Raw genomic sequence first — 57,671 nt, 5'->3', positions numbered from 1 at the left:
AAATCGCGTCACCTTGATGATCTAATTTTTTGCTGACAGCTCTATTCTTAGGGGGCTATTTTTTAGGTCCATATTCAGCCATATCTAACTCAACAGCTTGAGCAAGCTGTGACATCACCCCAGGAAAAGCACTTAAAACGCGGTTCCAACTAGGTATAAAAGGCGTTTCCATTGGGTTGTCTAAATAGTGGTTACCCGCTTTCATAATGTTACTAGCGAACAGTTCGACGGCTTGTTCTTCTGAATGCACGTCTAATTTTAAACCATTAATTTCAGCGTCGTTTTTGTAGGTTTCAATGAAATCCAACGCGACACGATAGTAAGTTGCTTTAATGGTTCGGAATGTTTCTTGATTAAAGATAGTACCGTTTGTCGCCAACTTCCGAAAAATTGCTTTGGTGATATCGATCGACATTTTAGATAGACCGCCATCGTCGTTATCTGCAGATAAATCCTGATGTTTGTGATCATAAATATCGGCAATGTCTACCTGACACAAACGGTTGGTCGAGTAGTTGCGGTACATCTCACTTAGTACGCCAATTTCTAAGCCCCAATCACTTGGAATACGCAAATCTGTCATCACATCACGGCGGAACGAAAACTCACCAGCCAGCGGGTAGCGATAGCTGTCTAAATAATCCAAATAATCTAAATGGCCAAAAACTTTTTTCAATGAGCAAAGTAAGGGCGTGACCAACAAACGACTGACGCGTCCATTCATCTTGCCATTGGCGGCGCGGGCATAAAAGCCCTTACAGAATTCATAGTTAAAATTCGGGTTCGCCACAGGGTAAATAAGGCGCGCCAATAATTCACGGTCATAAGTGACGATATCACAGTCGTGCATGGCAATCGATTCGGCTTTGCCTGCCGCCAAGTTATAGCCCATACAGAACCAAACATTACGGCCTTTGCCAGGATCAGATGGTGAAAGGTGTTCGCCTTTTAATACACTGTCAATTTCTCTTAGGCGGGGGCCATCATTCCACAGTACTTTTACATTTTGCGGTAACACGCTGAAAAATTCTAAGGCGTGACGATATTGCTCTTCTGTGGCTCTGTCCAAGCCAATGATAATTTCAGACAAGTAGGGAACTTGCTGCAAGTGTTTCAAAATATTCGGCATAGCGTCTGTTTCTAATTCAGAATACAGACAAGGCAGGATAAGTGACATTGGGCGCGTTTTCGCAAACTCACACAGCTCTTTTTCCATTTCTTCTAACGGGCGGTGTGCCAGATTGTGAAGCGTGGTGATGATACCGTTCTGATGAAAATCGCCCATAGTAATTCTCCTTAAGTCGTAATAATGGTGTGTTTATTGTTCTTTTCGTGGCTTACAAAATACCTTGTTTAGTGAGTTGTAAATTAATCGCCTGAGCCCAGCCTTCTGGTCCATAAGCATCGGTTAACCAAGCGTCACTGCGGTTTGGAATTTCAGGTGGCGCATGCACTGGTGAGCGAATGACGACAGGAATATCAGCTTGGCTCAGCATGCCGATGTCATTTTCACCGTCGCCCAACGCCATAGTGATCACCTCAACGTCGCTTTGTTCGTCATATAATTCTTTCAGCCATAACATGGCGTTGGCTTTGTCACAGTGTTTGCCCATTAAATGCGCGAAGCGTCCGCCTTTTTGGATCTGCACGTCATGCGGAGCAAGATCATCACGAAGCGCGCTAAGAGCAAGATTCGAGTCTGTCCAAACCATGGGTTCAGTGAACTCTCGCTGCATCGCCAATTGCGCATTCGTGCTATTTAGACCCGTAATAGACATGAGCTCTTGATAGGTCATATCGCTAAAGCGCTTAAAGGTGTATTTGTCTTGTTTATCGTTAGTCAGTTTGATGAGTTCGTCGCGTTTGGGGCCGAATGACTTGCGCCAGAAGTCGCCGCAATCTTCTAGTTGTTCATCAATTAAAATAGATGTGTTTTTTGGGATATATACCGCAGAGCCGTTTTCTACGATAAAAGCGTCTTGGTGATTGAGCTCTTTTCTAAGGGAGGCAAGCTCTGCAAATGTCTTGCTGGTATTGATAATACAAGGGATGGAAAAAGTCTTTAATGACTGAAGAGCAGCCAATGCTGGCTTAAAACTGTAAGTATGATGATCGAGCAAGGTGCCATCTAAATCGGTAAAAATCAAAAGTGTTGTCATCTCTATTCCTTGTTGGGTCCATCAAAATGCTGCTGATGAACGTTAGTATGAAGCTTGCAAATCTGGTGCCAGTGCGTAAAAGTGGTGCTTTTCCTATTAAGGTGCATGTCTAGCCTAACTAGACTGTTGAACAGATTAATGACAAGTTTGCTACGTTTATGTGTCTTTGTGATTTTGGCTTTGCTGGCATTCGCAGCAAACTCTGTATTGTGTCGTTTGGCGCTGAACGATGGTCTAATTGATCCTGCGCAATTCACCACGTGGCGCTTGCTTAGTGGCGCAGCGACTTTGGTGTTCCTCTGTTTGTTCCAGTCTTTAAAGCAGCAACAGATTGATTTAAAAGCCACTTGGTTAGAGGGTAGTTGGTTATCGGCTTTTGCGCTCTTTGTGTATGCCTTAGGCTTTTCTTATGCATACGTCACATTAGAAACAGGCATAGGCGCTTTAATACTCTTTGGTGCCGTGCAACTCACCTTGATCTTATTTGCCGTGTGGGCAGGGCAGAAGCTGGTTTGGTTGGAATGGTTAGGGCTGGCGATAGCCTTTGCAGGCTTTGTCTATTTAGTGCTTCCGACTTTATCTTCACCTTCTTTATTGGGCTTTGTCTTAATGACGCTAGCAGGCGTGGCATGGGGCTTGTACACATGGCGAGGTAAAATTTCAGCTAAGCCTTTATTCGCAACAACGTCTAACTTTGTTAGAACTATTCCCATGTTATTGGTCGCGCTGATTGTCATTTCTTTTAATGGCGAACAAGCACCGAGCGCACAACTTGAAGGCATTATTCTCGCCGTCACCTCTGGCGCCATTATGTCTGGTTTAGGCTATGCCATCTGGTATGCCGTTCTGCCTTATCTTAGTGCTTCCATCGCTGCTGTGTTGCAGCTACTCGTTCCTATTATTGCCACCATCGGCGGCGTAGTTTTCGCCAATGAGTCCATAACAATGCACCTCGTTATCGCAACGCTAAGCGTCCTAGGTGGCGTATTGCTTGTCATAATCGCGAGAAAACGAACATCTAAAAATGCCTAGTTTTGGTGCGTTTTTATCTTACTGCGCCATAATTGACAGCTTTATTGATTGAAAATCGATCGCTGTTTTGTCCAATATATAGGGTAGGTCGCGGCTTTAGCCCGACACTGTATTTATTTCCTCTCCTTATGTCTTTCAAAGTGAGGGCGAATAATTGGGGTCAGATGAAAAATCGCCTTAATTTTCATCTGACCCTAAATTAAAATTGACGACACCAATAATGTGCACCGCCACAGGCTTCAATACCAATGACGCAAGGTAGAAGATTAGCAATGCAGGGCAACAATTTACTACGGCTGAGCTTTTTTCTGATAACCGTTTGCCTATGGCTGTCTACGCCGTGTAGTTGAAAGCTGGTTTTGCTCAAATCGACTCCGAGAGTACATACCTGACCTTTTGGGTTCTTCACCTTTAACAGCCATCAAACTTAAGATAAAACAGCGTTGGAAATATCGTCTAGAAGAGAGGCACCTTTAGGTGTCCAACCTAATGCCTTTTTACTTTCTTCGCCGGACGCATTAAGCGATAGCTCTGCAAAATAAGCATAAGGTCCGAAATAGTCTTGAGCTTGTTCTTTGGTTATGGCGTGAGTTGGAAGGTTAAGTCGATTACCAATGGTTTGCATAATTGTCTTAAATGGAATGTTTTTCTCGCCCACCGCTATGTATTTATGTCCACTTTCTCCGTTTTCTAACACTAGACGATATAAGTTGGCGGCATCTGATAAGTGAACAGCAGCCCATTGATTATTTGTGTTTTCAATATAGGCAGAGACTTGTTTACTTTGCGCAATCTCTAGTATGGGACTAATTAAGCCAAATTTATAAGTATTATGAACTTGTGGTAGGCCAACAATCATGCATCTTGCACCGTTTTCATGACAGACTAAAGCGGCTTCATCTGACGCTGCGCGTGGAAACTGCTCAGAATGAGACTCTTCTATAGCCCAAGGCCCTGATGTGACAATGAGTGGGCATGATTTATTATTAAGCGCTTTTCCCAGAGCTAAGATAATATGTCGATCATCTTCGCAGCTTTGTTTGTAGGCAGCGAAATCATGATTGAAGGCGGTATGGATCACCGCATCGACACCTTCTATGCCTGCTAAAACTGAATCGATATCTTCCAGTGATCCAATGTGTGCGGTTGCGCCAAGATTCTCTAATATTGCAGCACTGCTTTTATTGCGTGCTAGTCCCACAATATCGTAATTATTGTCTAGAAGATTTTTTACGATAGCTTGCCCTAGAAATCCTGTTGCGCCAGTAACAAATATACGTTTCATAGTTTGCTCTACTTTATGTTGGTCAAAAAAGTCATTGTATGAAGTGCTGAGCTTTATTAAAGTAGTGACCTTATCGTGGTATAGCAACTAATAGGATAATTGTGAAAAATACGACAGAGCAGCACCTTGCTATATTTCTAAAGAAAAAACGTCAAAGCATTGATCCTATTTCATTGGGCTTCGATAGTGTGCGACGGCGTACTCCAGGTTTACGACGTGAAGAAGTGGCTCAGCGTGCCCACATTAGCGTGACTTGGTATACTTGGTTAGAGCAGGGGCGTGGTGGAGCTCCGTCAGAAGAAGTTCTATCACGTATCGCAAAAGCGTTATTGCTGACTAATGCGGAAAAAGAATATCTTTATCTCACGACGTTAGGGCATTTGCCTAAGACGGATTATCAATTATCTGATGTTATAACGCCACGATTACAATCTATCCTTGATGCTTTGAGTCCAAATCCTGCGATTATTCGTAACTTATCGTGGGATGTACTTGCTTGGAACGACGCTGCGGCTGTAGTTCTCACAGATTACGCATTATTGGCCCCAGAAAATCGTAATATTATGCGCTTATTCTTTTTAAAGAATGAAGTGAGAGCACACAATCCTGATTGGATTGATACCGCTAATTTAATCGTTAGTGCTTTTCGTGCGGACATTGCTAGGTTAGGTGAAACAGAGCATACAGAGCAATTAGTGACCGAATTGTCTGAACACAGCGAGGTGTTTAAAAAGCTTTGGATAGCACAAGAAATTAGTCGTTCTAATGAAGGTGTGAAGTGTCTAAATAAACCAGATGTTGGCGACATCTCTCTCGCGTACTCTTCGTTTAATGTTTCCAGTAGACCTGAGTTAAGTTTAATCGTTTATACACCAGAAACTGAAGACAGTTCCAATAAAGTAAAAAAACTGATTCGTGACTGTAAAAAATATAATGCCTAGATTATTCGAGCGAAAATTAGCTTCTTTTTCAGAAGCTATTTCGGCAGGACATTTTACTGATTTTAATTACTTGAAAGTGCGATAATTACGTAAAAGGGGTTTCTAAATAGCGAATAATATCCGCGAATTCGAATTTAGCGAATTTAGGGTCAGATGAAAAATAGCATTTAAATGCATTGCCTTGAAAGTGGAACAGATCATAAGGTCTGAGGGAACTTAGTGTCACGGCAAATACGCCCTGTAGCTGCACTTAAAAACAACCCGGCATCTACCACCCGCGTACTAAAAGAAGGTGGGTGCGTAGCCAAAGCATAACAAGCGCATTAAAAATCGCCCTACGGGCTGGACGTTGCTGATACTTCGCCTGTTATGCGAGTGTTAAGCAAATATCTATTTCTTTCCACGGAGGCGAAATGTACAAAGGCAGTTGTTTGTGTGGCTCTATCCAGTTCGAGCTACATGGTGGAATTACAGATCCTATTTATTGTCACTGCTCACTGTGTCGAAAAGCGAGTGGCAGTGCGTTTGCAACAAATGGTTATGTGAACAAGTCAGATCTCAAGCTTAACGACGCAAAAGGCACTCTTACGTATTACGAAAGTAGTGAGGGTAAGCGGAAATACTTTTGTTCATTATGCGGTGTGCCAATCTATAGTTCAAACTCAGCAAAGCCGGACAAGTTAAGAATCCGTTTAGGCGTAATTGACAGTGATATCGTTGAACGTCCAATCTCTCATAACTTCATCACCTCAAAAGGCAACTGGGAAGAATTAGACATAGATTTACCCAGATATGAAAGGCACGAGCCATCGAGAAAATAGTTGGTGTTATTTATCATTTCTGTCGTTTGTATCCAATAAAGAGCATAAAAAACGGACTCCATTCAATGGCGTCCGTTTTTTTTATTGCGAAATCTTACTACTTACGCTTCAGGAATGTATTCTGAAAGCGCGGCATAAGCCACTGTGAAGGCGCCTTCTTGGAATGCACGTAAGCCTGTTGCTTTGAATGGAATCGGCATTGGGTTGTGCTGAATGATGTCTTTTACTTTTGCGCCGCTGAACAAATTTACTTCAACCGTATCGATCAATTGGATCGCCGCTTCAATTTTAAAGCCTACCGCACCGCCAGCGAATTTGCCTTTGGTTGGGCGTTCACGAATAACGGCTCTTTTCACTTTGTAATCTTCAAACAGTTTTTTCAGCATGAACTGAAATTTACGTACGCTTTCGCTGTCGTTTGGGTTGCTCAATGTGTGACGCACTTGGCGACAATCGGCGATTTGGAATAGTCCGTCTTGCTTAGACAGAAGGCAAAGAATGACTTCGCTGCCTTTAATTTCGATACCACAAGTAATCATAACTGGGTCCTGAATAGGGGATTTCGCGCATTATCGCACAGTTGATGGGGATTTCGCAGAGTAAAAAATACTGCTTGTTGAAATGGAAACCAGTCAGATCTAAGGCGAAAATCAAAGCAGCTAGTTTATTACACTCTTTTCAGTTTGCTGTCTCTTATTATTGGTAGGGATATTGTACTATTGCCAAATATTATTTTGTTAAAATGCAAAACGCGATATTTTCTACTGTAAAAGCGTAAATAATGGTTTTTTACTGTAGGAATATTTTTTCAACTCTTACTTAATTAGGTTGCATAAAATGACTGCTTCATCGCCAATGGGTATTCCTCGCCCCCAGGTGAAATCTTTAGACGAAATTCTTCCACATGAACCTTTGTTGATGATGGGTGCTGGTCCTGTTCCAATTCCTGAGCGCGTGGCGAAAGCCAACTCTGTGGTGATTAATCACCTTGGCGGCGTCATGGCGCAGGTGATCGGACAAGTGAAAACCATGGCGCGTTATGTTTTTCAAACAGAGTCTAAATGGGTGCTTGGTGTAGCAGGGCCAGCCTCGGCAGCGATGGAAATGGCGGTGGCTAATCTATTGGAACCAGGCGAGCGTATTTTATGTATCAATAATGGTTTCTTTAGCCATCGTATGGCGGAAATGGCGATTCGTATTGGTGCCGATGTTCATGAATTACACGTTGGTGTGCATGAAGCGGCTGACCCAGAGCGAGTTCGTAAAGCTATTGAAGAAACGCGTCCGAAGGTACTGACATTAGTGCAAGGCGAAACATCGAATACGGTGTTTAACCATTCATTAGAAGAAATCACTAAGATCGCTAAATCTTATGGTTGTTTGGTAGTTGTGGATGCTGTTTGTACGCTTAGTACGATGCCGCTGAAAATGGATGAATGGCAGGTAGATGTTGTTATCACGGGTGGGCAAAAAGGTTTGTCATCTATCCCTGGTGTTTCTTTGTTGGTGTTTTCTAATGAAGCGTGGGCAGCAGTGAAAAACCGTACTAAGCCAACTGCTCAATGGTGCTTTGATGCACAACTTGCTGAGAATTTTTGGCACAATGATGGCTATCATTATACGGCGCCTGTTTCTGGCATCATGGCGTTGCATGAAGCATTGAAACTGGTATGTGATGAAACTCTTGAACATCGCTTTGCTCGCCATTTACGTTGTTCTAAAGCGTTGCAAGCAGGTATTGAAGGAATGGGGCTGTCATTGTTTATTCCTTCTGAATCTCGTTTGAACTCTGTGGTGGGGATTAATATTCCTGACGGTTTAACCGCAGGGCAAATTTGCCGCCATATTTCAGAAATGTATCGAGTAGAGATTGCTGGGTCGTTTGGTCAGCCTATTGTGCGTATTGGTCAAATGGGCGAGCAATGCCGCGAGCATAACTTGTTCCGCACCTTGCATGCCTTTGGCAGCACCATGCGCGACTTGGGAGTGAAAGTCGACCAACCAAACGGCATGGCGGAAATGGAAGCCTACTTGCAGAAGATTCCGCGTACGCTTTACCAAGTGGCTTAATGCTTTAATTTTTTGTGATCTATCAAATACCCTTGGTTTCAACCGCCAAGGGTATTTTTTTGTTTGGCATTAAACTAGCGAAAAGGGCCCCAGCAGTAATTAATAGGCAGGCGATGATTTGCCCAGTGGTAAGTTGCGCTTCGGTAAAAAGCCCAAGCCAAGCTGTCGATAGGGCGGGGGCGGTATAAGACAGTACACCGAGTAATGACAGGTTGCCTTTTTTAACGCCAAAGTCCCAACAAAAGAAAGCAATGCCAACGGGTCCAAAGCCTAATCCTAAAATGGCAATCCAAGTTGTTGCAGGGAAGTCTATTGAAGGAATCCAGCTTTGCGCTTCGATCATGAGGTGTGATGCGCCTGCTAGGAGCGTTGTGATTAGGCAATACCAAAGTACTGCGCTAGACGGAACGCTTTGAAAGCGTCGATTGGCTACCGAGTAGCTCGACCAAATGAATGCGCAGGCAAAAGCCGCTGCGTAGCCTGTCCAATGGTAGACGGTATTGCCTTCTACATCAGTTACTTGCCCTTTCGATTGCAGCATGATGCCGGTACCGATAAACGCAATCACTGCACCCACCAAATGTGTCCATGACAAAGAATTACCTTTTGTCATACCTGCCATTAATACAATGAGCAATGGCCAAAGATAGGCGATGAGTCCTGCTTCGACGGGTGGGGCATGCTGAAACGCATAAAAGTAACAGAAGTGGTAAAAGTAAAAACCTAACCCACCCATGAAAATAGCGCTTTTGGGTGTGTTTTCCCAAGATGACTTTAGTTCGCCTTTGACTAAATACACGATAAAAAACAATAGGCTTGCCACACCAAAAGTGAGTGTGAGCAAGAGTAATGGCGCTACTAAATTGGCTTGTGTGGTAAACAGTGCAAGGGTACTCCAAAGTAAAATGGCGATGCTACCAATAAGCGTGGCGTGGGGTGAGTGGGCTGTCATCTTGTGGTTTCCTATATCCTAATCTAGTCTGATTGGGTGATAGATTACCTTGCTTGTCTATTAAAGGCATTGTCAAAAATGCGTGTTTTGATTTGTAAAAAAACGCTGTTTTTCTCACAAATAAGCAAGAAATATTGATCGGTGACAGGGTAGTGACAGGTTTGACAGGTAAGGTTTAGCAAATCGAGCTTATTTAAATCTTAATATTTAGGGCTTGATAGGCTAACAACAAAAAAAATAACAAGCAGGAGATAACCATGCTTAATAACATTTCTTTGAAGTCTGTTCTAATTTCTGGTGCGGTAGCACTGACTATTGCTGGACAGGCTTACGCCTACGAACCAGCTCGTAGCGGAGAGTGTATCGCTCCAGCTAACCCAGGCGGTGGGTGGGACTTTACTTGCCGTAGCGTTGGTAAAGTATTAGTAGACCAAGGTTACTTCAAAGGTAACGTACAGACAGTTAACATGACGGGTGCTGGTGGCGGTGTAGCTTTCGCTCATACGATCAGTAAACGTGACAAAGATGACAACCTTGTTGTTGCCGCAAGTACAGCAACGACGACTCGCCTTGCTCAAGGCCAATTCCCAGGCATGAATGCTGACCAAGTAAAATGGGTTGGTACATTGGGTGCTGATTACGGCATCATCGCTGTTGGTAAAGATTCAAAATACACTTCACTAACTCAAGTTCTTGATGCACTTAAGAAAGACCCAAGTGCGGTTAAATTCGCAGGTGGCAGTGCTTCTGGTGGTTGGGATCATTTAAAAGTTTTGATGACGGCGCAAAAAGCGAACGTTGAAAACTTGCCAAAAGTTCGTTACTTAGCCTTTAGTGGTGGTTCTGAAGCTTTGGTACAAGTGGTTGGTGGTCACGTTGATGCGTTCACTGGCGATATCTCAGAAGTTAAAGGCTTCATGGATTCTGGCGACCTACGCGTTTTGGCGGTTCTTTCTGAAGAGCGCTTACCTGCACCGTTTGATTCTATCCCTACAGCGATGGAACAAGGTATCGATTCTGTAGCGCCAAACTGGCGTGGATTTTACGTGCCAGGTAACTCAAGTCCAGAATCATACGATTGGTGGGTAAAAACCATTGATGAGTTGTACACAACTCAGGAATGGAAAGACATCATGACTAAAAATGGTTTGATGCCGTTCCATAAGTCTGGTGCTGAATTCACTCAATTCGTAAAAAACCAAACTTTAGATATCAAAATCTTATCGCAAGACATCGGTCTAATTAAATAACCTCAGACCGCTATTTGGAGGGGATCTTTCCCCTCCTGTTTTTTTATTTATTCACCTCTTGATTAACATACATGGAGCAGAGACATGCGTATAAATGATCGTGTGTTTGGCATGCTGATGCTAATTCTTGCCGTTGCATACGGCTGGGAAGCAACACAATTTCCAATTCCTTTTGGTGGACACGAAAGTGTCGGACCAGAAACTTTCCCTATCATGCTGTCCATCATTTTAGGCATTAGTTCTATTTATATGATTGTTCGCCCTGATCCTGATGAAGCATGGGCACCTGTTCCAATGTTACTTGAGCTGAGTGTTGTGGTTCTTTCTATGCTTGCGTTTGCATGGGCGATTGAACCTATCGGGTTTATGCCTGCGGCAGCGTTAGTCGTGAGTTTCTTGAGCTGGCGTATGGGAGCAAGTATCGCGAAGAGCCTTATCACTGGTGTGACAAGCTCTGTTGTTATCTTCTTCCTTTTCAATAATGTGCTTGAATTAGCACTGCCTCTAGGTCTATTGGAGTTTTAATATGGATACTATGAGCTTATTAATGCAAGGCTTTGCGGTAGCGTTAACGCCGGAAAGCATTATGTTTGCGGTTATAGGTGCTATTTTAGGTACTTTGATTGGTGCGTTGCCGGGTCTTGGCCCTGCAAATGGTGTGGCAATTTTGATTCCATTGGCGTTCAGCTTGGGCTTATCTCCAACATCGTCTCTCATCTTGTTAACGTCGGTTTATGCGGGTGCCATGTATGGTGGTCGTATTTCGTCAATCCTGTTAAACATTCCGGGTGACGAGCCTGCCATGATGACTTGTTTAGACGGTTATCCAATGGCGTTAAAAGGTAAGGCAGCAGAAGCCTTGGCTATCTCTGCAATTGCTTCTTTTATCGGTAGTTTTATTGCGACCATTGGTTTAGTTATTCTTGCGCCGATCTTAGCGAAGTTCGCTTTGAGATTTGGTCCTTCTGAATACTTTGCCTTGTTTGCATTAGCCTTTGCTACCTTGGGCGGTATTACAGGTAAAAACCAATTCAAAACGCTAATGGCGGCGGCAATTGGTCTAATGATAGCGACAGTGGGTATCGATATTTCTACTGGCGTACAGCGTTTTACTTTCAACACACTTGAGTTGTTTGAAGGTGTTGATTTCATTATCGCGATTGTTGGTTTGTTTGCGATCAGTGAACTCTTGTTCTTCTTGGAGCGTCACGCTGGTGATGGTCTAAAACAAGTTGCTATCAACAAACTTAAATTGTCTGCGAAAGACATTATTAAAGTACTTCCTGCTTCTTTCCGTGGTGCGGTGCTTGGTTTCGTCGCTGGTGTATTACCAGGCGCGGGTGCTTCTTTGGGTAGCTTTATTAGTTATACCTTGGAAAAACGCGTATCTGATAAAGGCGAATTTGGTAAAGGTGACCCTCGTGGTGTAGCCGCCCCTGAAGCCGGTAACAATGGTGCAGCGTCTGGTGCGCTTGTTCCAATGTTGACACTAGGTGTTCCTGGCAGTGGTACTACGGCGGTTCTGTTGGCGATGTTGATTTCTTTGAACATTTCTCCTGGCCCTATGTTGTTCCAACAGAATGCGGATCTTGTTTGGGGTGTTATTGCTGCGATGTTCATCGGTAACCTTGTGTTACTACTATTGAACATTCCAATGGTTGGCATCTTCGTTAAATTGTTGAGCATTCCGCCTAAATACTTGATGCCGATTGTTACCTTGGTAGCGTCTGTTGGTATTTACTCTGTAAGCCACAGTGCATTGGATTTGTACTTCATGGTTGGCTTTGGTGTAGCAGGTTACATCTTCCGTAAGGTGGATATTCCTTTAGTACCTATTATTTTGGGTATGTTGCTTGGACCTGAAATGGAGAAAAGTTTACGTCACGCGTTGGTACTTTCTGACGGTGATTGGAGTGTGCTTTTCAATAGTGGCTTGAGTATCGGCTTATGGACAGTTGCAATACTTGGCTTGGTTTTACCTATCATTGTTGGCCCGATTGTTCGCGCTAAAATGAAGAAATCAAAAGAGTCTGTTAAAGACGCGTAAGCCCTGTAATACTGTTAGTAACTCACAACAAAATTCGAGTAGCGTCTGCTGCTCGGATTTTGTTGTTTCTACAATAATAAAGACGATGGTCGAAAGGTTATGCGAATTCTAGTCGTAGAAGACACTCAGGTATTAGGGCAGGCAATCTGTGAAAGGTTGGCTAGCCTAGGGCACGCTGTAGACCTAATAGGCGATGGCAAACGTGCCGATGAGTTACTCAAATACCAGTCGGTTGATTTGATATTGCTAGACCTTAACTTGCCTGGGCTGTCTGGATTGCAATTATTACAGAAGTTGCGCCAACGAGAAGATGACACACCAGTATTAATCTTAACCGCGCGCGACCAGATTGAAGACCGTATTCGACTTCTGGATGAAGGGGCGGATGATTATCTAACGAAGCCTTTTGATTTTGGTGAGCTTGAAGCCCGTTGTCGCGCTTTGCTGCGTCGTAAGCAAGGTTACGCAGCCAATGTCACAGAACATGGCAATATACAGGTCAACCGCGATAGTCGTCAGGTGTTTATTGAAGGCGAGTTAACCGCAATTACCAACCGAGAGTTTCGATTGCTTGAAATCTTTTTAGGTCATCTGGGGCGAGTCTTGAGTAAAGATGAAATAACAGATCACTTATTTAACTTTGACGAACCGCCTGGTCCGAATGCCATCGAACTTTATGTTGGTCGCCTAAGAAAGAAAATGAATAAAGGCGATTTAGCCATAAATACCCTAAGAGGAATTGGTTATGTGGCAGAAATCACTAAATCACCAAAACCTCAGTGAAGAAGAGGAGCAAAGCGCGTTAAGAAAGGCGCCATCCTTACGTTTTCGCTTTATTCTGGCAGGCTTTTTGGTGATTAGTATTATTGCCGGTTTGGCTATTAACCTGATTTTTGATTATAGCCAGAAGTTAGCCGATTTATCTTACGATCGCTTATTACGCAGCGCATTGCTGCAAATGGATGAAAACGTTGGCTTAATGCGCAACGAGGTAAGCATTGATATTCCATGGTCGGCCTTTGCCACCTTAGCGCAAGCTGACGAAGATAGAGTGTTTTATAAGGTAGAAAGCCTTGAGCAGGGATTTATCACGGGTTATCAAGATTTAAATAGCGAGCCACCTCAGCCACCAGTACTAGATCAAATGCAGTTTTATAACCAAGAGTATTCTGGTGAAATGGTGCGTTTTGCTTGGATTCAACGCCACCTAACAGACCCTGAAACAGCGCAAACTGTGCGAATTGTATTAGGGCAGACGCGATTATCAAGGGAGGCGATGGCGTCTTCTATTACGCACAAAGCCGTCGAAGTAGTAGTGTTTATTGCGTTAGTGGCTATTACACTTATCATCATTGGTAGTCATCTTGTTTTGCGACCTTTGCATCGCATAGAGCGAGCATTAGAAGAGCGAACCATGGGAGATCTCACACCAATTGAGATTAATACGCCAAAAGAAACCCATCACTTAAAAGTCGCTATTAATCATTTTATGGCTCGACTTCAAACCAACTTAGAGCAATTAGAAAATTATACTGCGGATGCGGCCCATCAGCTGCGTACACCATTGGCGAGCTTAAAAGCCTTGGCGGAAAATGCACGCGATATTAATTCTGTAGATCAGCATTCCACAGACCTTGCTTGTTCTGATCGTCAGCATCAGGCATTAGATAACATAGTTAAACAGTGTGATGCGCTGAGCCAAACCGTAACCTTATTATTAAACCAAGCGGTGGTTTCCCATCGTTTGCAAACACACCGATTGGAACCTATTGATATACTGCCACCTATTAAGGCGTCTTGTCGTGAGCAGGCGGTGACGGCTTTGCATAAAGGCGTTCGCCTTTCTTTTGACTGTGATTTAAAAGAGACCATGATTTTAGGTGATGCTTTTTCTATTCAGCAAATGATGCAAAACCTCATCGAAAATGCGGTGCGATACAGCTCATCAGATGAGCAGTATGATACTGAGGTGATCGTACAATTAAGTGAGTTTGAGCGCTTTTATCGTATTCAGGTGGTTGATTATGGTGACGGCATTCCAGATTTAGAAAAAGAACGAGTGTTTGAACGCTTTTACCGAGGGCGTTATGACATTGCAGGCAGTGGCGTTGGCTTGGCGATGGTGAAAGACATTGTCGATCATCATTCGGCGCGCATTGAAATAGTAGACACAGAGCCGAAAGGCACCACATTCCAGGTTGATTTCGCTAAGTTTCGATACAATGAGGGCGTTTTATGAAGCAGACTTTTTGGGGTTTTATACTCATTGTCAGTATGCTTTTGGGAAAAGTATGGGCGGCAGAAACGATCTGGTTTGGTAACAGTGCCGCTACGCGTGTTTTGTATATCAATTCTGCGTTGGACTTGGCCTCATTCGAACCGATTTTAAATGAATTTGTGGCCCAGTACCCTTATATAAAAGTGGCTTATCGGGATGTTAATACGCTAGATTTGTATCACCTTACAGTCAAGGAGCACAATAAGCCTCAGGCGAGTTTGGTTATTAGTAGTGCTATGGACTTGCATTTAAAGTTGGTAAACGACGGCTATGCGCAAAGTTATCAGTCGAGCTTTACGGATCGTCTGCCAGATAGTTTTAAGTGGCGTAATCAATTGTTTGCTTTTTCACTTGAACCTATTGTGATGCTGGTTAATAAGAAAGCTTTTCCGGGTGACATGCCAGAAGATCGCCAGTCTCTATTACAAACTATTCGGCAAAATGAAAAGACAATGACAAAGCGCATAGGCACCTATGATATTCGACAGAGTGGCGTGGGGTATTTGTTGGCGAGTCAAGATGCACGCCAAGCAGATGTTACTTGGGGGCGTTTATTAGAGGCCTTTGGTAGCCATGACGTACAAACCTATTGTTGTACACATGACATTATTGATGATGTCGCATCTGGAAAGTTGGTCTTGGGTTATAACTTGCTGGGTTCTTATGCCTCACAAAGAGCGCAAGAAGACGATAGGTTGAAAATGATCTTACCAAAGGATTATACCCTGATGCTGATGCGTGCCGCTTTAATTCCAAAAGGCGCGCCTAATGCCGAAGATGCGGGTGTGTTTTTAGACTTTTTGTTATCGGATAACTCACAAAAAATGATGCAAGATCAGGGCTTACTGTTTCCTATTTGGCCTGATTTAAACAGCCAAAATGATCCCTATGTTGTCAATGCCCCTGGCCCAACAGGCGTTATTGAGCTTGATCAGCAATTATTGGTTGGCAGAGATTACGCGAAACAGAAGCGCTTTATTCGCAATTGGGAAATGGCGTTAGAAATTAGCGACGAAGATTAAGAAGACGAATTGCTGTTTCGATAGCGACCAGGAGTGATGTCGTAGTGCTTAATAAACAAACGTACTAAGGCACTGGCATCGCTTATTCCGACTTTGTTCGCAATATAATCGAGGCTTTTGTTGCTCGACGTTAGCCATAGTTTCGCTTCAGAAAGACGACGTTGAAGCAGGTATTGTTTGGGGGTTATGCCTATATGACGCTTGAAAAGCACAGAAAGCTGACTGCTACTTAAATGGACAGAATCTGCGAGCTCAGCAAGACTCCATGCATTTTGAAAGTGGTGATCTAGATGGTGTTTTGCTTTTGCCAAGCGTGCATCAGCTTTTACTATTTTTTCTTGGGGAATGGGTAATAAATGTTCCAACAAGTTTAACGCTTGATAGGTTCTGAGCTCGTTGCTGGGTTCGGCTGCTAAGCTGGCCAGGAAGGGGAGATAGGCGGTTGTTTGCGCTGTTAGCTCTACAAAGCTTTGCTGAGTTTGAATGCTGTCATCCCAAACGGGTAAAGAGTTAAGTATCAAGCAGTGGTTATTTTCTTTAGCAAGGTGAGTATGAGCTTGATTGGACGAAATCATACAAGCCTGTCCAAATTGAACAGCCTGCTGAGTGTTTTCTACTTCTAATATTAGCCGCCCAGACAATGGCAAAACAATTTGTGTGTGGGCATGTAAGTGAGCTTTGTCTGTGTCTTTATAGGAAATAACTTCTATATGTTCACGTATTGTTTCCATTTGTTAACACCTGCTTTTACTTTAACCTTAAGAAAGATTAATAAAGTATAATCATCTCACCGAGCTTAATGACCAGTATATTAAATGCTGGATAATAAAATCAAAGCCGATTAAACCAAAAGGAAATAAGATGCGCTATTTGATCGCTCTAATGCTTTTTTTATCCCTCCCTAATGCGTGGGCAGAGGTTACGTTAACGGTTTTGGACCAAGATAATCTTCCTGTCGCCGATGCTGTTATTACTGTTCCTAACCAATCTATGAGTACGCCTGATAAAGTAGCGGTTATGGACCAGATCGATGAATCTTTTGTACCACGTGTATTAGTTGTACAAAAAGGCCAATACGTTAGTTTTCCGAACAGCGATGACATAAGACACCACGTTTACAGTTTTTCTAAACCTAAGTCATTCGAAATTAAGCTTTATAAAGGCACTGAAATCGCGCCAATTTTATTTGATGAGCCAGGTCTAGTAGTGCTTGGCTGTAATATTCATGACGATATGATCGGTTACATTATTGTAGCGGACAATGCACTAGCATTTAAAACAGATGAAAATGGCCAAGTAAGCTTACCTGTAAAAAAAGGTGATACGGTTTCTTTGTGGACAGAAAGAACGCTACAAGGTATCAATGCTGCTCTACCTATCACGATTACGGGTGAGGAAGAGCAACGGATTACGATGGAACTATTGCCGCCACCGCTCGACATGATGGATCACGGCAGTATGACTAAGGGATTTGGAAAGTCGAAATGGTCATATTAGTGATTTTTTAAAAACAGCAGGCATTTATGAGTAGTAAAGTAATAAAAATGGCAGCAGCAGGGTGCTTCATTGTGTGCGCATCGCCGAGTATAGCTGCCAATGGAAAAATATTGGCGACAGCAGGTCTTTCGCAATTGGAAGGCAGTGGTGGTGGAGGCCTTACTCCGTGGGCAACACTCGCAGGCTACGACAGTCAAGATGAAACAGCGGCTTCGTTTTTTATGACCGATGTAAACGTCAGTGACTATCGCTTGAGTTCCATTGGTGTGGCAACCAGTTTTTACGACAGAGTCGAATTGAGCCTTGCTCAGCAGACATTTGTGTTGCCTGCTTCTTTGATTACCGGATTAAGCCTAAGCTCTGAACAGATCAAACAAGATGTTGTTGGTGTGAAAGTTCGTTTATATGGCGATGCATTGTATTCCGCCTACCCTCAAGTCAGCGTTGGTTTACAGCATAAGAAATTAGACAGCGATTTTGTAGCGTCGTATCTAGGTGCAAAAGATGACAGCGGAACGGATTTTTATGTTGCTGCTACCAAGGTGCATTTAGGTGCAGTTGCGGGTTACAACCTAGTTTGGAACGTAACCACTCGCGCCACCAAAGCTAATGAAATGGGCTTGTTAGGCTACGGAGGACCAGACAACAACGATTACCAAGTAATGATGGAAGGCAGTGTTGGTTTGTTGTTATCGCCTAACTGGGTTGTAGGCATGGAATATCGTCAGAAGCCGAGTAATTTATCCAGTGTAGAAGAAGATGGCTGGAAAGATATCTTCGTAAGCTACATGCCAAACAAAAACGTAAACTTCACCGCAGCCTATGTTGATCTAGGTACAGTAGCGACGAAAAAAGATCAAAAAGGCATTTATTTATCCATGACGGGGTACTTATGGTAAACCTAGTAAAAGCATCGTTTCTGGCGTTGAGTGTGTTTTTGGTCGCTTGTGCAGCACCAAGCAAAGCCCCACAAAGCTTGTATGATGAGATTGGAGGTGCGCCAACCATTGAAGCGATTACAGAAAACTTCATTAATGAAATTAGTTTTAACGAAACTATTTATCGCTACTTTGAAAAAACTAACATCACTCGATTCCGTGAGAAGTTCATCGAACACCTTTGTGTTAATACAGGTGGTCCATGTACCTACACAGGCGACACCATGTTAAGAGTTCACCAAGGTCAAAACATCAATGAAACTGACTTTAACTTAACCGTCGATTTGTTGGTAAATGCCATGGAAAAAGCAGGATTAACTTACCCTCAGCAAAATCGAGTACTGAAAGAGCTAGCTCCGATGCGCAAGGAAATGCTGTATAAATAGAGCGGTAGATCCGCGGATTTGAGATATAAAAAACGACATGGGTCGTTTTTTATATCGTTTATACTGATATTAAGCTTCGCTTTTTAGGAGCTTTAAGCTGCCATCGATATGAACGTCTCGTTGAGGGTAGGCGATGACAATCTTGTTGGCGGCGAGTAATTCGTCTAAGCGGAAACGAACATTACTTTTCGCCATACGTAATCCGCCTTCCACGTTGGATTGTATCCAAAAATTCACTTCAAAAATAAGTGCGTTATCGCCAAAGTCTTCAAAGATAACTTGCGGTGGAGGGTTGCTTAACACGCTATCTTGTTCCTCAACGGCTTGAAGAATCAATTTGGCTACTTGTTTTGCAGGAGAGCCGTAGGCAACGCCTATCTTGACTGATGTACGCATTAGTTTGTCGACCAAGGTCCAGTTCACAATTGTATTCTCTAGTAGCTTACTGTTGGGAATCAGCATATGTACACCATCAGTGCGACGGAATCGCGTCGAGCGAGTGTTGATCTCTTCTACGACACCCTTGGCATTTTCTACTTCTAAAAAGTCACCAATACGTATTGGCTTTTCCCACATCAAAATCCAACCACTGATGAAGTTATTAATGATGTTTTGCGCACCGAAACCAAAACCAATGGCAATTGCACCAGACAAAAAAGCAAAGGCCGTAATCGGCACATTAATAATGTCTAATACAGTGATCGCAATGATACTGATCGCAATGGCATATAAAAGGCGACGAACAAGGTGAATGATGTTCGGATCAGCATTGCGTTTGGTTAACTTTGTTGTTAGAAAACGCACTAAATACTTCGTTGCCCAAAAACCAATCAAGGCCATTGCGGGGATAAGTAGCACCCCACCGACCGTCATGGAATGACCTGCAATACTGAAAAACTCGTAGCTTATCATTCCTTTTATTTGTTCTATGTTTACCAAGGTCTTGCTCCTAACATTCGATCTAGGTATTAAATACTATTTCAGCGATATTCGCTTTATAAAAGCATCGTACTTATTGCTGATATTTTATTTTTTAGTTATGTCATTGATGTCTACAAAAGCGGGTCCATACCATTAAATAAGTGTAACATTGCTCAGCTCCTCAATGATGGGTAGCGTATTTCTAAAAAGGTAATATTCTTGAAAATCACCTTGTCTATCAGTGCTCAACACTTTGTATGGTTAGCTGTTGCCATTGTTTTAGGAATGACGATCATACAGGTTGGCCAGTTATTGCTGTCTATTTTGGTGTGCCATCTGGGATAGTGAGTGCTTTAGGTTTCCTTTTGGTGGACAAGCTTTTCTTGAAATATGTACAAAGCTTGTTTAGGCGTTTGTTGTTAAGAGTGCTTTGTATGTTTGTTATTTCAGTGGCTGTCTTTGCGATGTTTGTGCTTTTAAAGTGATTATCTAGTCAAAAAAACAACCCCATCCTCCGCCTTCCCCTTGAAGACAAAAAGGGAAGGGACTAAACAAAAAAGGCGACTCATCAGTCGCCTTTTTTGTTTCTAGAGTGCTTGCTTATCAAGCGTGAATATCGCCACGTTTTACCTGCATACGACGCAAGAACTCGGACATGATGTGCATGTAGAGTTCATCGCCTAGGTATTTGTCTTCTACGCCGCGGTCTATGCTTGGGTTGTCGTTAACTTCGATAACGTAACCACGGCCGTTAATTTCTTTTACGTCTACGCCGTATAAGCCTTCACCAATTGGCTTAGTGGCAGCGATGGCGGCTTGTAGCACGCGTCGTGGCACTTCGAAGGTTGGTAAGGTATCAAAGCCACCGCTTTGGCTTTTACTGCCTGTGTGTTGATAAATCTGCCAGTGGTTTTTCACCATGTAGTAACGACAAGCAAAGATCGGTTTGTTGTTAAGCACGCCGATACGCCAGTCAAATTCTGTGTATAGGTATTCTTGAACCAATAGCAAAGACGATTTTTTAAACAAGGTGTTCAAGCTTTCGGTCAAAGCTTCACGGTTTTCTGCTTTTATAACGCCTTTAGAAAACGCGCCATCAGGAATTTTTACCACCATTGGGTAGCTGATGACAGCTTCCAATGCGTCTTCTACGTTGTCTTCACCCTTGTGTACGATGCGTGTTTTTGGGCAAGGTACTTTGTGTGTGTTAAACAAATCTGCCAAGTAAACTTTGTTGGTACAACGCATGATAGATTGTGGGTCGTCCATCACAACTAAGCCTAAGCCTTCGGCTTTTTTAGCGAAGCGGTAGGTGTGGTGGTCTATGTTGGTGGTTTCACGAATAAACAGGCCATCGTATTCAGGCAGGCGCATGATGTCTTTTGGTCCAATGGTATCCACGTGTATACCAAGTTGCTTGCCAGCTTGGATAAACTTTTTAATCGCTTGGTCATCACTTGGCGGCATGGCTTCTTCTGGGTTAACCAAAATTGCCATATCGAATTTCGCCGCGCGTTGAATGCGGCCTTTGCTCCATACCTTGTTGCTAAAAGCTTCCAAAGATTCGGCGAATAATGTTTCTTCTGCGTCGTTCAGTTTACTTTGTGATGTAGAAAAGAGGGCGGTGACTTGCCATTCTTTGCGGAATTTCAAAGTTACTTCCAATACAGGGCTAGGAAAACTCTCGAATAATTTGCGTGCGAATTCCTTCATCTCTGGATGAATGGTTTTGCCGAATACGCAATGGAATTTCATTTCCATCGGTGCTTCTGGTTTGGCGAGTTTTTTTGCCAGCAATGGTAACCACTGAGAGATCTCTAACTCATATAGGTCTTTTTTGCTTAGGTCGTTCAGCACGCGCACAGAAGGCATAACGTGATGACCACGACTTTCTGCCAACAGCGAACAGTAATATCCGTCAGACAGATATTTACTGCTTTTACATAGGTTGATGATTCGTGTGCGTCCTTGGTTTTTTGTCGCGGCCAAGTTTAGGTATTGAGTAAAAGTGATCACTCGATCACTAGGTAAAAACGCGGACCAATCTTTGGCCTGATCAACAACAATGTAAGTCTGTGACATTGGGTATGCTTTTCCTTTTGCTTAAAAAACACTATGAGTTTGTAAAAGTTGCTTTAAAAAGGGGGGTTAAAAAGTACCCTCAATTTGTGCGGATAATGCGCTTCTTCAACTGATTAAACAATAGTCTAAAATGAAAAAATCAAATGTTTTTTTGATGAAAAAATAGACTATCTTTTAGGTAAGTTTCGCCCTAGAATGCGCGAAAATTTCCATCGTTAAACTGTTTTCAGTTCGACGATCCTAGCGACCTTTTGCCCTTCTGAGGCGATGTAATGATCACCAGTTCTTCCCCAAATATTGATATACGTTTAGCCAGTATAGACGACTTAAAAGCCTTGCTCGTTTTGGAGGGCAGAGCCTTTACTGGCGATCGTTTGAGTCGCCGTAGCTTTCGTAATGCTATTACCAGTTCTGGCTCGGCATTATTTGTGGCAATGAAGGAAGGCGGCGAGCTGTTGGGTTATGCCTTATTGCACCTTCGTCAAGGTACTCACTTGGCGCGTTTGTATTCGCTTGCGGTTTCTCCTGAGGCGCGTGGTCTTGGTATTGGCAAATTACTGATCCAAGCCTGTGAAAAAAAGGCCCTTAAAAAAGGCAAGATGTTGCTACGTTTGGAAGTCAGTGATGTGAATCACAATGCCATCGCCTTGTATCAAAAAATGGGTTACAAGGAATTTGGTCATTATGATGCCTATTATGAAGATCAAACCGATGCGATTCGTATGCAGAAACGTTTGCGTCATGCCGGTGACGAGCAAACCACGAGAGCGATTCCTTGGTTAGCGCAAGGCACGCCATTTACGTGCGGGCCTGCGTCGTTGCAAATGGTGTTGTCTTCGATGCATCCAGATTATCAAGCAACGCCAAACGATGAGTTAGAAATTTGGCGTGAAGCGACGACGATTTTTATGACGTCTGGTCATGGCGGTTGTCATCCTATGGGATTGGCTTTGGCGGCGGAGAAGCGTGGTTTGTCTGCGGATGTTTGGTTGAGCGAAGAGGGGCCATTATTTGTTGATAGCGTGCGTAACGAGTTAAAGAAAAACGTTATAACTCGCGTGCATGAAAGCTTTGCTCAGCAATGCGAAGAAGCCGATGTTCCCTTACATTATACAGCGATGCCGTTAGAGCAATTGATCGAAGCTTTCGACTCTGGCGCTTTGGCGATTATCTTAATCAGTACTTTTCGTATGGACGGAAAAAAATCCCCTCATTGGGTAGTGATGTCGGGCTACGACGAACATTGCATTCTGGTGCATGATCCGGATTTGGACGATGATAAAAAATTACCTGACGATCCACCAAGCCCGCTGGATTGTCAATTTGTGCCGATTGCTCGAGATGAGTTTGAAAAAATGTCACGCTTTGGGCAGAGTCGTCTGCAAGCCACGGTCGTGCTTAAAACTCAGTAAATAGCTTTTCTTCTCTGTTAATTCTTCAAGCAACTCACGGCACTTTCTCCATTTAGTTTTGAGGAGGGTGCTGTTTTTGTTTTTTCTACGTTGCACAAAAATCCAAGCGCTCGTATTTAAACGCTGTCATGATGTTACTCATTGAAATGAAATAAATTGATTTAAGGAGTATTCAATGAAGGTTGCGTTTACCAGTGACAATATTGCCGGTGCGTCGGATGCCGTATTTAAAGCCATGTTGGAAGCCGCGCAAGGCGATGCCATGCCGTACGGTAATGATGATGGCACGGCGCAAGTTACGCGTATGTTGTCGGAACTGTTTGAATGTGAAGTCGATGTGTTTTTGGTTTCTACTGGTACGGCCGCGAATTCGTTAGGAGTCAGCGCCTTTACGCCACCTTGGGGCAGTGTGTTGTGTCACACAGAAAGTCACTTATTGAATGATGAGTGTACCGCGCCGGAGTTTTATACCAGTGGCGCGCGTTTTGTCGGTATTGGTGGCGAAGATGCGAAAATGGACCCTGTTCAGTTGCAAAAATTGGTCAATCAAAAAATCGGAGATGTGCATTCATGCCAGCCTTCGGCGATCAGTTTGTCACAAGTCACTGAAGTGGGCAGTGTGTATTCGTTAGAAGAAATACACGCCATTACGAGCGTGGCGAAATCGGTTAATTTGCCTGTTCATATGGATGGGGCGCGTTTTGCCAATGCTTTGCTTGCTTTGGGTTGTACGCCCGCGGAAATGACGTGGAAAGCAGGTATCGATATTTTGTCTTTTGGTGCAACGAAAAATGGTGTGATGGCGGCAGAAGCCATTGTTGTGTTCAAACAAGCTTTGGAAGACAAAGGGATTTCTAGCGAAAAGGTAGCGAAAGAGTTGGGTTATCGTCGCAAACGTGGTGGTCATTTGCATTCCAAAATGCGTTTGCTGTCTTCTCAGTTGATTGCTTATCTAACGGATGATTTGTGGCGCACGAATGCGACTCATGCCAATGCCATGATGGCTTTGTTGCAAGACGGCTTGAAAACCGTTCCTGGTGTGAAAATTAATACGCCAGCTCAAGCGAACATGCTGTTTTGCACCTTGCCATTGCCAATGATTGACCATCTGCAAGCTGAAGGTTTTGGTTTTTACGGCGGTCGTTGGGAGGAAGGAGTGATTCGATTGGTGACGTCGTTCAGAACACCAAAAGAAGGGGTTGAGGCGTTTATCGCATCCGCGAAGGCGTTTGCAGCGCAATAGTTCTGCTACGAGGAGCTTTGATTAAGAGCGATAGCTTGATGGCGCAACGCCGAAGGCTTGCTTGAAGGCCCGATTAAAGTGGCTTTGGTCATAAAAACCGACATCGGCCGCGATGTCGGTGATCACTGCATTCGGTTTTGTTAATTGCGTGATAGCCCGTTCTAATCTTAGGCGCATTAGCCAGGCGTGTGGCGGGAGTCCGGTTTGTTTTTGGAAGCGTCGAATAAATTGAAAGCGCGTTAGTCCGCATAATTCTGCTAGGTTATTCAAGGAAATTTTGCTGGATAGATTGGCTTCACAATACTCTCTAACGTGTTTTAGTTGCTGATTTGTTAGAGCAAATGTTTCTTGGCTTAGTGGCTTTTTCTCTGCTGCCAACAGTAAATTTGATAGTGCATTGGTCCATAAACTGTCTTTGTGAAGCTGGCTGGCGTATTGGTTTGGATTGAATGCTTGAATCAGCTGTAAAAACGAACGATTGTGAGCGGGCTGATCGATTATCGATGGGGCAAGCTGTAGGTTGGTGTCTCGAGCTTGGCTATCGAGCAGCGCGGCTTGCATTAATTCTACTGGAATGCGAAAGGTTTTTAAGTGGCGTGTTGTATTGTCTCGCCCTGAACCATCGTGAACTTCGCCAGGTGGCATCAGGCAAATTTGCTTAGGAACTAAGTCCAGAGTTTTATGTTGAACTTTTTGGTGTTGAGAGCCTTGGGTAACAAGCCCTATATGGTAATCCAAATGGTAGTGTGGCTGAAAATGAAACTCTGTGAGTTTTGCTTCACTAATAACCACGCCGGGTAGTTCTTCAATGTGTTGGTAATGAAAAGAGTCATTGCTCGACATCATGTAAAGATCTCATTGCTTCTTCAATTAATCTGGTTTTGTTGGTGACTTTTGCACCTTAACAGTGCTTACTATGGTAGCGATAAAATAGTCGTTCTGCTTGTATTTTTGTGCGTGGTGATTCATAACATCTTGGTGAAAATATAAGTCGGGTGTGTTTTGAAAATTAAGGATTCATTGTTATGGAAGAGTTACTTAGCTATATCTTGAGCGTACAAACGCTGGTTCTCGTACTGGTTATCTTTTTATTAAAGAGTTCGATCAAGTTTGTGCCGCAGAATCAGGCATACGTTATTGAGCGTTTTGGTAAATACCAATCGACGAAAGAAGCGGGTTTAAACTTCATTCTGCCTTTTATTGATCGTATTTCTGCGGATCGCTCTTTAAAAGAGCAGGCTGTGGATGTACCAGAACAAAGTGCGATTACCAAAGATAATATTTCTTTGCATGTGGATGGCGTGTTGTATTTCCGCGTATTAGATCCTTACAAAGCGACGTACGGTGTGGACGATTACGTCTTCGCTGTAACTCAGTTAGCGCAAACAACCATGCGTTCTGAGCTAGGTAAGATGGAATTGGATAAAACGTTCGAAGAGCGTGATGTGCTGAATACCAATATTGTGGCGTCGATTAACGATGCGGCAGGTCCTTGGGGTATTCAGGTACTGCGTTATGAGATAAAAGACATTGTGCCGCCACAATCAGTAATGGAAGCCATGGAAGCTCAAATGAAAGCGGAGCGTGTGAAGCGTGCGCAAATTTTGGAATCCGAAGGTGATCGCCAAGCAGCGATTAACCGCGCTGAAGGCGAAAAAGCATCAGTAGTGCTAGCGGCAGAAGCGGATAAAGAAGAGCAAGTGTTGCGTGCAGAAGGTGAAGCAAAAGCCATTGTTGCTGTGGCATCAGCACAAGCGGAAGCGCTTCGCCAAGTCGGTGAAGCGGCAGCGACCGAAGAAGGTCAAAAAGCCATTCAGCTTGATCTTGCAAGTAAGGCAATTGAAGCGAAACGTGCTATTGCTAAAGAGTCTTCTGTTGTCTTGCTTCCTGATGGTGCTACTGAAGCATCAGCGGTGGTTGCGCAAGCCATGACGATCATTCAGCAAATGTCGAAAGGGAGCTAAGTATGGATATCATTGCCAATAATCTGGCTCAGAGCTTGTTTATTGTTGGTTTGATTCTATTAGTCGTCGAAGTGACTGTGCTGGGTTTTGCTACTTTTGTACTCTTCTTCGTTGGCTTGGCTGCGATGGCAACCGGCGCTTTGGTTTATGTTGGAATACTGCCGAATAGTTTGCTGAGTGCTTTGTTGAGTACTGGTGTAATGACTATCTTGGCCGCGTTAGTATTGTGGAAGCCATTGAAGCGTATGCAGTCAAAGGTGAGTACAAAAAAAGCCAAAAGCGAATTCACGGATCATCAGTTCTTTTTGAAAGAATCCGTGTCGCCAACTCAGTCGCCTAAATATCATTATTCTGGTGTGGAATGGTCTTTGGTCAGCGATGAACTGATTGAAGCCGGAACCAAGGTGGAAGTGACTGAAGCGGAAGTGGGTAAATTACACATCAAAGCGATTAGCATTAAGTAAACGGCTTTAGATCCTGATAAAAGAAACGCCAAGTGTGTCGGTTGTAGCGCCGAACACGCTTGGCGTTTTTTGTTGATTTAAATAGTTAGTTCGTCGCTTTCTGTGGCAACCAGAATGAAATAACACTGGTAAGTATAAGAAACCCACAAGACACCCAAAGGCAAGCTATTAAGCCAAAGTCTTGGTAAATCCAGCCTGACAAAATCGTGCCAATGAGCCGCCCCATGGCGTTGGCCATGTAGTAAAATCCCACATCTAAAGACACACCATCTTCGCTGGCATAGTGAACGATTAAGTAGCTGTGTAGCGAAGAGTTGATAGCAAACACTATGCCGAATACTATGAGCCCGCTCAACAGAATCCATAGCACCTGATCTGCGCTTTCTAAGCCAATAGCGATGGCGGCAGGAATGGTGGTGAGCAGTATTGCCCAGAATCTGGCTTGTGTGCCGGTTGGTGTTTGTTGTTTGGTTTTTCCTGTGATGTGTGGTGCAAGGCTTTGGACTATGCCGTAGCCGATGACCCACAAGGCGAGGAAGCTGCCGACGCGCCAGTGATCCCAGTCAAACTGGCTGGATAAATACACGGGAACAGCAATCACAAACCACACGTCCCGAGCGCCAAACAAGAAGAGACGTGCCGCCGATAGAATGTTGATTTCAGTGCTCTTGGAAAACATTTGTGAGAACTTCGGCTTGTTCTTCGACTTGCCTAAATCTTCTCGAAGTAGATACAAACTGGCAAGCCAAACGATAGCAAGGGCAATCGCCATGGCTAAGATGGCATTATGAAAACCAATAGTGCTGAGTAGAAAACCACCGAGGAAAAATCCCACACCTTTAAGGGCATTTTTCGAGCCAGTTAGTAGGGCAACCCATTTGTACAAGGTGCCGCTGGCGTTTTTGGGAACGAGTGTTTTGATGGCACTTTTGGCGCTCATTTTGTTGAGGTCTTTGGCAATACCAGACAAAGCCTGTGCTGCCATCACCCAAGGGATGGTTAAAAAGCTAGTGGGTAGTAAGAGCATAGATAAAGCGATGACTTGCATCGCGAGGCCAATGTTCATGGTGCGATTGAGTCCCCATTTCGCCCCAAGCCAGCCACCAAAAAGATTGGTAATGACGCCAAAAAATTCGTAAAACAAGAAAAGCAAAGCGATGTCTAATGCGCCATAACCTAGCTGGTGGAAGTACAATACAACCAACATGCGCAGTGCGCCATCGGTGAGAGTAAAACTCCAATAATTACCAGTAACAATAATGTACTGACGAACGCTTTTAGGAAGTTGTGACAGCATGTGTGTTTTCGCTTTGCTCTGTTGTTTGTTTAGATGGCTTTGTCTAGCGTGCCGACTTTACGCATTAGTTCTGCTGTGCGATTGGCGTAACCCCATTCGTTGTCATACCAAACGTAGAGTTTTACTTGGGTGCCGTTAATTACCATGGTGCTAGGAGCATCGATAATGCTTGATCTTGGGTCGGTTTTGTAATCGATGGACACGAGAGGGCGTTCTTCATAGCCCAGAATACTTTTTAGCGGGCCGCTTTCACTGGCTGCTTTTAGCACTTCATTGATTTCTTTTTCATCTGTGGCGCGGTTCATTTCAAACACGCAGTCGGTGAGTGAAGCATTGGTTAAAGGAACACGCACGGCGTGGCCGTTTAACTTGCCTTTTAGCTCTGGAAATATGTGAGTGATGGCAGTGGCGGAACCGGTAGTAGTTGGGATCAAGCTGGTACCACAAGAGCGAGCGCGACGTAAGTCTTTGTGTGGCGCATCGATAATGGTTTGCGTGTTGGTTATGTCATGAATGGTGGTCATGGAACCGTGCTTGATGCCAATGGTTTCTTGTAGCACTTTCACCACAGGGGCAAGGCAGTTTGTCGTGCACGAAGCGGCAGTTACGATTTGGTGTAAGCTAGGGTTGTAGTCGTCATCATTAACACCCATGACTACGTTGAGTACGCCGTCTTCTTTGATTGGGGCTGTCACGACAACACGCTTTACGCCTTGATCCAAATAAGCTTGCAGTAAGGCTTTGGTTTTCATCACACCAGATGCTTCAATCACCACGTCGCACTGAGACCAGTCAGTTTCGTTAATGTTCTTATTTTGTGTGCAGGTAATTGTTTTGCCGTTGATGATGATTGCATTGTCTTTGCTGGTCGCTTCGTTGTGCCAGCGACCATGAACTGAGTCGAAGTTAACTAAGTGGGCGAGCGTAGTCGCATCACCTTTTAGGTCATTGATTTGTACAAACTCCACATCGTCCCAGTCAAAGGCGGCGCGAAATGACAGTCGACCCATACGGCCAAAACCGTTTATTCCTACTTTTATCGTCATGGTGATGGATTCCTATTGGTTAATTAAAAACGTTAACAGCAACTGCCGGTGCGTTTTGGGCGGCCGCCCATGGTTTCGAGTTGATCTACATTGTCTTTTAACCACAAAACTTGGTTGTCTAACGTGGTTTGTAGAACACTTTTAGACCAATTGGCGAGTTCGGGGTGTAATTGATAAAACACCCATTGGCCTTGTCTTCGGTCGCTCAAAAGGCCGTTTTTGCGTAGTTGGGCTAGATGGCGAGATATTTTGGGCTGTGTTTCATTTAGTGCTTCGGTTAGCTCGCAAACGCATAACTCTTGGTATTGAGTGATTAATAGTAAACAGCGCAAGCGAGTGTCGTCGGCAAGCGCTTTGTAAAAGGTATCGGGTGTCATGTTTAAAAGCACGTCAGTGAATAATAATTTCAGTGTATGTGGAAAATCGCATATATGCAAAACCATATATTTTGTTTGTTAAACATTTAACAAAAAATTCATCTAAGGTTTGCTTTAAAGTGGAAAGGGCTGGTGGCAATAAAAAAGGGCGAGCTGGGAAGAGGTCGCCCTTGATGTATCTTGCTTCATGAGCATTGTTTGATAGGAGTTGAATGCTCTAGCGCAGAATCAAGAGTGGAATGTCGCTCTCAATAATCATCTTACTGGTATTGCTACCAACGAAGAATTGACGAACTTTAGAATGGGCATAGGCGCCCATTGCCATAAGTTCTATCTGATTTTCTTCACGGTATTGAGTCAGAACAGGGTAAATTTTACCAGGTATGATGGAGGCTGTTACCTCAAAACCTTCCTCTTCTAAAATACGATGAGCCTCTTCAAGCTTGGCACGTTTTTCTGCGGTGGCTTCACCAGCCATCACCAGATGACAAGGTAACCCCAGTAGTAATGGGCTTTGTGCAATACGAGCAATAGCGTTATCTGCCGCTTCGCGACCATCGTAAGCGATCATGAAGTTTTTTGGGGCTTTAAATTGTCCTACCGTGATTAATATAGGGCGATGGGATGTGCGCGCTACCCGTTCAATATGAGAGCCAATCGTATGGGAGCTTTGAGTGTGACCGCTACCGCTACGACCAATCACAATCAGTCTAGTTTCTTCTTCTAGATCAGAAAGGTTTTCGATTAGGTCGCCGTGGCGCTGCAAGAGTTCAATTTGCTTGGCGCCAGCCTTATGAGCAAACTCTTTAGCGTTTTCTAGAACAAGTTTTCCATGTTCAAGAGCCAACTTGGCACGTTTTTCATCCAGTGCAATGAGCTCTTCTAGTAAGTGTTCACGGCTGCCTACGCCGATAGAACCAGAGAGGTCATCATCTGTTCTAGCGGCTTCTTTTTCTAAGGAGTGCATCAAGGTTAATGGCGAGCCCATTTGCTTGGCCGCCCACACAGATGCGGTGGTGACGCACTCAGATAGAGAAGAACCATCAATACAAGCTATTACATTATTCATGTTGCACTCCTTGTTATTATTCTAGGGTGTTCTAGTGGCCACCCATTACCTTTTCGACTTCTTCGGGATTGTTGTGAACCCCAAATTTATCGACAACGGTTGCGCTGGCTTCGTTCATTCCTACCAGCTCAACCTCGGCACCTTCGCGACGGAATTTGATTACAACCTTATCTAATGCTGATACTGCTGTAATGTCCCAAAAGTGTGCTTCAGTTAAATCAATCGTAACCTTTTCAACGGCTTCTTTAAAATCAAAAGCGGCATTAAATTGATCTGACGACGCAAAAAACACTTGTCCAATCACTTTATAAGTACGGTGACCTGCTTTGTCGCCTTGCTCGTTTTTTACCACCATAAAGCGACCGATCTTGTTTGCAAAGAACAATGACGCTAACAGTACACCAACAAAAACACCGATTGCTAAGTTGTGTGTGGCAACCACAATAGAAACTGTCGCCAACATTACAATATTAGTCGATAGTGGGTGTTTTTTCAGGTTAATCACAGACTCCCAAGAGAAAGTACCAATTGATACCATGATCATTACAGCAACCAATGCCGCCATTGGGATTTGGCCAATAAGGTCATCTAAGAAAACCACCATAATCAATAATAAAAAGCCGGCTATAAAGGTGGATAAGCGACCGCGGCCACCTGATTTAACGTTAATAACCGACTGACCAATCATGGCACAACCTGCCATGCCGCCTAATAAGCTTGAGCCAATATTGGCAATACCTTGGCCCTTACACTCGCGGTTTTTGTCGCTGGTTGTATCTGTAAATTCGTCAACGATAGTGGCTGTCATCATTGACTCTAGTAGACCAACAACAGCAAGCCCGATGGAGTAAGGCAGGATGATCATTAAGGTTTCAAGATTTAATGGCACATCAGGCCATAGGAATATAGGCAAAGTATCTGGTAATTCGCCCATGTCAGAAACGGTACGTATGTCTAGTCCGTAAAACATAGCAAACGCAGTAAGTAATACTATGCATACTAATGGGGAAGGTAGCGATTTACCAATGATGGGAAGCAATGGAAATAGGTAAATAATACCTAAGCCTGCTGCCGTCATAGCGTATACATGCCAAGTCACATTGGTCAGCTCTGGAAGTTGTGCCATGAAGATTAATATGGCTAAGGCGTTAACAAATCCGGTCACCACTGAGCGAGATACAAACCGCATCAAAGACCCAAGCTTTAAATATCCAGCAAAAATCTGAATAACACCCGTAAGTAAACTGGCGGCTAAGAGATATTCTAAACCGTGGTCTTTTACTAAGGTCACCATTAGTAGCGCCATTGCACCAGTTGCCGCAGAGATCATGCCTGGGCGGCCACCGACAAATGAGATGATCACGGCGATACAAAAGGATGCGTATAAGCCAACTTTAGGGTCAACGCCAGCAATGATCGAAAATGCGATGGCTTCTGGTATTAATGCCAGGGCCACAACTGTGCCAGCGAGAGAATCGCCCTTTACGTTTGAGAACCAGTCCCGTTTAATTGTATCGATCATGTATTACCTTCTGAATAAATTAGAGCAAATAAACCGCAATCAGTGCTATTAGCACCTTTATAATTGGCTTATATCTTATTAGTTGTTTTAACAATTTTTTCGGAGTTCCGAGCCATGCCTAGGAGAACATAATCTTCCTTATAAAGGCTCGTTGAGTGAGTTATCAGTTCGGGGTAGACAATGGGCGACATCTTATAGCCTTAATTAAGGTCAGCGGCCGAAATTGCGAAAATTATAAAGAGTTGGGTTATGTATGGCAACGACAACAATAGATAAGATCCAGTAGATACGGACTAACTTTGTTAAAACATCCTTAAAGCATAAAAAAATGTAAAAAAAGAGGTCTGACTGTACCAAGGTACAATAGCTAGCTGGGCTTTTATTATCTATCTTGTGAGTAATCATAAAATTATTTCGGCTTCATATAGTCTTCTTATTTAAGGTAAGCATCATGAGCGACAATCAAACATCATTTGCAACAATAGGTAATGCAATCGGTACTATTGCCAAGCTTTCAGGTTCGGTAACGGTTCAATCTATTGATGGGCAAGAGCGTATTGTTAAAATTGGCGACCCGATCTTCTTTGGTGAGACTGTTTTGACTGGTGCTAATGCTACTGTGACCATCGCTTTCAATGATGGTACTGATGTGGTGATTGGGGGCGATTCTATTGTCGAAATCACAGATGAAATCTATAACACCGGTGATAACGACGAGCTTGTTGCAGATTCCTCTACAGATATAGAAGCATTACAAGCCGCTATTTTAGCAGGTGATGACCCTACTTTAATTCAAGATGCTCCGGCTGCGGGTGAAGCTCAAACAGAACAGCAACAGCGATTCGATGTCGATGTTGACCGCAATGATAATGCTGCACTTCCTACTTTCGGTAATGACACGCTGAGCACACTGCCAACTTACGGTTACGACACAGGTGTAAATGGTGGTCAAGGTGTCCAGCGAGCATCTTTTTCAATAGGAACTCCGTCGAAACGATCTCAAGAGAATGTCTCTTCAAATGATGAATCTGGAACTGGAACTGGAACTGGAACTGGAACTGGAACTGGAACTGGAACTGGAACTGGAACTGGAACTGGAACTGGAACTGGCTCTGGCTCTGGCTCTGGCTCTGAAGTTAATGTTGCTCAATTTGCCGATGGCTTAGTAAATGGTGTTTCGTACTCTACCTCCAGCGGTTTATCTGGTCTAACGGGTGACCAAGGATCTGATGGTTCTTTCAAATATAATGATGGTGATACGATTACATTTTCTGTTGGCGCAGTGGTAATAGCCGAATTTCCATCTTCTGTTATTCTGGGCGATATATTGTTTCTGCAAGATATTGCTGAAGTGGCTTTATCTGATACTAATTCGAATTATGTAGAGAACATGGCTATTTTCTTACAAGCCATTAGTGACGGTTTGGAAGATAGCGATAGTTCTGATGGTGTATTAAATACAAACGACATAGTAAACATGCCGACATCAGGAAGTGTCATTACTATTACTCAAGAGATGCGGGATGCTTTTGCTGATTACTCGCTAACGCTTAGTGAAGCCGGCAAACAAATGCTTTCTGACGCGCTTGCTCACGTTGGCATAGTATTTACTAGAGAAAGTGAACTTTCTGACAGAACCGGGCAAAACGTATTTGAAAGTGATGCAATAGATCACGTTACTGACACAATTACTGACTTAGCTGGTGACAGGGCTCCCGCTGATTTTGATGAGCGTACAGTGGACACTATCAGTGTGCCTGGTGGTACGGTTCAATATAACTACAGTGAATTAGATGGAGAAATTACTTTTTCTGCCAGTGATCTATTGGTTGGTGCTATTGCTAAGCAAGTCGTTGCAGAAAACTTACTTGTTTCCAATGTTAGCTTATCGAGTGCTTACGAAAATATTGGAACTCTGGTTAATAATGGAGATGGCACCTACACGATTAAATTGAATGACGGTGTTGATCAATATGATCTTGAAGGTTTAAGTCTTAATTATCGAGTAGAGGATTGGACTGTTTCGCAAGAAGTAACTTCTTCTGCGCTAGATACTCATAAATCTCATCTTTCAACTGATGTTCAATCCGTCTCTGAGGGTGATGGTTACAATCAGTTTACCCTTTCAAGCACTTTATCTTTTGACGAAGATCAAACTCTTAATATTACTTTTACAAGTGAGAAGCTTAGTGCGGAATTAGGGATGCCAATTGCCGAATACGCAGATGACTATTTAATGCCAATTGAATATTCGACTGATGGTGGTGAAACTTGGGTTTCTGTGTCTTTAACCTCCGTTGAGTTTAAAGACAATGGAGATGTATGGCCTACATTTGGAATGACATTACCAGCAGGTAGTGACTCTCTTGAGGTTCGTATACCTATTTTTGATGATGTCGAAGTGGAGGGCACAGAGTATTTTAATGCCACGATAACAGGTGATAACTTCTATGACGAAGATGTTACCTTTGCTATCGAAGATAACGATGAAATAGAGAATACGACACCAGCAGTTTCTATTGATTTTGTTTACGCTGTTGAAGGTCAAGAATACGCAGAATTCACTATTTCTCTAGATCCTGCGTCAGACACTGAAGTTTCGGTCGATTATGACACTATTGGTGTGGGCGCTACAGCCGGCCTTGATTACACTGATTATGCAGGAACAGTTACTTTTGCCCCCGGTGAAACAGAAAAAACTATCCGAATTGCCATCACCGATGATCTTGAAATTGAAGATATGGAGATGGCATTTGTTACCTTGTCCAATCTCACGGGCAATGCTGTATTAGGAGATGCTCAAGGTTCTCTTCGTATTTTTGATAACGACACTCCAGCAACATTGGATGCCCAGCTTAGTATTGACAACATTACACAAGACAATGTCATTAATAACTATGAATCTTCTGGCTCAATTACTATTACCGGTACAGTCACAGGTGTCGGTTACTCATTAGCCATCGTAACCCTAACTGTTAATGGTAAAGACCATTCTTTAAAAGTATCTCCAGATGGTTCTTATAGTCTTACGCTAGACGCTAGTGAACTAACGAGTGATGAAGACTTAACCGTAGAAGGTAAAGTCAACGTCTATGATGGCAATGGTAATCGTGGTGAAGCAACAGATTCTCACACTTATCGCGTTGATTTGGCCGCAGATAAAGGTGCTGTAACAGTAAATAATATTACTGCTGATGACGTGATCAACGCCACTGAAGCTGCAGGTACAATCACGGTCACAGGTACGGCGACAGGTGGCGACATCGCAGAAGGCGATACGGTTACGCTTGAAATCAACAACCAGACTTACACAACGACAGTAGGTGCCGATGGCACGTGGTCTGTTGACGTGGCGGGTTCTGATCTTGCGGCAGACGCAGGCACCGCGTTCGACGCGGTTGTGAGCTCGGAAGATGCAGCTGGAAACACAGTTGACACAACTGGTTCTTCAACTCATATGGTAAACCAAGCTCCTGTAGTAGTGAGCCAAAGTGCTTCTGTAACCGAAGATTTCACAATAAATGGTGTGGTAAGTGCTACAGATGTAGATTTACCCGCCGGTAAATCTTTGACATTTGAAACCACATCTACCGTAGCTGGCCTGACTTTTAATGATGATGGCAGGTATAGTTTTGATGCATCTTCTTACGACTCGTTGCAAGAAGGTGAAATAAAAGAAATTTCAATTGATGTTATAGCTACTGATGATCAAGGAGACAAAGGTACTGGAACATTGGTTATTACTGTAACAGGAACCAATGATGCGCCAACCATTGAAGCCGCAACGGGCACCGTTCAGGAAGACAGTATTATTACAGGGACGATTAATGCCAATGACGTGGATCTTCCTGGCTCTGAAAGTTTGACCTTCACCACCACTTCTACGGCCACTGGTTTAATCTTGAAATCGGATGGCTCTTACAGCTTCGATGCATCGTCCTACGACAGTTTGTCAGCAGGCGAAACACAAGTAATCACCGTGCCTGTGACCGTTGAAGACGATCAAGGCGCTACCGCGACTACGACCTTAACCATCACAGTAACGGGCACGAACGATGCACCAACCATTGAAGCCGCAACGGGTGCCGTTCAGGAAGACAGTATTATTACAGGGACGATTAATGCCAATGACGTGGATCTTCCTGGCTCTGAAAGTTTGACCTTCACCACCACTTCTACGGCCACTGGTTTAATCTTGAAATCGGATGGTTCTTACAGCTTCGATGCGTCGTCTTACGACAGCTTGGAAGAAGGCGAGAAACTGGTTCTTGAAATCCCAGTGACCGTGACCGACGACCAAAATGCGACCGACACAACGACCTTAACGATTACCGTGACGGGTACGAATGACGCGCCAGTCGCGGAAGCGGCAACGGGTGCGGTGGCAGAAGACGCGACCATCACCGGCACCATCAGTGCCAGCGATGTGGATCTTGCGGACGATGCGAGCTTAACGTTCAGCACGACCTCAACAGTGGAAGGCTTGACGTTGAACGAAGACGGTTCTTACAGCTTCGATGCGTCGTCTTACGACAGCTTGGAAGAAGGCGAGAAACTGGTTCTTGAAATCCCAGTGACCGTGACCGACGACCAAAATGCGACCGACACAACGACCTTAACGATTACCGTGACGGGTACGAATGACGCGCCTATTGCTACTGCTGACTTAGTGAGTACTTCTACTAACAGCGGATCTATCACAATAGATGCTTTAGCTAATGATACTGATGCAGAGGGTGACTCTTTAACCATCATTGATGCTTTTGTATCTAATCAATCTCAAGGCACGGTAACTATTGTTAATAATGAGTTGGTATTTACTCCAGCCGTAGGATTTAGTGGGACCGCTACTATTAATTACTCAATTAGTGATGGTAAAGGTGGTGCAGATACTTCAACCGTTACTGTTAATGTGAATTCTGTAACTATAGATCCAATTACTAGTGATGATGTGATTAATGCTACTGAGGCTGCTGCTGATACGATTTCAATTAGTGGTAAAGCATTGGGTGGCGATATCGCAGAAGGCGATGTTGTGACCATGACGATCAACGGTACAGAGTACGACACCACCGTCGATGCGAATGGTAACTGGACAGTGAATGTTGCGGGTGCAGACCTTGCGGCGGACACCGAGTTCGAGGTTGTCGTGACGTCTTCAGACGCGGCTGGAAACACAGTCGAGAGCAAAGCGACTTCAACTCATTCGGTCGATCTGGAAGCGGATGCGGGTACGGTGGCCATTAACCCAATTACTTCTGATGATAAAATTGATGGTGTTGAGTTAGGTCAAACAGTTACCGTTTCCGGTACTGCAACAGGTGGTGATATTTCTGTTGGTGATGTGGTTAAGATGACCATCAATAATAAGGAATATTCAACAACAGTTGCCACTGGTGGTGTTTGGGTACTTGCTGTCGCTGGCAGTGATTTGGCGGCTGATACTGAGTTCCAAGTAGTTGTCACATCAAGAGATGATGCTGGTAATACAGTTGAGAGTGTTGGTGTTTCTACTCATGTTGTTGACTTGTCAGCCGAGGTGACTTTGTCTGCTGATGAAGGTCAGAGTGTGGTGCTGACAGATCTTCCTGAAGGGTTCCGCTTCCCTGATGGTGTTACTCAAGTCACAACGGATTTTGGCGCTACTATAACACTGAAAGAAAATGGTGATTACGAATATGAAGCACCTGTTCGTGATCATGGTGATAATGTTTCTGACCAAGATAGTGTGACAGTGACACTTGATGATGGCCGGACATTTACAATTAAGGTTGATGTTGAAGATTCTGCGCCTGTTGCGATTAATGATGAAGATAGCATTATTGTTCAACGTGAGACGTTTGAAGTTACTGACATTGAAGCAAACTGGGTAAGCTATCAGAACGGTTCGGATGTTAAGACTTTTGATGGGACTTCTCAGCTTGGAGGATTAGATAATGATTTAGGCAAGGATCAAATTCGTTGGGGTAGTTCGGCAGATAGTTCAAACCTTCAGTCTGGCTATGGTTTTATTGATAACGATGCTGGATTAAATGGTCAGTTTGATCTTAACGAAGACATTGTCATTGGTACCTTTACTCATTACAACTATCCAGTTTATGAGGGTGGTGCGATCAGTGAAGCATCAATGGTTGTCGGTTTTTCTGTGACTGATAATAAAGGTGTCACAGAGCCTGTTAGTTTAACGGTGAATTTTGATCATAATGAGACGCCAAATACCAATGATGCAGAAGCTTCAAAAGACATTGTAACTGTTCGAAATACCTTTGTGACGTTTGAGTGGGAAGGCGAGGTTTATACCTTGCAAGTTGTTGGCTTTAAGGATGCTAGTGATCCTGATAGTCCAGTGGTGACCTCTATTCATACGGCTGAAAATGCTGCAACAAGCTATGAGTTGGTTGTTCGTGTTGTTGAAGGCGCTGGTTACAGTTTGCCAGAAACAACAGGTAATGTTCTTGATGACAATGGATTAGGGGCTGATGAGCTTAGTGAAGATGGTTCGGTAACTGTCGTTGGTGTTGCTCCTGGTGATACGGTTACTTTAACGGATACTAATGTGGGTCAAAGTATTCATGGGCAGTACGGAGACTTGGTATTAAATGATGATGGCAGCTATGTCTACAAAGTGACAGCTGGTGTTTCTAGTATTCCAAGTGGTGCTACTGAGACATTCTCATACATGATACAAGACTCTGATGGTAGTAGTTCCTCTGCTAGTTTAACTATCAGTGTAGGCACTAATACAGCGCCTCAAGCTCAGGACGATGGTTCTTCTGGTGCTCTGTTTGCTGGTCTTGTTGGTGAGTATTACGGTACTGATTCACAGATTAATAGTATCAGTGATTTTAAAGCGCTTATTGACAGCAAAGAACCAGACGCTACGTTTAAAGCTTCAAATGTCAACTACGGTCCTGGTTCAGGTGATGTCGCCAAAGGCTCTAATTTGCAAACTTTCTTGGGATCAGATTCAAGTACATTAAGTGCAGATCCTGGTGACAATACGGATGGTGGTATTTACCTCAAAGGATATGTGTATTTAGCCGCTGGAACGTATAACTTTAAAGTAATTGCTGATGATGGTTATCAGATAAATATTGACGGAGAAGCGGTAGCGACTATTGATAATAATCAAACGTCTAATACTACTACTCATCAGGCTTTCACTATTGGCGAGTCTGGCTATCATGCTATTGATATGGTTTGGTGGGATCAAGGTGGAGATTATGTATTCCAGCCAACCTTGAGCTCTGACGGCGGAGCAACGTATTTTGTTATTGATTCTTCAATGTTGAGTTCTACAGGTGAGGCTGGATTAACTACTTCAGAAGAGCAAGGTCTGGTGATAAGTACGGATAGTTTACTTGCAAACGATACAGACGCTGATGGTGATACTTTGACTGTAACGAGCGTAAGTAATGCTCAGAATGGCTATGCTTACATTAACTCTAACGGTGATATCGTATTCACACCAAAAGCTGGATTTATGGGTAGTGCTTCATTTGATTACACAATTACGGACGGTCAGGGGGGTTATGATACTGCCACTGCTACAATTGCTGTAAATGCAGCGAGTGACGCTGCAAATGTTATGGTAACTATTACTGAAGTTAAGTCGAACTGGGAGGGTTTTGGGTCTAAATCTGATGTCATAGATTCTGCAACTTACCAAGATTACAATTATGATCAATGGCAGCAGTTTGGTTCAGGTAATGACCAAATTGTTATTGATAATGATGTTGAAAAATGGCTGGATGCAGGAGATGGGAATAACTCGATTTATGTTGGAGACGATGTAAATAGAAATGGTGAAGCAGGTATCAAAACAGGTAGTGGTAATGATGATATCTTTGTCAAAGATAATGTACACAGCACTATACAAACTGGTGAAGGGAACGATCGAGTTCAGATCGGCAACGATCTAGGCAATGATTCAGCAGGTGCGCATATTAATCTAGGCGATGGTGATAATAAGCTGATCATCGAAGATGATGTCAACAAATACTCTACTGTGCATTCCGGCTCCGGCGATGATTTTGTCTCGATTGGTGATGATGTTAGGTATGGCGCAGACATACAGTTAGGTAGTGGTAATGATACGCTAAAGATTGGTGGTGATATTGCTGCAAACGTTTCGATCAATCTTGGTTCTGGTAATGACCTATTAGTGGTTGGTGGAGCAGTATCAAGTTCAGCATGGGTCGATGGCGGACAGGGTTCTGACTCTGTATGGTTTCAATCCTATTCGATGTCTGATTACTATTGGAATAAAGATGGAATTAGATCGCGTTTTGTTAACTTTGAGAACATCAAATTTTCTGACGGCTCAGTAATAGGTGATAGTTCAGCATTTGATTCAACCAATAATGGCTCTGCTCCATACTTTAAAGTTCAAGTGAGTGTTGAGAATCTTTCTGATTCGGAAGTGATATCTACCGTAGATATCTTTGGTGTTCCTGAAGGTGCCAAATTACTTCAGTCAGGTCAGGATATTCAGGTGAATCAAGACGGTAGTTATACTGTTCAAGTAGCTAATGGAGCAACTGCTATCGATGATCTAACCGTTGTCAGTAAATCAGAAAGTGATATTGAAGAGTTTGAGTTAACAGCTTCAATTAATACCGATGGACAGCATGACAAGCTAGTAGGGACGTCAGATGAGGATGTTATTGTTGGCGGTATCAATGATGATTATCTAGAGGGTGCTTCAGGCGAAGATACATTATTAGGCGGCTCGGGTGATGATGTATTGTTTGGTGGCGATGATGAAGCCTCTGATATCCTGACAGGTGGGGCAGGTAACGATATCTTTATATTGAATGACGTAACAAATAGTTCAAATATAGATACAATAACTGATTTTAATGTGGCGGAAGATGCACTTGATTTGACTGATTTGTTGGTTGGTATAGAGGGCAGTCCTGATAAAGATGCAGATGTTGACGCAGTTACGGCATTCTTATCTGAACATGTAAAAGTGACGGATGGCAGTGTCAAAGTAGATAGTGAAGATGTTGCCAACTTTGGTGAAGAATCTAACTTTAGTTCAAGCGACTCTATTAAAGTTATCTACAACAACGAAGAGTACAGTATCAACATTGATGGCTAACTTTTCTTTGAAGTAGACGCTACTAAAAAGGCCGAATCGTTTTTCGATTCGGCCTTTTCGTTTCTGTCACTTATTCAATTTAGAAAGTGATTATTTCAATTACTTAAAAACTATACGCCTAAGCCGATAGGGCAGCTCACGCCAGTACCGGCTATCCCGCAATAACCATTCGGATTTTTGTGAAGATACTGCTGGTGATACTCTTCAGCAAAGTAGTAGGTATCGAGTGGTTCAATCTCGGTGGTGATCATGCCGTGACCTGCATCAAATAATTCTTTTTGGAATGCAGCCTTACTAGCTTCAATAATTGGCATATCTTTATCACTGGTTGTATAGATAACAGAGCGATATTGGCTGCCTATGTCGTTGCCTTGGCGCATGCCTTGAGTTGGATCGTGGTTTTCCCAGAAAACCTTAAGCACGCCCTCTAGCGAGATAATAGAGGTATCAAACACAACCTGTACGACTTCGCTATGCCCTGTTTGTCCTGAGCAAACTTCTTCATAAGTTGGGTTGGGTGTAAAGCCGCCAGCATAACCAACAGAAGTGACGATAACGCCGGGAGTATTCCATAGCTTGCGTTCGGCCCCCCAGAAACAACCCATTCCTAGAATGACTTCGGATTCACTGGGATTTTCGTCGCGGACAAACGGTTCATTGTTGACAGCGTGTATACCTGAAATTGTTAAAGGCGTGCTTCTACCGGGTAGGGCATCGGCTTCAGTAGGGATTGCTGATTTTTTCAGAATGGCTTCAATATTGCTGGGCATGATTGGCTCCTAACCTATTGGTCGAAAATATTGGATGGCTACCTTTTACCTTGTGGTAGCGTAGGATACAAGTATTTAAGCTTCTCTATATCTAATAAGAGGCTGAGTCTGTTTGGTATAGGTAGATAATGAGGCAGAAAGAGTTTTTTTCAACTAATCCTATCTAGTTCTCTTGTAGCGCTTGACTCTTAGATTAATCTACCTATAATACGCACCTCGTTGGCAAGGGTTGAGCGAATTAGCTTAACCAACAAGCATTGATGGATGTTTGTTGCTAACGATGATTAGTCGCGGGATGGAGCAGTCTGGTAGCTCGTCGGGCTCATAACCCGAAGGTCGTTGGTTCGAATCCGGCTCCCGCAACCAACTAATCAAACGAAATTGTTAGTGATTCATGAAAGAATTAATTTGTCGCGGGATGGAGCAGTCTGGTAGCTCGTCGGGCTCATAACCCGAAGATCCGGCTCCCGCAACCATTTTAAAATAATAGGTCTTAGGTTCACTTTTAATTCCAGTAAAGTGCTCCTGAAATCGATTTAAAATAAAAGCTAATCAAATGAAATTGTTAGTGATGTAAAGAAAGTTAATTTGTCGCGGGATGGAGCAGTCTGGTAGCTCGTCGGGCTCATAACCCGAAGGTCGTAGGTTCGAATCCTGCTCCCGCAACCATTAACTTAGTCACCAATTTCTTAATTAAGAAAAGATAAAACCTAAACGAGATTTATCGTTTAGCATGGCGCGGGATGGAGCAGTCTGGTAGCTCGTCGGGCTCATAACCCGAAGGTCGTAGGTTCGAATCCTGCTCCCGCAACCAAATACACTTAGTGTTTTGGCTATGTTTTTATCTTTCATATCTGCATATAAACTATATAAATAGTTTAATCTGTCGCGGGATGGAGCAGTCTGGTAGCTCGTCGGGCTCATAACCCGAAGGTCGTAGGTTCGAATCCTGCTCCCGCAACCATTTCTAAATTTACTACCTTCTTATAAATATCCTTTTACGTTCTTCTTATTTTGTCTTAATTCGCGTTTCATTTCGATTTTGCACCTTGCTTAATACTGAGCTTTCTGGACTATGAAGTAATTCAAAACGATGCTCAGTAAAAATTAGACTAATTTCAACAATAAGGCCTTGTTTTGAAGCAAGGCCTTATTGTATCTATTACATTGGCTCAAAAACTGACCCTAAACTTGGAACAAACAGCTTGTTGTACATACGGCTGGCGTAATCGTCGGTCATAGAGGCCATGTAATCGCAGATAATACGAAGTCCATTCTCCCCACGATCTTGGCTTTTTTGCCATTCGCTGGCGATTTCTCGTGGCAGTAATCTACTGGGGTCGGCTGAATAAGCTTCAAACATTTCCAATAGCATCTGCTGGCCTTTATAGACGAGCATTTGTACTTCTGGACGTTGGATGATGTGTTGCATCTCAAATTGCTTTAATAAGTTTAAGGCTTGGCGTTGACCTTCTGGTAGGCCAACTTGAAAGCGCAGTAATGGGTGTTCGAATTGTGTTTTTTCAATCACTCGGCAGGAAGTGATAAACCAGCTTACTAGGCTGCCAATTGCTTCTTTACGAAGATGGCTTTGGCGGCTAAATAGTTGGGTGCGAATGTCGTTGAGGTTTTCTGCTAAAAATGGCGATGCTAAGGCGGCAAGTTTTGGCTCTAAATGCTCTAACCACATATCTTTGGTAACCATGCCGAGTACGATAGCGTCTTCTAGGTCGTGAACGCCATAGGCAATGTCGTCAGCCAGGTCCATGATACTAGTGTCGAAACTGGCGTGTTTGGCTTTAGCGTGGCCTTCTGGCTCTGTCTGTTGCACTTCTTGTAATAAGGTTCTGTCAGCTTGGCTAAAGGGTTCAACAATCCAATTGAGCAGGTCGTGCTCTTCTTGATAGACGCATTTTGGTGGCGCCCAATTGGAGGCTTTAAATTGACGGAAGTTAGCGGTTTTTTCTGGGTAATTAGCAACAACCGTCGAATACAAAACCGGGTACTTTAATACGCCTAACAAGGTTCGACGGGTAACATCCATGCCGTAAACGGGTGAGTATGAACCGCGCTTTCCTAGAATTCTCAAAGACTGCGCATTACCTTCAAAACCGCCATAATTTTGCATCATGTAGTTAAGTGCAATTTCACCTCCATGGCCAAAAGGTGGGTGACCAATATCATGGCTGAGGCAAATAGTTTCAATTAACGCGTCATCGGCAAGCCAAGGCTGAAAGTCGGCGTCTGCAGGAGAGCTGTGTTTGAGTTGGTGAACGATGCCGTTGCCAATTTGAGCCACTTCTAAGGAATGAGTTAGGCGTGTGCGGCTGTAGTCGTTTTGTCTAATGGCGAGGATCTGAGTTTTTGATTGCAGCCGACGAAATGCGGCGCTATGTATGATTCTGGCTCGGTCGCGCTGATAAGGTGTGCGGTAATCATTGTCGCGGGATTCTTGGTGACCGGATTGTCTTTCGTACCAAGGTAACATCACATCTTGTGTGGTTGTCATTTTGTTAATCCATAGGGTTAATAATATTCAGTCTTTCACGAAAACACGATATAGGTCAATGTTCGTAAAAAAAGCATTGGGCATAATGTAACCAACTATAAGGAATCTTTATGCTTAATACACAACATCTCATTACTTTTAAGGCGCTGGTTCAAACAGGGAGTTTTACGAATACTGCAAAGCAGTTAGGGTTAACTCAGCCTGCGGTGAGTCAGCATATTCAAAAATTAGAGCGAGACTTAGGCGAGGCGCTGCTTATTCGACATGGACGAACAACGGAGATGACACCAGCAGGCAGGATCTTATTGGAGCATATACAAGAGCTTGAAGTGTGCTATGAAGGTTTTATAACGTCTTGGGAGAATCATCTCGCACGTCATTTTTCAGAAGATGTTGAAACAGTTGAACATGCCTGATGTTATCAAGCATGTTCTGGGTTGACTGTGTTATTGATCAGCAGATGCTTACTGCTGAGCAGTTGGTATTAGGTTCGCGACGTGTAAGCCGCATTCTTTGTGTTCAGATTCTTCCCACCACCAACGACCTTCACGTTCGTGTTGATTCGGCAAAATAGGGCGTGTACATGGCTCGCAACCAATGCTGGTAAAACCTTTCAAGTGCAATTCATTGTATGGCACGTCAAACATTTTGATGTAGTTCCACACGTCTTCAGAAGACCAATTAGCCAATGGATTGAATTTAAATAAGTCTTTTTCATCCGTGCTAAACGCAGCATCTTTTTCAGCAAACGCCAAAACATTGCGTGTTCCTGGGCTTTGGTCTTTACGCTGCCCTGTTATCCACGCATCTAACGTTGCCAGCTTACGTTTAAGTGGCTGTACTTTGCGGATGCCACAGCATTCTTTATGGCCATCTTCGAAGAAGCTAAACAAGCCTTTTGCGCGAGTGAAGTTTTCGAGGGCTTCACGATCAGGAGAAAGGATATCGATCTGAATATTATAGTGTTTGCGTACTTGCTCCATGAAACGGTAGGTTTCGGCATGAAGACGACCTGTATCTAGAGAAAATACGTGGATGTCTTTTTTTGCCTTGACAGCCATATCAATAAGAACAACGTCTTCTGCACCACTAAAAGAAATGGCGATATTGTCGAATTGTTGCATCGCGTTATGAATAATTTTTTGTGCTTCGTCTTCTTTATTGTTGGCAATAAAAGACGCTAAATCGAATGCTGACATAGGATAATTTACCCTGATCTAAGTTACGTTATCGGTACCATAACAATTTGTGTCGATGAAGCAAAAGACGAAAGAACACTAACCTTATAATAGTTGAAAGTGTTGTTAGCGAATGTGTTTGGCCAGCGTTTGATATAAACCGTATAAAATACCCGCGGTAACGCCCCATATACGGATTTCTTCATAGTCAATTTCAAAGTAACCACGCTCTATGGTATCAAGTTTTTTGTGTCTAAAACGATAATTCTGCGGAGTAAGCAGGTGACGCAATGGCACCCAGTGGACAGATTTTACTTCGTCTTCACAGAGACTTAATTCACTTCGGCGTGTCATTTCAGCGACGATCGGTTTGATGCAAAAACCTGATATGGTGCAGTACTCGCCTAGTTCGCCTAGTAGGTCAAAACAGTCTGGCGACAGTCCGACTTCTTCTAATGTTTCTCTTAATGCCGTGTATTGAATGCTGGCATCGTCTGGGTCATGTTTGCCACCCGGGAAAGCAATCTGCCCCGGGTGATTGCGCATATGAAGAGCACGTTGAGTTAGGAGAACATAAAGCTCTCCATTCTCAGGTTCCCGCCAAATGGGAATAAGCACAGCGGCAGACCGATATTGCAAATCATACCCCTTTGGGAACATTTCCTCATCAGGGTTATGGATTTGCTGCGCGTAGGGTTCTTTATCTAATGCTGCGCGAATATCATCCAAACTCAGGTCAATGGGAGGAGCACTTAAAAACTGCTCTATGTCAGACATGATACGGCCTATTTCAAAAAGTCTTGTTCTAGAGTATGGGTTAATTTGCCTACTTTGGTAAAGGTTTCTTGATATTCTTCTTGGCATTTTGAATCAGCAACTAATCCGCCGCCTGCCCAACAATGTAAATTGCCATTGTCTGCTACCAAGGTGCGAATGGTTATACTGGAATCCATTTGACCGTTTGCACTGAAATAGGCGATAGAGCCGCAGTAGGCGGAACGCTCATCAGGTTCTAGTTCATCGATTATTTCCATAGAGCGAATTTTGGGTGCCCCAGTAATAGAACCACCGGGAAAACTCTGATGGAAAACACGAATTGCTTGGTCAGCTTGATCGATTCTACCTTCTACGGTGGAAACCAAGTGATGCACATTGGCGTAACTTTCTAAATCAAAAAGCTTAGGCACCTTGATACTACCCGTTAAACAAGTACGACCTAAGTCGTTGCGCAGCAAGTCGACAATCATTAGATTCTCGGCTCTGTCTTTCTCGGAAGCTAATAGCCAGGCTGCATTTGCTTTGTCTTCTTCAGGCGTCTTACCACGAGCGATAGTGCCTTTGATTGGCTTGGATTCGACTCTACCTTGATCACATAATAGGAAGCGTTCTGGAGAATGGCTCAAGATACTTTGCTCTGGCGAAAACTCCATATACGCCGAAAAAGGCGTAGGGCAAACCTCTCTTAATGTGTGGTATGCGGTGAAGGTGTCACCTTGATATTGTGCTGAAAACCGTTGCGCTAAGTTGACCTGATAACAATCCCCAGACTGAATGTAATCTTGCACCGCTGAAAATTTTTGCGCATATTCCGCTTCGGTCATATTAGAGGAAAAGGGCGTTTGTAGTGTAAAAGGTCGCGCTTCGTTTAGATCGTGTTTTACCAATACGTCATCGCTTGCGCTGGTGAAGCGATTGATTAGATCGGCCACATCTTCAGAATGGCACCAAGGTGAGGTGATTAGCTGAGTGGTTTTTTCTTGATGATTGGTAACCACAGCCCAGCCGTAAAGCCCAATGCTTAGAGTATCTAGCTGGATGTCGTGTTTGACAGTATCGGGTAGTTGCTCAACAAAGTGGCCGCTTTCGTAGCCATAAAAGCCCAATAAACCGCCAATAAAGGGTAGGTCCTTTGGGGCAGACTGTGCCCACGGTTCTTGGCAAATTAAACTCATCAATTCGTTCAGTAAAGTCATCGGGTTGTCCGTATGACTTAGCTCGTAAAGTGGTTTATCGTACCAAGTGATAGCTTGGCTTTTTTGTGTAGGGTGAACCCGTGCGATAGGCTTGGCGACTAAAATATCGTAATTTGTATCAGGAAAATGTTCGTGGTTACTGTCGAGTAAAGCAGGGTAAGGTAAGTCTCGTACAGCAGAAAAGAAAGACAGTAACGACGCTTGATAAGGGAGATTTACCTGTTTGATTTCTGACATTTATTTTAATACCTAGTAATATGAGAACTGCGCTTATCAAAACTCAGTTAAAAATAGACTAGTCTTGATTTCGCTCGCAACCTCGCAACATAGTGTGCAAGGTCTCAATGTATTCGTTTTGCTAATCACAGCATTGTATTCTTTTAATAAGGCTCCTCACAGGTTAATTACAAGTGTCTGACATTTTTTTTCTTTCTTTACCCAATGCGCGTATCGCGTACCGCCTTTATGAGAATCCACAAGCAGAAAGCGACCGTGTGTGCCTGTTATTGCATGGTGCAGGAGTCGCAGGTGAAATTACCTTCTCGCCGATGATGCCATATTTCACCCAGTGGCGATGGATGCTGGTACCAGATCTAAAAGGCATGGGCGACTCCTTTCATCATCATGGCGAAGAGGGAGCTGTGTCGATTGCTGAGTTGACCGACGAAGTTGAAGCCTTATTATCCCATGTTGAATGGGACGATTTTGACGTGGTTGCTTATTCTCTAGGCGGTTTGGTGGCGTTGAATCTGAACTATCAACGCAGCGTACAAGGTAAAATGAACGCCAAAATGGCCTTGTTCGAGCCAGCCTCGTTGGATAGGGAAGATTTATCTACCCTGATGGATGTTCGCCAAAAGTATCGACATGCGTCGAAATTGATCCGTGATACGGGCGATGTGGAGTTGGGTGTAGCGAGTTTTATGGACGGCGTATCGCCTAATCGGCGTAAGCACCCAGTGGCTGAAGCCACGACGCAGTCACGCCTTGCTCATCGGCCGTTTGGCTTTGCGTATGCCTTGGATGCGGTGACAGATCAGGTAGAAATCATGGCGAATCAGCCACATATTCGTCAGGTAATGATAGATTCTTCTGAGCAAGTGTTCTTGTTCTCGGGTGAATTAAGCCATGAAGCCTTGCGCCAACACTATGATCTGTTAAGTGAGAGGAACGCGGCTTGGCAGCATAAAACCATGAGCGCTTGTGACCATTCATTGCCTTTCCAAAAACCAAGGCAGCTAGCGAACCATATTAATAAATGGTTTGCTATCAAGGATAGATAATTAAGATTAAGTACGTGTGAGTCATTCATAATGATTGAAAAAGGGCAGGATGCCCGTTAGCTATTTAATCTCATGACAAGCAATGACTTGAAAACAAGGAGGTTTTCAATGAGCCGACAAAACGGTTTCTCTCTACTAGAACTGCTCTGCGTTCTGGTTATTTTAAGCATCTTGGCCCATGTGGGTTCAGTGCATTTTCTCAGTGTTAGTCAGCAAGCCCAAGATCAAAACACGCTCAAGACAGAGATGAAACGTCTAGCTGAGGCACTTATTCAAGCTCGTCAATTGGCTGTTTCAAGTGGCCAAACCAGCTATGTCTGTGGCGGTGTCAAATGTGTTGGTGGCTGGTCTATGGGTTTTCTGCTCTATCAAATTGAATCCAGAAGTGGCGAAAAGCATGAGTTTAGGCAAATTACTTTTGATCATTCCGTCACTGTGTTTTGGCATGGCTTTCCGATTAGAAAACAACAAATAGAGTTCCAGTCTAATGGCTTGTCTGGCTATCAGAACGGCACTTTTTCTTTTTGCCTAGGAGCTTGGCAAGCAGACTTGGTGTTAAACCAAAGCGGACGATTTTATCTATCTGATCCACAAAAAATGACTGCAGGGCAGTGCGGATGAATCAATCTCGCATAACTTATAAAACACATCTTAGACAAAAGCAAAGAGGCTGGATCATGCTTGAAGTGATTCTCTGTTTGGCGCTATTTTCTGTTGTGCTGTATGTTGCACAACGCCAAAACGCAGCACAATGGCAATCTACTCAGCAGGCTAATGAACAGCTCAAACACAGCGAAAATGAACAAAAACAAGCGTCCATGGCGCAGTTGACTGGTTCGGTTAACTGGCTCGGAAATATACAAAAACCTCTCAATCAAACTTACCCAGATTGCCAGCGATGTTCAGGAAGCGATTTAAAGCGTTGGTTTCAGGCTTCATTACACCACTTGCCAGAATCGGCTATTGTCACTTCAAAACAAGAGGGTGAATAATGAATCTGCGAAGTCATTTGAAAGGCAGTTTGTTGGTCGAGTTGCTAGTGGTGTGCGCTTTAATCGCCTTGTTTTTACCTCTCTTAGTTACCGCCATTGCTCGAATGCAAGAACGTCAACTATTGGCGCAAACCTATCAAGATCAGCACATCATAAAAGCGGCCATTGATGCCCATATTAAAGCGCAATGGTCGCGGCTGTTGTCTGCTAGTTGTCGCATGGATGAGGCGTTATTTTTAACAATTGGATCGGGGGCTTTGCCTCCTCTTCGCTTAGCATCACGTGAGGTGAGTAAGGATTCAGATTGGTTGAAAGGCGTGGATTATGGCTTGTGCCGACGTTCGATAACACTTGATGAAAACCCCATAGAAACGGCGATGGACTGTCACTGGAAAGCGGGAGACAGGGTCACATTTTCATCTTGTGAATCTTATTATCATGGTCAGGTTTTAAATGTGACTACGAGAAAAAGTGTTATCGATTTTGGCGTGGATGTCACTCTAGGTCAGTCTGGCATCATCGAAAGCCAAGAGGGTTTTTATTGGTATGTTTCAACAGGGAAGGACGGCTTAAACGCACTATGGCGTACACCAGAGGAAAGTGGCAATTCGTTAGAGTTGTGGAATGGGGTTGAGCGGATTGCGATATATCCTCTAGTGGATAACAGCAGCAATGGTTTTTTGGATACGTTAGAAACTCGCTATGGGAACTTTTCGCTAACAAGCATAAAAGGTTTGTGGGTGGAATATCTTTACCAATTAAGTGATTGCAAGCAGGCAGGTAAAATGGAATTTCAACAGCAATATCAGTCTTTGAGAGGCGAAACCTGGCGTTATTTTTCTCCTTGTCAGGGAGTGGGTAATCAAATAATAGTGCTTTAATTTTTTTGCTTTTAGTTACTCTCTAAAAGGTGAGTAGGTAAACATACGGCTAGAGATTTGAGTGCGGGGAGCCTAGAAAATGGACTTTTCTTTGTTAAGAAGCCAGCGAGGATGGGTGTCGTTGCCCATTATAGCGTTACTATTAATGGTTGCGACAGTGTCTGTGCATTACCAAGAGAGGGTGCAGGCTTCATACCAGTGGCGTGGACAGTTGAATGAAGTGGAAGTTAATCAGCAAATCTGGAAAGACTTCCAACAGACGTGGATTGTGTCTCCAAATTTTACTTCGGCAAAGGCAAGTAGCTGTTTCGGTTTTTGTGAGCTGAAAAACAATAGTTTGGAAAGTACTTGGTATAACAAAGAGGGTTTGTCTCTTGGTTATCGCTGGGAGAGCTACCAATCTTTACCGGATGAATCTGATCATAGTCAGGTTTTCCATCGACTCTGCGCCACACAAAACCAGCAACAATATCGCTGCTGGTGGTGGCGAGAGAAAAGGCAAGTTTCAAGTGGCTGGGTTAGTGCTTCTGATTGAAGACTTTTAAATGTTCCGCACTGCAAAATGGACGTGCTTCTTGGTCATGAATTGCATGAGAGCGAGGCGTGAATGTTTGGCATTCTTCACAACGAACCATGCTTTCTTGAGACTCGTCTTTTTTAGATGAATCTTTTGTTTTGGTTTCCTGCGGCGATTGGCCGCGTTTAAAAATGATAAATTGGCGATATAACCACCAACCAATAAAGAAAATAGCAACAAAAACGATCAAACGTACGATCATATACTTTACCTAGCTTAGGTTATTCCAGACAATAACGGGCATATTCTAACAGAGTTCACGAGATAGCAACTGTATGACATTACGAATTGCAATGGCCCAGCTGGATATGCTGGTCGGCGACATTACAAAAAACACACAATCTGTCATCGAAGCGGCGAACAAAGCCCGTGATGAAGAGCGCGCAGATGTGGTGGTTTTCCCAGAATTGACTTTAACTGGTTACCCACCAGAAGACTTACTGCTACGTTCCAGTTTGGATCAGCGTATCGAATCTGCCTTGGCAAAGTTATTAGCCGAGATTCGCGATATCTATGTGGTCATTGGTTATCCTCGTCGAATCGATGGTGAACTGTTTAACTGCGCTGGCGTGATTTATCAAGGTGACTTGTTAGTGGAATACGCCAAGCAGAAACTGCCTAACTTCCTCGTATTTGATGACAAGCGTTACTTCAGCGAAGGCCGCGAAGCGGGCCTTGTGGATATCAAAGGTGTTACTGTTGGCTTAAGTATCTGCGAAGATATTTGGCATCCTGAGCCTATTGCTCAAGCCAAAGCGGCCGGGGCAGAACTGATTCTTAACTTGAACGCCTCGCCTTACCACATTGAAAAAATGGGCGAGCGCGAAGAATTGCTTCACCAGCGTGCCACTGAATCGGCATTACCCATTGTCTATGTGAACTACATGGGTGCACAGGACGAATTGGTCTACGAAGGCGGCTCGTTTGTGGTTAACGCCAAAGGCGAGAAAATTATGCAAGCGCCTTGGTTTGAAGCCGGTCTGTACTGTATCGACATGATCGTCGATGAAAGCCAACCTAACAAAGTTGAGCCAGTCGCTGGCGTTATCGCGCCAACATTGGACGTTGAAGCCAGCGTTTACCAAGCCATGGTGCTTGGCTTGCGTGACTACATCACCAAGAACCGTTTTGAAGGCATTGTGCTGGGTTTGAGTGGCGGTATCGACTCGGCCTTGTCTCTCGCTGTTGCTGTTGATGCCATAGGCGCAGACCGTGTTCAAGCCATCATGATGCCTTACACTTACACCTCGTCTATCAGCTTGCACGACGCCGAAGAAGAAGCCAATTTGTTAGGCGTGAAATACAGCGTTTTACCCATTGAATCCATGGTTTCCGCCTTCACCGACGTGTTAGCGCCAGAATTCGAAGGCTATGGCAAAGACACCACAGAAGAAAACCTTCAAGCCCGTACTCGTGGCGTGACCCTAATGGCGATTTCTAACAAGAAAGGCTACATGGTGCTAACCACAGGCAACAAGAGCGAAATGGCCGTAGGCTACGCCACATTGTATGGCGACATGGTTGGTGGTTATTCCGTCTTAAAAGACGTCTTCAAAACGCTCGTTTTCAAACTTTGCCGATACCGTAATACCTTGGGCTACGTGATTCCTGAACGCGTCATCACGCGTCCACCTTCCGCGGAACTGGCGCCAGACCAAAAAGACGAAGACTCCTTACCAAGCTACGACATCCTCGATGAGATCTTACGCATGTACATCGAAGAAGATCAAAGTGCAGACGCTATCCTAGCGACCAAGAAATTCGACCGCGACACAGTGTATCGCGTACTTCGTCTTGTTGACGTCAACGAATACAAACGCCGTCAAGCGCCTACGGGTGTTCGTATTACCGCTCGCGGCTTTGGACGAGATCGTCGTTATCCGATTACCAATGGTTGGCACATCGGGGAGTAAGTATCTATACTAAAAACGTGATCCAAATTTGATTTTTAGGTTAAGCTTTTTTTGCGCTATATTGAGTGATTAAGATGATGGATGAACGCATTTCAAAATATATTAAATACGGTGCGTTGATCGCGGTATTTATATTAATAAGCGCGTGTACTCCTGTTGGTGGTAGCTGCCAATACTTGGATAGTGCAGAAATTGTTCAACTTAGAAAACTTGCTAATCCTGCAGAGGTGCAAACCGAAAATGGTGAGGTTTTCGAAATTGATCCAGCGCGGCTAGTGCCCACTGCACAAGTAGGGCAATATTTTCAGCTTAAACTACGCCGGATTACGAATGGTAGCTGTACGCCAATAGTGATAAGTAGTTTGAGACCTTATGATAGTTAAAGAGGGCTTCCGGCTTTGACCTTGCATCATACAGCGAAAAGTAAATTGGTGAAGCCGCGGAAAACTCTCTTTTTTGGGACTATTCTGTTGGTAATATTCTTGGGTGGTTGCGTCCCGACAATTAGTGAGCGTTACAATGGCCCTGAGGTTAGTGGCCGTATTGTTCGTTTGTCAGATTTAATGCCTGTAGCCAATGCTAAAATTTCCTATGGTGATACTCAGTCTCCTTCAGAAGACAATAATGTAGCTTTGTCTAATAAGGCTGGATACTTTGTGTTGCAGCCTAATACCTATTTAAAGCCAGAAATTCTGATGCCTGCAAATATGGCAAAAACAACAACAATTCATGTGTATTCGAGTTTGTCTATGCAGGCAAATTATGTTGTTAGCGGGTTCCAAGACGGTTTTTATACACAAATGGATATTGGTAGCCTTATAGTGGATGATAACTCTGATGAGTGGCCAACCCCGTTTTCTTCCGGTGGCATTGATCTAGGGGTTTTAAGAGGGGGAGGGGCTTTTGACGGTATGTTTTCAGGCTGCGATAAAGAGAATGGTTATAGTGCAATGCAGCTTTTAAATATCAGCCGTAAACTTACTCAAGTTAAAACAACGGGCTCACCAATAAGTTTAGAGTCAAAACGGAGCTACCTAAAAGAAAGTCTTGGTCAAACTCAGCTGATGTGGGAACATTTTATCTACCAATGCAATGATCAGAAACCAAACCAACACTTGAGAGATTTGTATTTACAAGTTGTACAGGAGCTGGAAAGCATGAAATTAACAATTGATTGAGGGAAAAACGTGTGTTTAGTGACTGTATTATTTAAGCACAACCTTCAATCCACATTGCAGCAGGTAATAATCCAGCTTTAATGATATCTACCTTACCATCCACATAATCAATTATGATAGCTCGTGTTTTAGCATTGTTGTACCAACGAAAGTAAAAACCAGACTCATATTCGTGTTCTTCGATGTCTATATCTTGGCGATCCATGTTCAACTTATTAAATGGTTTCCCATTAGTGATTACTTCATAAAAAGGGTTGTTGCTGTTAATAAACCCAAAATCTGATGTTTCAATTCGCTGAATAACATCATCAATAATCATCACTGAAACGGTAGGGTATTGATCAAACACTATATAGTGACACCCTTCAATTTTTTGACTTATAGCCTTATACGTTAACTGAGACGACGACAGCTCCGTGCCAAAATAAATATCACCAAAACGTTGGTGATCTAACCCAGTGGCAAGTGTAGGATTAACGAAAGGCAGTAAAATAAAAAAAATAATGGTTTTTTGAGTGAACATAATCTTTTTAACCGTGCTATAAATTTTTAAAAAATCCAGAATCGATCGCTTTTAGTACTCTAGCTGACACTGTTTATTTTAATTGGTATAACATGTTTTGTGCAGTTGTCTAAACATATTTGCGAGTTCTTCTCTTACATTACTCTCTTCTATAAACAACCTTTGGAGTTCTTTTATTTCATCTTCAGGACGAGCTATGGCAGTAACGCCTGGAGTGCTACCGTCAATTTTGATACTGTCACGATATATAGATGGCTTTGACCATCCTATTCCTTTTTCAAAATCAAACGATATTGAATACTCCTTCCCATTATCGGTGTATATAGTGGAGCCTAGCAGGCATCGATTGCCATACCCATGTGAGGGCCTTTCGCCTACAACAATAACATCACTAATTTCTTCATCTAGTTGGATTTTTTTAATTTTAGACATGATTTTATTGAAAATAAGTTCATTGTAACTATCAACAAGTTTGTTGTGTCTATTAGATAAAGAATTGTATTTATCTAATAGTGATTCGTAATCATTTGATAAAGACTGGGAATCATTTAATAGAGAGTTATATTCATTTGATAGAGAGTTGTAATCGTCTATTAAATGATTGTATTCATAGTTAGAAACTTCTGATAAAGCATTAAAAGATAAAATTATTGAAGTGCTTAGAATTATTCTTTTCATTACCGATCCTTTTTATAGATTGATAGGAAATGTTAGATAGATAAATCCCTAGTTTGTATTTTAAAGCCTTCTGTTGAGGTAATAAAATAATATTTCATTCAGTGCTGCTAATGGATAGTGTTATCTAAAATCTATGGATAATTTCAACGTAAGATTAGTATAGTGTAAAGACGTACGAAAATCTTCCCTAAACAAAGCATAAATCCGCCTAAAAAATAAATTGAAAGTCTACATTTCAACATTTTTGATTCATAATGCTGTATTAAAGAGTTTACAATGTCGAATTGGGTTGGGGAGTTAATAACCTTGTGGTAAACGAAATCAATGGATGTTGTTGGACGGTATGTCCAGAATGTCAGGGGCGTGGCAAGAAAAGCCGAAGACTACGAAAAAAAGTGCGTTTAACTTACCAGAAGGAATGGGATGCCTTTGTTAAAAACAATGGTGAAGGCGTAGAACCTATTCGTCCCAAAGGACATCTTGAATCTTGTTCACCATGCTCTGGTGCAGGTGTCATACCGTCTGATGAGTTCCCACCTGTAGACACAGAAAACTACCCTAATATCGCCATCATTGGCGGTGGGATTGGTGGCGTTGCTTTGGCTGTCGCCTGCTTGCATAGAGGAATTCCTTTCACATTATACGAACGCGACAGTAGCTTTAATGAGCGCTCCCAAGGTTATGGTCTAACCCTGCAACAGGCGAGTAAGGCAATTGAAGGCTTGGGGATTTTTGCCTTAAAAGAAGGTGTTATTTCCACTCGTCATCTTGTTCACACTACACAAGGTAAAGTGGTTGCTGAATGGGGCATGAGAAAATGGCTGGCATTGTCTGAACAGCCAAGTGCGGTAAAACGTACCAATGTCCATATCGCTCGCCAATCACTGCGTTTAGCCTTACTCGATCAACTCGGTGAAAGTAGTGCAGTGCAGTGGAATCATCAGCTAATTGAATTTACAGAGACGGATGATGTGGTCGACCTAACCTTTCAAGTGGGTGATGAGCTGAAACACTGCAAAGCGGATCTGATTGTTGGTGCCGACGGTATTCGCAGTGCTGTACGTAAGCAATTGATCGGCGATAAAGCCAGTCCACTGCGCTATCTTGGTTGTATCGTGATTCTAGGTATTTGCCCATTGAGTGATCTTGATAGTATTGAAAGCGACTTATTGGATTCCGCGACCGTTTTTCAAACTGCCAACGGTAACGAACGAATCTACATTATGCCTTATGCCGCAGATTCTGTGATGTGGCAGTTGAGCTTTCCTATGTCAGAAGATGAGGCCAAGGAATTAAACGCCCAAGGGCCACAAGCGCTCAAAGAAGAAGCTTGCCGAAGGACCCAATGGCACGACCCCATTCCTCAGATTTTATCCGCCACCAAAGCTTCTATGGTGTCCGGTTATCCTGTGTATGATCGCGACTTACTAACATCCGAAGATTTAGCCAAAGGCGGAAAAGCCACCTTGATTGGTGATGCCGCCCACCCAATGAGCCCATTCAAAGGCCAAGGCGCGAACCAAGCCCTATTAGACGCACTGGTTTTGGCAAGAGAAATTACCAAAGGATGCTGGTCTTTATCCCATTGGCGCGAGAAAGGCATACGAGAAAGCGTATTAACGGCATATGAAGCAGAGATGTTAGAACGCAGTGCCGTAAAAGTGAAAGACTCCGCTGCTGCTGCCGAATTTCTGCACTCTGAAATGGTATTGCATGAAAGCGATGAACCGCGAGGGCGGTACCTCAAGAAAGACTAAGTTCTTTCTTTCAGCAAAAAGCTGAATGGGTAACTTTTTTCCGTTGCTTAAACGCCATAGGGGCGCGCAACTTCGTCGCGTCGAACTGACTTCATCATAAAGGCCGATTATCGTAGGGCGGATGAGGGAGGTACGACCGCTTTCTGTAATATAAGAGCGCCGTTGAAAGCGAAGCTTTCACATGTAGATACCATCTCTCCTAATCAGCCTCAAGTTTTTATTTAACTAACTTGAGGCTGATATTCTGTTTGATTCTTAACAACACCAAAACATATTTG

52 protein-coding genes and 5 tRNA genes are annotated in these 57,671 nt (G+C 43.4%); 34 read left to right on the top strand and 23 right to left on the bottom strand.

Translation table 11 applies throughout. The features are described 5' to 3' along the window. Positions 1 to 55 precede the first annotated feature (55 nt). The gene (locus DFP77_RS03090) at positions 56 to 1,285 is read right to left on the bottom strand and encodes a glycosyltransferase family protein (protein ID WP_110573411.1); all 1,230 of its coding nucleotides are present in this window, start codon (positions 1,283 to 1,285) and stop codon (positions 56 to 58) included. 52 nt (positions 1,286 to 1,337) lie between these two features. Then, positions 1,338 to 2,159: an HAD-IIB family hydrolase gene (locus tag DFP77_RS03085; protein WP_114410834.1), complete on the bottom strand. Its 822-nt coding sequence runs from the start codon at positions 2,157 to 2,159 to the stop codon at positions 1,338 to 1,340. Between the two features lie 138 nt (positions 2,160 to 2,297). Between DFP77_RS03085 and DFP77_RS03080 the strand changes: the two genes are divergently transcribed. Next, a complete protein-coding gene (locus DFP77_RS03080; RefSeq protein ID WP_114410833.1) occupies positions 2,298 to 3,191 on the top strand; it encodes a DMT family transporter in 894 nt (297 codons plus the stop codon). A gap of 199 nt (positions 3,192 to 3,390) precedes the next feature. Here the strand turns inward: DFP77_RS03080 and DFP77_RS19465 are convergent, their stop codons facing one another. Both DFP77_RS19465 and DFP77_RS03075 read right to left on the bottom strand, forming a co-directional pair. Continuing rightward, positions 3,391 to 3,600: a transposase gene (locus DFP77_RS19465; RefSeq protein WP_147270547.1), complete on the bottom strand. Its 210-nt coding sequence runs from the start codon at positions 3,598 to 3,600 to the stop codon at positions 3,391 to 3,393. Positions 3,601 to 3,618: 18 nt separating this feature from the next. Further along, positions 3,619 to 4,476, bottom strand: a complete 858-nt coding sequence (locus DFP77_RS03075) for an SDR family oxidoreductase (protein ID WP_114410831.1) — start codon at positions 4,474 to 4,476, stop codon at positions 3,619 to 3,621. A gap of 101 nt (positions 4,477 to 4,577) precedes the next feature. On the opposite strand from DFP77_RS03075, the gene DFP77_RS03070 reads away from it, so the two are divergent. Both DFP77_RS03070 and DFP77_RS03065 read left to right on the top strand, forming a co-directional pair. Beyond that, positions 4,578 to 5,417 carry a helix-turn-helix transcriptional regulator gene (locus DFP77_RS03070; RefSeq protein ID WP_114410830.1) on the top strand — a complete coding sequence of 280 codons (840 nt, stop codon included), beginning with the start codon at positions 4,578 to 4,580 and terminating at the stop codon, positions 5,415 to 5,417. A 413-nt stretch (positions 5,418 to 5,830) separates the two neighbouring features. After that, positions 5,831 to 6,238: a GFA family protein gene (locus tag DFP77_RS03065; protein WP_114410829.1), complete on the top strand. Its 408-nt coding sequence runs from the start codon at positions 5,831 to 5,833 to the stop codon at positions 6,236 to 6,238. Between the two features lie 101 nt (positions 6,239 to 6,339). Here DFP77_RS03065 and DFP77_RS03060 read toward each other — a convergent pair whose 3' ends face one another. Then, positions 6,340 to 6,777: a DUF3010 family protein gene (locus DFP77_RS03060; protein WP_114410828.1), complete on the bottom strand. Its 438-nt coding sequence runs from the start codon at positions 6,775 to 6,777 to the stop codon at positions 6,340 to 6,342. Between the two features lie 298 nt (positions 6,778 to 7,075). Here DFP77_RS03060 and DFP77_RS03055 point away from each other — a divergent pair, with 298 nt between their 5' ends. Continuing rightward, the gene (locus tag DFP77_RS03055; RefSeq protein WP_114410827.1) at positions 7,076 to 8,308 is read left to right on the top strand and encodes a pyridoxal-phosphate-dependent aminotransferase family protein; all 1,233 of its coding nucleotides are present in this window, start codon (positions 7,076 to 7,078) and stop codon (positions 8,306 to 8,308) included. Positions 8,309 to 8,330: 22 nt separating this feature from the next. Here DFP77_RS03055 and yddG read toward each other — a convergent pair whose 3' ends face one another. Next, positions 8,331 to 9,260, bottom strand: a complete 930-nt coding sequence (gene yddG, locus DFP77_RS03050) for an aromatic amino acid exporter YddG (RefSeq protein ID WP_114410826.1) — start codon at positions 9,258 to 9,260, stop codon at positions 8,331 to 8,333. A gap of 257 nt (positions 9,261 to 9,517) precedes the next feature. Between yddG and DFP77_RS03045 the strand changes: the two genes are divergently transcribed. The 6 genes from DFP77_RS03045 to DFP77_RS03020 all read left to right on the top strand — a co-directional run bounded on the left by DFP77_RS03045 (position 9,518) and on the right by DFP77_RS03020 (position 15,857). Continuing rightward, complete coding sequence (locus DFP77_RS03045; protein ID WP_114410825.1) at positions 9,518 to 10,510, top strand: Bug family tripartite tricarboxylate transporter substrate binding protein; 993 nt, start codon at positions 9,518 to 9,520, stop codon at positions 10,508 to 10,510. Positions 10,511 to 10,594: 84 nt separating this feature from the next. Beyond that, the gene (locus DFP77_RS03040; RefSeq protein ID WP_114410824.1) at positions 10,595 to 11,035 is read left to right on the top strand and encodes a tripartite tricarboxylate transporter TctB family protein; all 441 of its coding nucleotides are present in this window, start codon (positions 10,595 to 10,597) and stop codon (positions 11,033 to 11,035) included. 1 nt (position 11,036) lies between these two features. Then, positions 11,037 to 12,557, top strand: coding sequence for a tripartite tricarboxylate transporter permease (locus DFP77_RS03035; protein WP_114410823.1), 1,521 nt, complete (start codon positions 11,037 to 11,039; stop codon positions 12,555 to 12,557). Positions 12,558 to 12,656: 99 nt separating this feature from the next. Continuing rightward, positions 12,657 to 13,340: a response regulator transcription factor gene (locus DFP77_RS03030; protein ID WP_114410822.1), complete on the top strand. Its 684-nt coding sequence runs from the start codon at positions 12,657 to 12,659 to the stop codon at positions 13,338 to 13,340. Next, positions 13,303 to 14,796, top strand: a complete 1,494-nt coding sequence (locus DFP77_RS03025; protein WP_114410821.1) for a sensor histidine kinase — start codon at positions 13,303 to 13,305, stop codon at positions 14,794 to 14,796. Before DFP77_RS03030 ends, DFP77_RS03025 begins: the two co-directional genes overlap by 38 nt. Next, positions 14,793 to 15,857, top strand: a complete 1,065-nt coding sequence (locus DFP77_RS03020) for an ABC transporter substrate-binding protein (RefSeq protein WP_114410820.1) — start codon at positions 14,793 to 14,795, stop codon at positions 15,855 to 15,857. Before DFP77_RS03025 ends, DFP77_RS03020 begins: the two co-directional genes overlap by 4 nt. Here the strand turns inward: DFP77_RS03020 and DFP77_RS03015 are convergent. Next, on the bottom strand, positions 15,854 to 16,588 hold the full coding sequence (locus DFP77_RS03015; RefSeq protein WP_258861055.1) for a helix-turn-helix domain-containing protein: 735 nt from the start codon (positions 16,586 to 16,588) through the stop codon (positions 15,854 to 15,856). The two genes, DFP77_RS03020 and DFP77_RS03015, sit on opposite strands and share 4 nt — an antisense overlap. A 130-nt stretch (positions 16,589 to 16,718) precedes the next feature. On the opposite strand from DFP77_RS03015, the gene DFP77_RS03010 reads away from it, so the two are divergent. From DFP77_RS03010 to DFP77_RS03000, 3 genes are read left to right on the top strand one after another with little or no spacing between them, the layout of a single operon-like run. Beyond that, positions 16,719 to 17,354, top strand: a complete 636-nt coding sequence (locus DFP77_RS03010) for a methylamine utilization protein (RefSeq protein WP_114410819.1) — start codon at positions 16,719 to 16,721, stop codon at positions 17,352 to 17,354. A 26-nt stretch (positions 17,355 to 17,380) separates the two neighbouring features. Continuing rightward, on the top strand, positions 17,381 to 18,253 hold the full coding sequence (locus DFP77_RS03005; protein ID WP_114410818.1) for a DUF3034 family protein: 873 nt from the start codon (positions 17,381 to 17,383) through the stop codon (positions 18,251 to 18,253). Continuing rightward, entirely contained in the window at positions 18,247 to 18,678 is a 432-nt protein-coding gene (locus DFP77_RS03000) for a group I truncated hemoglobin (protein ID WP_114410817.1), read from the top strand. The genes DFP77_RS03005 and DFP77_RS03000 overlap by 7 nt, the downstream gene beginning before the upstream one ends. A gap of 69 nt (positions 18,679 to 18,747) precedes the next feature. Here the strand turns inward: DFP77_RS03000 and DFP77_RS02995 are convergent, their stop codons facing one another. Then, positions 18,748 to 19,617 (bottom strand): mechanosensitive ion channel family protein, encoded by an 870-nt coding sequence (locus tag DFP77_RS02995; RefSeq protein WP_205115062.1) that lies wholly within the window; start codon positions 19,615 to 19,617, stop codon positions 18,748 to 18,750. 201 nt (positions 19,618 to 19,818) lie between these two features. Here DFP77_RS02995 and DFP77_RS19730 point away from each other — a divergent pair, with 201 nt between their 5' ends. Beyond that, a complete protein-coding gene (locus DFP77_RS19730; RefSeq protein WP_258861054.1) occupies positions 19,819 to 19,944 on the top strand; it encodes a hypothetical protein in 126 nt (41 codons plus the stop codon). A 258-nt stretch (positions 19,945 to 20,202) separates the two neighbouring features. On the opposite strand, the gene DFP77_RS02990 is transcribed toward DFP77_RS19730, so the two are convergent. Then, the gene (locus DFP77_RS02990; protein WP_114410815.1) at positions 20,203 to 21,681 is read right to left on the bottom strand and encodes a RimK family ATP-grasp domain-containing protein; all 1,479 of its coding nucleotides are present in this window, start codon (positions 21,679 to 21,681) and stop codon (positions 20,203 to 20,205) included. Positions 21,682 to 21,953: 272 nt separating this feature from the next. On the opposite strand from DFP77_RS02990, the gene DFP77_RS02985 reads away from it, so the two are divergent. Beyond that, positions 21,954 to 23,093 carry a GNAT family N-acetyltransferase/peptidase C39 family protein gene (locus DFP77_RS02985; protein ID WP_114410814.1) on the top strand — a complete coding sequence of 380 codons (1,140 nt, stop codon included), beginning with the start codon at positions 21,954 to 21,956 and terminating at the stop codon, positions 23,091 to 23,093. Between the two features lie 175 nt (positions 23,094 to 23,268). After that, on the top strand, positions 23,269 to 24,336 hold the full coding sequence (locus tag DFP77_RS02980) for a threonine aldolase family protein (protein ID WP_114410813.1): 1,068 nt from the start codon (positions 23,269 to 23,271) through the stop codon (positions 24,334 to 24,336). Between the two features lie 21 nt (positions 24,337 to 24,357). On the opposite strand, the gene DFP77_RS02975 is transcribed toward DFP77_RS02980, so the two are convergent. After that, a complete protein-coding gene (locus DFP77_RS02975) occupies positions 24,358 to 25,182 on the bottom strand; it encodes an AraC family transcriptional regulator (RefSeq protein WP_114410812.1) in 825 nt (274 codons plus the stop codon). Positions 25,183 to 25,361: 179 nt separating this feature from the next. On the opposite strand from DFP77_RS02975, the gene DFP77_RS02970 reads away from it, so the two are divergent. Together DFP77_RS02970 and DFP77_RS02965 are read left to right on the top strand one after the other, a co-directional pair. Beyond that, positions 25,362 to 26,300, top strand: a complete 939-nt coding sequence (locus DFP77_RS02970; protein ID WP_114410811.1) for an SPFH domain-containing protein — start codon at positions 25,362 to 25,364, stop codon at positions 26,298 to 26,300. Between the two features lie 2 nt (positions 26,301 to 26,302). After that, positions 26,303 to 26,764: an NfeD family protein gene (locus tag DFP77_RS02965; protein WP_114410810.1), complete on the top strand. Its 462-nt coding sequence runs from the start codon at positions 26,303 to 26,305 to the stop codon at positions 26,762 to 26,764. Positions 26,765 to 26,849: 85 nt separating this feature from the next. On the opposite strand, the gene arsJ is transcribed toward DFP77_RS02965, so the two are convergent. The 5 genes from arsJ to DFP77_RS02940 all read right to left on the bottom strand — a co-directional run bounded on the left by arsJ (position 26,850) and on the right by DFP77_RS02940 (position 32,075). After that, positions 26,850 to 28,061, bottom strand: coding sequence for an organoarsenical effux MFS transporter ArsJ (arsJ, locus tag DFP77_RS02960; RefSeq protein ID WP_114410809.1), 1,212 nt, complete (start codon positions 28,059 to 28,061; stop codon positions 26,850 to 26,852). A gap of 29 nt (positions 28,062 to 28,090) precedes the next feature. After that, positions 28,091 to 29,107 carry an ArsJ-associated glyceraldehyde-3-phosphate dehydrogenase gene (locus DFP77_RS02955; protein ID WP_114410808.1) on the bottom strand — a complete coding sequence of 339 codons (1,017 nt, stop codon included), beginning with the start codon at positions 29,105 to 29,107 and terminating at the stop codon, positions 28,091 to 28,093. Between the two features lie 32 nt (positions 29,108 to 29,139). Continuing rightward, the gene (locus tag DFP77_RS02950) at positions 29,140 to 29,484 is read right to left on the bottom strand and encodes an ArsR/SmtB family transcription factor (protein ID WP_114410933.1); all 345 of its coding nucleotides are present in this window, start codon (positions 29,482 to 29,484) and stop codon (positions 29,140 to 29,142) included. Positions 29,485 to 29,701: 217 nt separating this feature from the next. Continuing rightward, complete coding sequence (locus DFP77_RS02945) at positions 29,702 to 30,553, bottom strand: universal stress protein (protein ID WP_114410807.1); 852 nt, start codon at positions 30,551 to 30,553, stop codon at positions 29,702 to 29,704. Between the two features lie 31 nt (positions 30,554 to 30,584). Continuing rightward, a complete protein-coding gene (locus DFP77_RS02940; protein WP_114410806.1) occupies positions 30,585 to 32,075 on the bottom strand; it encodes a SulP family inorganic anion transporter in 1,491 nt (496 codons plus the stop codon). 451 nt (positions 32,076 to 32,526) lie between these two features. Here DFP77_RS02940 and DFP77_RS02935 point away from each other — a divergent pair, with 451 nt between their 5' ends. Further along, positions 32,527 to 41,181, top strand: a complete 8,655-nt coding sequence (locus DFP77_RS02935; protein WP_147270546.1) for a retention module-containing protein — start codon at positions 32,527 to 32,529, stop codon at positions 41,179 to 41,181. 110 nt (positions 41,182 to 41,291) lie between these two features. Here the strand turns inward: DFP77_RS02935 and msrA are convergent, their stop codons facing one another. Beyond that, entirely contained in the window at positions 41,292 to 41,951 is a 660-nt protein-coding gene (gene msrA, locus DFP77_RS02930; protein WP_114410804.1) for a peptide-methionine (S)-S-oxide reductase MsrA, read from the bottom strand. 289 nt (positions 41,952 to 42,240) lie between these two features. On the opposite strand from msrA, the gene DFP77_RS02925 reads away from it, so the two are divergent. From DFP77_RS02925 to DFP77_RS02905, 5 genes are all read left to right on the top strand, one after another. Further along, positions 42,241 to 42,317: transfer RNA gene (locus tag DFP77_RS02925), tRNA-Met, on the top strand. A gap of 46 nt (positions 42,318 to 42,363) precedes the next feature. Beyond that, a tRNA-Met gene (locus DFP77_RS02920) sits at positions 42,364 to 42,427 on the top strand. 116 nt (positions 42,428 to 42,543) lie between these two features. Continuing rightward, a tRNA-Met gene (locus DFP77_RS02915) sits at positions 42,544 to 42,620 on the top strand. A gap of 68 nt (positions 42,621 to 42,688) precedes the next feature. Continuing rightward, a tRNA-Met gene (locus DFP77_RS02910) sits at positions 42,689 to 42,765 on the top strand. Positions 42,766 to 42,838: 73 nt separating this feature from the next. Then, a tRNA-Met gene (locus DFP77_RS02905) sits at positions 42,839 to 42,915 on the top strand. A 198-nt stretch (positions 42,916 to 43,113) separates the two neighbouring features. On the opposite strand, the gene DFP77_RS02900 is transcribed toward DFP77_RS02905, so the two are convergent. Further along, complete coding sequence (locus DFP77_RS02900) at positions 43,114 to 44,460, bottom strand: anti-phage deoxyguanosine triphosphatase (RefSeq protein ID WP_114410803.1); 1,347 nt, start codon at positions 44,458 to 44,460, stop codon at positions 43,114 to 43,116. Positions 44,461 to 44,570: 110 nt separating this feature from the next. Here DFP77_RS02900 and DFP77_RS02895 point away from each other — a divergent pair, with 110 nt between their 5' ends. Further along, on the top strand, positions 44,571 to 44,876 hold the full coding sequence (locus DFP77_RS02895; RefSeq protein WP_114410802.1) for a LysR family transcriptional regulator: 306 nt from the start codon (positions 44,571 to 44,573) through the stop codon (positions 44,874 to 44,876). A gap of 48 nt (positions 44,877 to 44,924) precedes the next feature. Here the strand turns inward: DFP77_RS02895 and DFP77_RS02890 are convergent, their stop codons facing one another. The 3 genes from DFP77_RS02890 to pabB form a co-directional block, all read right to left on the bottom strand. Next, positions 44,925 to 45,659, bottom strand: a complete 735-nt coding sequence (locus DFP77_RS02890) for a phosphoadenylyl-sulfate reductase (protein ID WP_114410801.1) — start codon at positions 45,657 to 45,659, stop codon at positions 44,925 to 44,927. A 105-nt stretch (positions 45,660 to 45,764) separates the two neighbouring features. Continuing rightward, entirely contained in the window at positions 45,765 to 46,415 is a 651-nt protein-coding gene (locus DFP77_RS02885; RefSeq protein ID WP_114410800.1) for an NUDIX hydrolase, read from the bottom strand. 8 nt (positions 46,416 to 46,423) lie between these two features. Further along, the gene (gene pabB, locus DFP77_RS02880; protein WP_114410799.1) at positions 46,424 to 47,848 is read right to left on the bottom strand and encodes an aminodeoxychorismate synthase component I; all 1,425 of its coding nucleotides are present in this window, start codon (positions 47,846 to 47,848) and stop codon (positions 46,424 to 46,426) included. A 173-nt stretch (positions 47,849 to 48,021) separates the two neighbouring features. Here pabB and DFP77_RS02875 point away from each other — a divergent pair, with 173 nt between their 5' ends. The 5 genes from DFP77_RS02875 (at position 48,022) to DFP77_RS02855 (ending at position 51,302) form a co-directional block, all read left to right on the top strand. Then, positions 48,022 to 48,894: an alpha/beta fold hydrolase gene (locus DFP77_RS02875; RefSeq protein WP_114410798.1), complete on the top strand. Its 873-nt coding sequence runs from the start codon at positions 48,022 to 48,024 to the stop codon at positions 48,892 to 48,894. 108 nt (positions 48,895 to 49,002) lie between these two features. Beyond that, a complete protein-coding gene (locus DFP77_RS02870; RefSeq protein ID WP_114410797.1) occupies positions 49,003 to 49,515 on the top strand; it encodes a GspH/FimT family pseudopilin in 513 nt (170 codons plus the stop codon). 56 nt (positions 49,516 to 49,571) lie between these two features. Beyond that, a complete protein-coding gene (locus tag DFP77_RS02865) occupies positions 49,572 to 49,886 on the top strand; it encodes a hypothetical protein (RefSeq protein WP_114410796.1) in 315 nt (104 codons plus the stop codon). Beyond that, on the top strand, positions 49,886 to 50,767 hold the full coding sequence (locus DFP77_RS02860; RefSeq protein WP_114410795.1) for a type II secretion system protein: 882 nt from the start codon (positions 49,886 to 49,888) through the stop codon (positions 50,765 to 50,767). Before DFP77_RS02865 ends, DFP77_RS02860 begins: the two co-directional genes overlap by 1 nt. Positions 50,768 to 50,846: 79 nt before the next feature. Continuing rightward, positions 50,847 to 51,302: a hypothetical protein gene (locus tag DFP77_RS02855; RefSeq protein WP_114410794.1), complete on the top strand. Its 456-nt coding sequence runs from the start codon at positions 50,847 to 50,849 to the stop codon at positions 51,300 to 51,302. Here DFP77_RS02855 and DFP77_RS02850 read toward each other — a convergent pair. After that, positions 51,286 to 51,546, bottom strand: coding sequence for a PP0621 family protein (locus DFP77_RS02850; RefSeq protein WP_114410793.1), 261 nt, complete (start codon positions 51,544 to 51,546; stop codon positions 51,286 to 51,288). The two genes, DFP77_RS02855 and DFP77_RS02850, sit on opposite strands and share 17 nt — an antisense overlap. Positions 51,547 to 51,619: 73 nt before the next feature. Between DFP77_RS02850 and DFP77_RS02845 the strand changes: the two genes are divergently transcribed. The 3 genes from DFP77_RS02845 to DFP77_RS02835 all read left to right on the top strand — a co-directional run bounded on the left by DFP77_RS02845 (position 51,620) and on the right by DFP77_RS02835 (position 54,435). Next, positions 51,620 to 53,257, top strand: coding sequence for an NAD+ synthase (locus DFP77_RS02845; RefSeq protein WP_114410792.1), 1,638 nt, complete (start codon positions 51,620 to 51,622; stop codon positions 53,255 to 53,257). Positions 53,258 to 53,331: 74 nt separating this feature from the next. Beyond that, complete coding sequence (locus DFP77_RS02840) at positions 53,332 to 53,640, top strand: hypothetical protein (protein ID WP_114410791.1); 309 nt, start codon at positions 53,332 to 53,334, stop codon at positions 53,638 to 53,640. A gap of 15 nt (positions 53,641 to 53,655) precedes the next feature. After that, positions 53,656 to 54,435, top strand: a complete 780-nt coding sequence (locus tag DFP77_RS02835) for a hypothetical protein (RefSeq protein WP_114410790.1) — start codon at positions 53,656 to 53,658, stop codon at positions 54,433 to 54,435. Between the two features lie 31 nt (positions 54,436 to 54,466). Here the strand turns inward: DFP77_RS02835 and DFP77_RS02830 are convergent, their stop codons facing one another. Both DFP77_RS02830 and DFP77_RS02825 read right to left on the bottom strand, forming a co-directional pair. Next, a complete protein-coding gene (locus DFP77_RS02830; RefSeq protein ID WP_114410789.1) occupies positions 54,467 to 54,958 on the bottom strand; it encodes a hypothetical protein in 492 nt (163 codons plus the stop codon). 78 nt (positions 54,959 to 55,036) lie between these two features. Then, positions 55,037 to 55,636: a hypothetical protein gene (locus tag DFP77_RS02825; RefSeq protein ID WP_114410788.1), complete on the bottom strand. Its 600-nt coding sequence runs from the start codon at positions 55,634 to 55,636 to the stop codon at positions 55,037 to 55,039. A 395-nt stretch (positions 55,637 to 56,031) separates the two neighbouring features. Between DFP77_RS02825 and DFP77_RS02820 the strand changes: the two genes are divergently transcribed. Next, positions 56,032 to 57,393 (top strand): FAD-dependent oxidoreductase, encoded by a 1,362-nt coding sequence (locus DFP77_RS02820; protein WP_258861053.1) that lies wholly within the window; start codon positions 56,032 to 56,034, stop codon positions 57,391 to 57,393. The last annotated feature ends 278 nt before the right edge of the window (positions 57,394 to 57,671 follow it).

The sequence above is a fragment of the Marinomonas foliarum genome (assembly GCF_003337275.1).
GTDB lineage: Bacteria > Pseudomonadota > Gammaproteobacteria > Pseudomonadales > Marinomonadaceae > Marinomonas > Marinomonas foliarum.
This window is presented reverse-complemented; position numbering and strand designations above follow the sequence as displayed.

Coding starts and splice junctions, on each gene's coding strand:
- DFP77_RS03090 (WP_110573411.1), bottom strand. CDS start 1,285: ATGGGCGATTTTCATCAGAACGGTATCATCACCACGCTTCACAATCTG.
- DFP77_RS03085 (WP_114410834.1), bottom strand. CDS start 2,159: ATGACAACACTTTTGATTTTTACCGATTTAGATGGCACCTTGCTCGAT.
- DFP77_RS03080 (WP_114410833.1), top strand. CDS start 2,298: ATGACAAGTTTGCTACGTTTATGTGTCTTTGTGATTTTGGCTTTGCTG.
- DFP77_RS03075 (WP_114410831.1), bottom strand. CDS start 4,476: ATGAAACGTATATTTGTTACTGGCGCAACAGGATTTCTAGGGCAAGCT.
- DFP77_RS03065 (WP_114410829.1), top strand. CDS start 5,831: ATGTACAAAGGCAGTTGTTTGTGTGGCTCTATCCAGTTCGAGCTACAT.
- DFP77_RS03060 (WP_114410828.1), bottom strand. CDS start 6,777: ATGATTACTTGTGGTATCGAAATTAAAGGCAGCGAAGTCATTCTTTGC.
- DFP77_RS03055 (WP_114410827.1), top strand. CDS start 7,076: ATGACTGCTTCATCGCCAATGGGTATTCCTCGCCCCCAGGTGAAATCT.
- yddG (WP_114410826.1), bottom strand. CDS start 9,260: ATGACAGCCCACTCACCCCACGCCACGCTTATTGGTAGCATCGCCATT.
- DFP77_RS03045 (WP_114410825.1), top strand. CDS start 9,518: ATGCTTAATAACATTTCTTTGAAGTCTGTTCTAATTTCTGGTGCGGTA.
- DFP77_RS03040 (WP_114410824.1), top strand. CDS start 10,595: ATGCGTATAAATGATCGTGTGTTTGGCATGCTGATGCTAATTCTTGCC.
- DFP77_RS03035 (WP_114410823.1), top strand. CDS start 11,037: ATGGATACTATGAGCTTATTAATGCAAGGCTTTGCGGTAGCGTTAACG.
- DFP77_RS03030 (WP_114410822.1), top strand. CDS start 12,657: ATGCGAATTCTAGTCGTAGAAGACACTCAGGTATTAGGGCAGGCAATC.
- DFP77_RS03025 (WP_114410821.1), top strand. CDS start 13,303: ATGTGGCAGAAATCACTAAATCACCAAAACCTCAGTGAAGAAGAGGAG.
- DFP77_RS03020 (WP_114410820.1), top strand. CDS start 14,793: ATGAAGCAGACTTTTTGGGGTTTTATACTCATTGTCAGTATGCTTTTG.
- DFP77_RS03015 (WP_258861055.1), bottom strand. CDS start 16,588: ATGGAAACAATACGTGAACATATAGAAGTTATTTCCTATAAAGACACA.
- DFP77_RS03010 (WP_114410819.1), top strand. CDS start 16,719: ATGCGCTATTTGATCGCTCTAATGCTTTTTTTATCCCTCCCTAATGCG.
- DFP77_RS03005 (WP_114410818.1), top strand. CDS start 17,381: ATGAGTAGTAAAGTAATAAAAATGGCAGCAGCAGGGTGCTTCATTGTG.
- DFP77_RS03000 (WP_114410817.1), top strand. CDS start 18,247: ATGGTAAACCTAGTAAAAGCATCGTTTCTGGCGTTGAGTGTGTTTTTG.
- DFP77_RS02990 (WP_114410815.1), bottom strand. CDS start 21,681: ATGTCACAGACTTACATTGTTGTTGATCAGGCCAAAGATTGGTCCGCG.
- DFP77_RS02985 (WP_114410814.1), top strand. CDS start 21,954: ATGATCACCAGTTCTTCCCCAAATATTGATATACGTTTAGCCAGTATA.
- DFP77_RS02980 (WP_114410813.1), top strand. CDS start 23,269: ATGAAGGTTGCGTTTACCAGTGACAATATTGCCGGTGCGTCGGATGCC.
- DFP77_RS02975 (WP_114410812.1), bottom strand. CDS start 25,182: ATGATGTCGAGCAATGACTCTTTTCATTACCAACACATTGAAGAACTA.
- DFP77_RS02970 (WP_114410811.1), top strand. CDS start 25,362: ATGGAAGAGTTACTTAGCTATATCTTGAGCGTACAAACGCTGGTTCTC.
- DFP77_RS02965 (WP_114410810.1), top strand. CDS start 26,303: ATGGATATCATTGCCAATAATCTGGCTCAGAGCTTGTTTATTGTTGGT.
- arsJ (WP_114410809.1), bottom strand. CDS start 28,061: ATGCTGTCACAACTTCCTAAAAGCGTTCGTCAGTACATTATTGTTACT.
- DFP77_RS02955 (WP_114410808.1), bottom strand. CDS start 29,107: ATGACGATAAAAGTAGGAATAAACGGTTTTGGCCGTATGGGTCGACTG.
- DFP77_RS02950 (WP_114410933.1), bottom strand. CDS start 29,484: ATGACACCCGATACCTTTTACAAAGCGCTTGCCGACGACACTCGCTTG.
- DFP77_RS02945 (WP_114410807.1), bottom strand. CDS start 30,553: ATGAATAATGTAATAGCTTGTATTGATGGTTCTTCTCTATCTGAGTGC.
- DFP77_RS02940 (WP_114410806.1), bottom strand. CDS start 32,075: ATGATCGATACAATTAAACGGGACTGGTTCTCAAACGTAAAGGGCGAT.
- DFP77_RS02935 (WP_147270546.1), top strand. CDS start 32,527: ATGAGCGACAATCAAACATCATTTGCAACAATAGGTAATGCAATCGGT.
- msrA (WP_114410804.1), bottom strand. CDS start 41,951: ATGCCCAGCAATATTGAAGCCATTCTGAAAAAATCAGCAATCCCTACT.
- DFP77_RS02900 (WP_114410803.1), bottom strand. CDS start 44,460: ATGACAACCACACAAGATGTGATGTTACCTTGGTACGAAAGACAATCC.
- DFP77_RS02895 (WP_114410802.1), top strand. CDS start 44,571: ATGCTTAATACACAACATCTCATTACTTTTAAGGCGCTGGTTCAAACA.
- DFP77_RS02890 (WP_114410801.1), bottom strand. CDS start 45,659: ATGTCAGCATTCGATTTAGCGTCTTTTATTGCCAACAATAAAGAAGAC.
- DFP77_RS02885 (WP_114410800.1), bottom strand. CDS start 46,415: ATGTCTGACATAGAGCAGTTTTTAAGTGCTCCTCCCATTGACCTGAGT.
- pabB (WP_114410799.1), bottom strand. CDS start 47,848: ATGTCAGAAATCAAACAGGTAAATCTCCCTTATCAAGCGTCGTTACTG.
- DFP77_RS02870 (WP_114410797.1), top strand. CDS start 49,003: ATGAGCCGACAAAACGGTTTCTCTCTACTAGAACTGCTCTGCGTTCTG.
- DFP77_RS02865 (WP_114410796.1), top strand. CDS start 49,572: ATGCTTGAAGTGATTCTCTGTTTGGCGCTATTTTCTGTTGTGCTGTAT.
- DFP77_RS02860 (WP_114410795.1), top strand. CDS start 49,886: ATGAATCTGCGAAGTCATTTGAAAGGCAGTTTGTTGGTCGAGTTGCTA.
- DFP77_RS02855 (WP_114410794.1), top strand. CDS start 50,847: ATGGACTTTTCTTTGTTAAGAAGCCAGCGAGGATGGGTGTCGTTGCCC.
- DFP77_RS02850 (WP_114410793.1), bottom strand. CDS start 51,546: ATGATCGTACGTTTGATCGTTTTTGTTGCTATTTTCTTTATTGGTTGG.
- DFP77_RS02845 (WP_114410792.1), top strand. CDS start 51,620: ATGACATTACGAATTGCAATGGCCCAGCTGGATATGCTGGTCGGCGAC.
- DFP77_RS02840 (WP_114410791.1), top strand. CDS start 53,332: ATGATGGATGAACGCATTTCAAAATATATTAAATACGGTGCGTTGATC.
- DFP77_RS02830 (WP_114410789.1), bottom strand. CDS start 54,958: ATGTTCACTCAAAAAACCATTATTTTTTTTATTTTACTGCCTTTCGTT.
- DFP77_RS02825 (WP_114410788.1), bottom strand. CDS start 55,636: ATGAAAAGAATAATTCTAAGCACTTCAATAATTTTATCTTTTAATGCT.